53 protein-coding genes, 2 tRNA genes and 1 pseudogene (1 of these 56 only partly in view) are annotated in these 55443 nt (G+C 66.2%); 22 read left to right on the top strand and 34 right to left on the bottom strand.

The genetic code is table 11. The annotated features are described in order from the left end of the window. Positions 1 to 204: 204 nt before the first annotated feature. A complete protein-coding gene (locus IED13_RS04170) occupies positions 205 to 603 on the top strand; it encodes a hypothetical protein (protein WP_191123464.1) in 399 nt (132 codons plus the stop codon). Between the two features lie 42 nt (positions 604 to 645). Here IED13_RS04170 and IED13_RS04165 read toward each other — a convergent pair whose 3' ends face one another. The 3 genes from IED13_RS04165 to IED13_RS04155 form a co-directional block, all read right to left on the bottom strand. Further along, the gene (locus IED13_RS04165; RefSeq protein ID WP_191123463.1) at positions 646 to 1089 is read right to left on the bottom strand and encodes a hypothetical protein; all 444 of its coding nucleotides are present in this window, start codon (positions 1087 to 1089) and stop codon (positions 646 to 648) included. Between the two features lie 100 nt (positions 1090 to 1189). Beyond that, positions 1190 to 1909 carry a hypothetical protein gene (locus tag IED13_RS04160; RefSeq protein WP_191123462.1) on the bottom strand — a complete coding sequence of 240 codons (720 nt, stop codon included), beginning with the start codon at positions 1907 to 1909 and terminating at the stop codon, positions 1190 to 1192. A 325-nt stretch (positions 1910 to 2234) separates the two neighbouring features. Further along, entirely contained in the window at positions 2235 to 2954 is a 720-nt protein-coding gene (locus IED13_RS04155; RefSeq protein ID WP_191123461.1) for a hypothetical protein, read from the bottom strand. Here IED13_RS04155 and IED13_RS04150 point away from each other — a divergent pair. The 3 genes and pseudogenes from IED13_RS04150 to IED13_RS04140 all read left to right on the top strand — a co-directional run bounded on the left by IED13_RS04150 (position 2953) and on the right by IED13_RS04140 (position 5579). After that, positions 2953 to 4068: a hypothetical protein gene (locus tag IED13_RS04150; RefSeq protein ID WP_191123460.1), complete on the top strand. Its 1116-nt coding sequence runs from the start codon at positions 2953 to 2955 to the stop codon at positions 4066 to 4068. The genes IED13_RS04155 and IED13_RS04150 overlap by 2 nt on opposite strands. Positions 4069 to 4248: 180 nt before the next feature. Next, complete coding sequence (locus IED13_RS04145; RefSeq protein ID WP_191123459.1) at positions 4249 to 4506, top strand: hypothetical protein; 258 nt, start codon at positions 4249 to 4251, stop codon at positions 4504 to 4506. 245 nt (positions 4507 to 4751) lie between these two features. Next, a pseudogene (locus IED13_RS04140) lies at positions 4752 to 5579 on the top strand (site-specific integrase). Between the two features lie 57 nt (positions 5580 to 5636). Here IED13_RS04140 and IED13_RS04135 read toward each other — a convergent pair. Then, a tRNA-Glu gene (locus tag IED13_RS04135) sits at positions 5637 to 5711 on the bottom strand. Between the two features lie 130 nt (positions 5712 to 5841). Further along, positions 5842 to 7638, bottom strand: a complete 1797-nt coding sequence (gene recJ, locus IED13_RS04130) for a single-stranded-DNA-specific exonuclease RecJ (protein WP_404801880.1) — start codon at positions 7636 to 7638, stop codon at positions 5842 to 5844. A gap of 133 nt (positions 7639 to 7771) precedes the next feature. On the opposite strand from recJ, the gene IED13_RS04125 reads away from it, so the two are divergent. Further along, positions 7772 to 9427: an FAD-binding dehydrogenase gene (locus IED13_RS04125; protein WP_191123457.1), complete on the top strand. Its 1656-nt coding sequence runs from the start codon at positions 7772 to 7774 to the stop codon at positions 9425 to 9427. 166 nt (positions 9428 to 9593) lie between these two features. On the opposite strand, the gene glpX is transcribed toward IED13_RS04125, so the two are convergent. From glpX to IED13_RS04095, 6 genes are all read right to left on the bottom strand, one after another. Further along, positions 9594 to 10592 carry a class II fructose-bisphosphatase gene (gene glpX / locus IED13_RS04120; RefSeq protein WP_038368195.1) on the bottom strand — a complete coding sequence of 333 codons (999 nt, stop codon included), beginning with the start codon at positions 10590 to 10592 and terminating at the stop codon, positions 9594 to 9596. 47 nt (positions 10593 to 10639) lie between these two features. Next, positions 10640 to 11986 carry a homoserine dehydrogenase gene (locus IED13_RS04115; protein ID WP_113252990.1) on the bottom strand — a complete coding sequence of 449 codons (1347 nt, stop codon included), beginning with the start codon at positions 11984 to 11986 and terminating at the stop codon, positions 10640 to 10642. A gap of 78 nt (positions 11987 to 12064) precedes the next feature. Then, on the bottom strand, positions 12065 to 12874 hold the full coding sequence (locus IED13_RS04110) for a class I SAM-dependent methyltransferase (protein WP_191123456.1): 810 nt from the start codon (positions 12872 to 12874) through the stop codon (positions 12065 to 12067). Positions 12875 to 13013: 139 nt separating this feature from the next. After that, on the bottom strand, positions 13014 to 13448 hold the full coding sequence (locus IED13_RS04105; protein WP_113252988.1) for a hypothetical protein: 435 nt from the start codon (positions 13446 to 13448) through the stop codon (positions 13014 to 13016). A 211-nt stretch (positions 13449 to 13659) separates the two neighbouring features. Next, on the bottom strand, positions 13660 to 14880 hold the full coding sequence (locus tag IED13_RS04100; RefSeq protein ID WP_191123455.1) for an LL-diaminopimelate aminotransferase: 1221 nt from the start codon (positions 14878 to 14880) through the stop codon (positions 13660 to 13662). Between the two features lie 286 nt (positions 14881 to 15166). After that, positions 15167 to 15622, bottom strand: coding sequence for a hypothetical protein (locus tag IED13_RS04095; protein ID WP_038368206.1), 456 nt, complete (start codon positions 15620 to 15622; stop codon positions 15167 to 15169). Between the two features lie 112 nt (positions 15623 to 15734). Between IED13_RS04095 and phaC the strand changes: the two genes are divergently transcribed. Beyond that, entirely contained in the window at positions 15735 to 17558 is a 1824-nt protein-coding gene (gene phaC, locus IED13_RS04090) for a class I poly(R)-hydroxyalkanoic acid synthase (protein WP_191123454.1), read from the top strand. Positions 17559 to 18744: 1186 nt separating this feature from the next. Next, complete coding sequence (locus tag IED13_RS04085) at positions 18745 to 20793, top strand: autotransporter family protein (RefSeq protein ID WP_210323494.1); 2049 nt, start codon at positions 18745 to 18747, stop codon at positions 20791 to 20793. A 216-nt stretch (positions 20794 to 21009) separates the two neighbouring features. Here IED13_RS04085 and IED13_RS04080 read toward each other — a convergent pair whose 3' ends face one another. After that, positions 21010 to 22332, bottom strand: coding sequence for an OmpP1/FadL family transporter (locus tag IED13_RS04080; protein ID WP_162719956.1), 1323 nt, complete (start codon positions 22330 to 22332; stop codon positions 21010 to 21012). Positions 22333 to 22757: 425 nt separating this feature from the next. Here IED13_RS04080 and IED13_RS04075 point away from each other — a divergent pair, with 425 nt between their 5' ends. Continuing rightward, positions 22758 to 23606 (top strand): fumarylacetoacetate hydrolase family protein, encoded by an 849-nt coding sequence (locus IED13_RS04075; protein ID WP_113254678.1) that lies wholly within the window; start codon positions 22758 to 22760, stop codon positions 23604 to 23606. Positions 23607 to 23695: 89 nt separating this feature from the next. Here IED13_RS04075 and argC read toward each other — a convergent pair whose 3' ends face one another. The 3 genes from argC to IED13_RS04060 form a co-directional block, all read right to left on the bottom strand. After that, on the bottom strand, positions 23696 to 24631 hold the full coding sequence (gene argC / locus IED13_RS04070) for an N-acetyl-gamma-glutamyl-phosphate reductase (RefSeq protein WP_112761895.1): 936 nt from the start codon (positions 24629 to 24631) through the stop codon (positions 23696 to 23698). 258 nt (positions 24632 to 24889) lie between these two features. Further along, positions 24890 to 25228, bottom strand: coding sequence for a hypothetical protein (locus IED13_RS04065; protein ID WP_210323493.1), 339 nt, complete (start codon positions 25226 to 25228; stop codon positions 24890 to 24892). Positions 25229 to 25441: 213 nt separating this feature from the next. Beyond that, the gene (locus IED13_RS04060; protein WP_038368222.1) at positions 25442 to 25720 is read right to left on the bottom strand and encodes a hypothetical protein; all 279 of its coding nucleotides are present in this window, start codon (positions 25718 to 25720) and stop codon (positions 25442 to 25444) included. A 334-nt stretch (positions 25721 to 26054) separates the two neighbouring features. Here IED13_RS04060 and IED13_RS04055 point away from each other — a divergent pair, with 334 nt between their 5' ends. Beyond that, complete coding sequence (locus IED13_RS04055; protein WP_038368225.1) at positions 26055 to 26324, top strand: hypothetical protein; 270 nt, start codon at positions 26055 to 26057, stop codon at positions 26322 to 26324. Between the two features lie 165 nt (positions 26325 to 26489). On the opposite strand, the gene IED13_RS04050 is transcribed toward IED13_RS04055, so the two are convergent. The 5 genes from IED13_RS04050 to IED13_RS04030 all read right to left on the bottom strand — a co-directional run bounded on the left by IED13_RS04050 (position 26490) and on the right by IED13_RS04030 (position 30899). Beyond that, positions 26490 to 27242: an SDR family oxidoreductase gene (locus tag IED13_RS04050; RefSeq protein ID WP_191123452.1), complete on the bottom strand. Its 753-nt coding sequence runs from the start codon at positions 27240 to 27242 to the stop codon at positions 26490 to 26492. Between the two features lie 255 nt (positions 27243 to 27497). Next, entirely contained in the window at positions 27498 to 28751 is a 1254-nt protein-coding gene (locus IED13_RS04045; RefSeq protein WP_191123451.1) for a hypothetical protein, read from the bottom strand. A gap of 493 nt (positions 28752 to 29244) precedes the next feature. Then, positions 29245 to 29724 carry a 30S ribosomal protein S9 gene (gene rpsI / locus IED13_RS04040; protein ID WP_038368228.1) on the bottom strand — a complete coding sequence of 160 codons (480 nt, stop codon included), beginning with the start codon at positions 29722 to 29724 and terminating at the stop codon, positions 29245 to 29247. Between the two features lie 2 nt (positions 29725 to 29726). Further along, positions 29727 to 30188 (bottom strand): 50S ribosomal protein L13, encoded by a 462-nt coding sequence (rplM, locus tag IED13_RS04035; protein WP_038368231.1) that lies wholly within the window; start codon positions 30186 to 30188, stop codon positions 29727 to 29729. Positions 30189 to 30482: 294 nt separating this feature from the next. Further along, positions 30483 to 30899: a PaaI family thioesterase gene (locus IED13_RS04030; RefSeq protein ID WP_081925676.1), complete on the bottom strand. Its 417-nt coding sequence runs from the start codon at positions 30897 to 30899 to the stop codon at positions 30483 to 30485. 102 nt (positions 30900 to 31001) lie between these two features. On the opposite strand from IED13_RS04030, the gene IED13_RS04025 reads away from it, so the two are divergent. Further along, complete coding sequence (locus IED13_RS04025; protein ID WP_248312440.1) at positions 31002 to 31817, top strand: enoyl-CoA hydratase; 816 nt, start codon at positions 31002 to 31004, stop codon at positions 31815 to 31817. Between the two features lie 89 nt (positions 31818 to 31906). Here IED13_RS04025 and IED13_RS04020 read toward each other — a convergent pair whose 3' ends face one another. Further along, entirely contained in the window at positions 31907 to 32335 is a 429-nt protein-coding gene (locus tag IED13_RS04020) for a hypothetical protein (RefSeq protein WP_038368238.1), read from the bottom strand. A gap of 151 nt (positions 32336 to 32486) precedes the next feature. On the opposite strand from IED13_RS04020, the gene IED13_RS04015 reads away from it, so the two are divergent. Further along, positions 32487 to 33017 carry a CoA-binding protein gene (locus IED13_RS04015; protein WP_248312439.1) on the top strand — a complete coding sequence of 177 codons (531 nt, stop codon included), beginning with the start codon at positions 32487 to 32489 and terminating at the stop codon, positions 33015 to 33017. Positions 33018 to 33032: 15 nt separating this feature from the next. Here the strand turns inward: IED13_RS04015 and IED13_RS04010 are convergent, their stop codons facing one another. Then, positions 33033 to 33635 (bottom strand): hypothetical protein, encoded by a 603-nt coding sequence (locus IED13_RS04010; RefSeq protein ID WP_038368243.1) that lies wholly within the window; start codon positions 33633 to 33635, stop codon positions 33033 to 33035. Between the two features lie 244 nt (positions 33636 to 33879). On the opposite strand from IED13_RS04010, the gene IED13_RS04005 reads away from it, so the two are divergent. Both IED13_RS04005 and IED13_RS04000 read left to right on the top strand, forming a co-directional pair. Beyond that, positions 33880 to 35103 (top strand): FAD-dependent oxidoreductase, encoded by a 1224-nt coding sequence (locus IED13_RS04005; RefSeq protein WP_191123448.1) that lies wholly within the window; start codon positions 33880 to 33882, stop codon positions 35101 to 35103. Between the two features lie 72 nt (positions 35104 to 35175). Beyond that, on the top strand, positions 35176 to 36453 hold the full coding sequence (locus tag IED13_RS04000) for an O-acetylhomoserine aminocarboxypropyltransferase (protein ID WP_191123447.1): 1278 nt from the start codon (positions 35176 to 35178) through the stop codon (positions 36451 to 36453). Here the strand turns inward: IED13_RS04000 and IED13_RS03995 are convergent. After that, positions 36438 to 36890, bottom strand: a complete 453-nt coding sequence (locus tag IED13_RS03995) for an HIT family protein (RefSeq protein ID WP_191123446.1) — start codon at positions 36888 to 36890, stop codon at positions 36438 to 36440. The two genes, IED13_RS04000 and IED13_RS03995, sit on opposite strands and share 16 nt — an antisense overlap. Further along, positions 36880 to 37923, bottom strand: a complete 1044-nt coding sequence (locus IED13_RS03990; protein WP_191123591.1) for a COX15/CtaA family protein — start codon at positions 37921 to 37923, stop codon at positions 36880 to 36882. Before IED13_RS03990 ends, IED13_RS03995 begins: the two co-directional genes overlap by 11 nt. Before the next feature lie 235 nt (positions 37924 to 38158). Here IED13_RS03990 and IED13_RS03985 point away from each other — a divergent pair, with 235 nt between their 5' ends. Further along, positions 38159 to 38368 carry a DUF2842 domain-containing protein gene (locus tag IED13_RS03985; RefSeq protein ID WP_038368252.1) on the top strand — a complete coding sequence of 70 codons (210 nt, stop codon included), beginning with the start codon at positions 38159 to 38161 and terminating at the stop codon, positions 38366 to 38368. A gap of 14 nt (positions 38369 to 38382) precedes the next feature. Here IED13_RS03985 and IED13_RS03980 read toward each other — a convergent pair whose 3' ends face one another. Continuing rightward, entirely contained in the window at positions 38383 to 39435 is a 1053-nt protein-coding gene (locus IED13_RS03980) for a polysaccharide deacetylase family protein (RefSeq protein ID WP_191123445.1), read from the bottom strand. A 129-nt stretch (positions 39436 to 39564) separates the two neighbouring features. Between IED13_RS03980 and IED13_RS29145 the strand changes: the two genes are divergently transcribed. Continuing rightward, the gene (locus tag IED13_RS29145; RefSeq protein ID WP_191123444.1) at positions 39565 to 40761 is read left to right on the top strand and encodes a GNAT family N-acetyltransferase; all 1197 of its coding nucleotides are present in this window, start codon (positions 39565 to 39567) and stop codon (positions 40759 to 40761) included. 150 nt (positions 40762 to 40911) lie between these two features. On the opposite strand, the gene IED13_RS03970 is transcribed toward IED13_RS29145, so the two are convergent. Then, positions 40912 to 41889 carry an alpha/beta fold hydrolase gene (locus IED13_RS03970; protein WP_191123443.1) on the bottom strand — a complete coding sequence of 326 codons (978 nt, stop codon included), beginning with the start codon at positions 41887 to 41889 and terminating at the stop codon, positions 40912 to 40914. A 173-nt stretch (positions 41890 to 42062) separates the two neighbouring features. Here IED13_RS03970 and IED13_RS03965 point away from each other — a divergent pair, with 173 nt between their 5' ends. Then, positions 42063 to 42485 carry an RrF2 family transcriptional regulator gene (locus IED13_RS03965; protein ID WP_038368257.1) on the top strand — a complete coding sequence of 141 codons (423 nt, stop codon included), beginning with the start codon at positions 42063 to 42065 and terminating at the stop codon, positions 42483 to 42485. Positions 42486 to 42534: 49 nt separating this feature from the next. On the opposite strand, the gene IED13_RS03960 is transcribed toward IED13_RS03965, so the two are convergent. Both IED13_RS03960 and IED13_RS03955 read right to left on the bottom strand, forming a co-directional pair. After that, positions 42535 to 44700 carry a GumC family protein gene (locus IED13_RS03960; RefSeq protein WP_142020719.1) on the bottom strand — a complete coding sequence of 722 codons (2166 nt, stop codon included), beginning with the start codon at positions 44698 to 44700 and terminating at the stop codon, positions 42535 to 42537. Between the two features lie 212 nt (positions 44701 to 44912). Then, on the bottom strand, positions 44913 to 45395 hold the full coding sequence (locus IED13_RS03955; protein WP_038368260.1) for a DUF3617 domain-containing protein: 483 nt from the start codon (positions 45393 to 45395) through the stop codon (positions 44913 to 44915). 203 nt (positions 45396 to 45598) lie between these two features. On the opposite strand from IED13_RS03955, the gene IED13_RS03950 reads away from it, so the two are divergent. Together IED13_RS03950 and IED13_RS03945 are read left to right on the top strand one after the other, a co-directional pair. After that, on the top strand, positions 45599 to 46159 hold the full coding sequence (locus tag IED13_RS03950; RefSeq protein ID WP_038368262.1) for a polysaccharide biosynthesis/export family protein: 561 nt from the start codon (positions 45599 to 45601) through the stop codon (positions 46157 to 46159). 20 nt (positions 46160 to 46179) lie between these two features. Further along, positions 46180 to 47370 carry a glycosyltransferase gene (locus IED13_RS03945; protein WP_133565629.1) on the top strand — a complete coding sequence of 397 codons (1191 nt, stop codon included), beginning with the start codon at positions 46180 to 46182 and terminating at the stop codon, positions 47368 to 47370. Between the two features lie 111 nt (positions 47371 to 47481). On the opposite strand, the gene mdtI is transcribed toward IED13_RS03945, so the two are convergent. Together mdtI and IED13_RS03935 are read right to left on the bottom strand one after the other, a co-directional pair. Beyond that, a complete protein-coding gene (gene mdtI, locus IED13_RS03940) occupies positions 47482 to 47817 on the bottom strand; it encodes a multidrug/spermidine efflux SMR transporter subunit MdtI (RefSeq protein ID WP_197062819.1) in 336 nt (111 codons plus the stop codon). Continuing rightward, positions 47814 to 48185 (bottom strand): DMT family transporter, encoded by a 372-nt coding sequence (locus IED13_RS03935; RefSeq protein WP_051988501.1) that lies wholly within the window; start codon positions 48183 to 48185, stop codon positions 47814 to 47816. Before IED13_RS03935 ends, mdtI begins: the two co-directional genes overlap by 4 nt. A 640-nt stretch (positions 48186 to 48825) precedes the next feature. On the opposite strand from IED13_RS03935, the gene IED13_RS03930 reads away from it, so the two are divergent. After that, positions 48826 to 50379, top strand: a complete 1554-nt coding sequence (locus IED13_RS03930) for an undecaprenyl-phosphate glucose phosphotransferase (RefSeq protein WP_191123442.1) — start codon at positions 48826 to 48828, stop codon at positions 50377 to 50379. Next, complete coding sequence (locus IED13_RS03925) at positions 50376 to 51635, top strand: O-antigen ligase family protein (RefSeq protein WP_191123441.1); 1260 nt, start codon at positions 50376 to 50378, stop codon at positions 51633 to 51635. Before IED13_RS03930 ends, IED13_RS03925 begins: the two co-directional genes overlap by 4 nt. Here IED13_RS03925 and IED13_RS03920 read toward each other — a convergent pair. Next, positions 51605 to 52429: a class I SAM-dependent methyltransferase gene (locus IED13_RS03920; protein WP_051988503.1), complete on the bottom strand. Its 825-nt coding sequence runs from the start codon at positions 52427 to 52429 to the stop codon at positions 51605 to 51607. The genes IED13_RS03925 and IED13_RS03920 overlap by 31 nt on opposite strands. 180 nt (positions 52430 to 52609) lie before the next feature. Then, positions 52610 to 52687: transfer RNA gene (locus IED13_RS03915), tRNA-Pro, on the bottom strand. A gap of 171 nt (positions 52688 to 52858) precedes the next feature. On the opposite strand from IED13_RS03915, the gene IED13_RS03910 reads away from it, so the two are divergent. Next, the gene (locus tag IED13_RS03910) at positions 52859 to 53455 is read left to right on the top strand and encodes a hypothetical protein (RefSeq protein ID WP_142020713.1); all 597 of its coding nucleotides are present in this window, start codon (positions 52859 to 52861) and stop codon (positions 53453 to 53455) included. A gap of 28 nt (positions 53456 to 53483) precedes the next feature. Here the strand turns inward: IED13_RS03910 and IED13_RS03905 are convergent, their stop codons facing one another. Next, positions 53484 to 54107 (bottom strand): alpha/beta hydrolase, encoded by a 624-nt coding sequence (locus tag IED13_RS03905; protein WP_038368265.1) that lies wholly within the window; start codon positions 54105 to 54107, stop codon positions 53484 to 53486. A 77-nt stretch (positions 54108 to 54184) separates the two neighbouring features. After that, positions 54185 to 55117 carry a ring-cleaving dioxygenase gene (locus tag IED13_RS03900; protein ID WP_191123440.1) on the bottom strand — a complete coding sequence of 311 codons (933 nt, stop codon included), beginning with the start codon at positions 55115 to 55117 and terminating at the stop codon, positions 54185 to 54187. Between the two features lie 233 nt (positions 55118 to 55350). Here IED13_RS03900 and IED13_RS03895 point away from each other — a divergent pair, with 233 nt between their 5' ends. Further along, positions 55351 to 55443: the 5' portion of a DoxX family protein gene (locus IED13_RS03895; protein WP_191123439.1), read on the top strand. The gene runs 333 nt beyond the window's last position; only the first 93 of its 426 coding nucleotides appear in the window; it begins with the start codon at positions 55351 to 55353; its stop codon lies beyond the right edge, outside the window.

The raw sequence follows: 55443 nt of genomic DNA, 5'->3' as shown, positions 1-55443 counted from the left end.
AACCTCACAAGGCTCGCGGAGACGCTGGCCACGCTAGTCGAGCATCTTCGCCCATCGGTCAGCGGTCGCGGTCCGAGCAGCAATCGTAAGGGTACCAGCTATGCGCGGCCGCGCCTGAGCAGCGCCGGCGCTGAGAGCGCGGCGAGTCATGAGACATCTCGGGGGTGTCAAAAGCACGGTTGGTTCAGGGATAGCCGAAAGACGTTGAACAATCTCGGCATCGATCTTAGTAGTGCTGTGCAACCTTGGGGCAGGAAGATGAACGCTGAATTGGGCAAGTCATTCTCGACGCACGAATCCGATGCGGCCGCAGACGCCCTGATGGGTGAATTCTGGGAGATGTGCCTCCGCGGCGCGCCGCGGTTGACGCTGTTTTTCCTTAGATTTTGCCGATCAATCGCGGTATTCTTCGCCGTATGGGGACTGATGAGCGTTCAGCCCTATCATCCCAACGGGCATTTTCTGGTCGCTGTGTCGGTCGCGCTGCTGTCATTCACCAATCTGACGAAATGGTTGGCTGCAACGACCATCGCATTCCTGCTGATCATTACGCTCGTTCCGAAATCCGTATTCGCCATCATCGCCAGGGCGATAGCGGGCTAGGAGCCTGAAATTGGCGCAAGCGCCCGTCGGTGCGACGCCGGCTCAGTTCGGCCAGATCATCACAGGCAGCTCGTCCAGGAAGGCGGCTATCGTCGGCTGCTCTCGCTGGCCGCTCTGGACCTTGGGCAGTTCGGTGAAGGCGTAAACCCAGACCGCGTCGCGCCAGGCGACGAAGGCTGCGGCCTCGGCGGCCCATGCCGGGTTCGTTGAGCCGACATAGGAGGCACAGGTCAGACCGCTGTCGTAGTTGCGAGCCTGGGCCGTTGCGTCGACATGCGCCTGGATGGCTGCCCGGTAGTCGTCGATCGTCGGCAGCACCGGATAAGGGGCCGGCGCCGGCGGGTTGAGATGAAACGCCACCAGAGCCGGGATTTCGCTCTCATCAACGGCAACCGACACATCGAACTGCCGGCCCTCATCAGTGGTGATGAGGAAGCGCTTTGCGCCGTAACCGGGGTCAGAATAAGGCTCAGCCTGATAGCTCATGCTGCGTTCCTCACCCGCTGGGTCATCACAGTAAAGGTCGAGGTTGCGCCGGTATTGTTGAAAACAGCGTATCCGTTCTGCGGTGCGGCGTAGGTAGCAGTCAGGATCGTCGTGTCGCCCGCGCTCGCCTTGATCGCACCGGCGCTGCACAGATAATCGGCCATCTTTCCGGAGATATTATTGCAAACAGTGATGCGCCCCGAAAAGTTCGTCGCGATGAAGATGACCGCGCCGTTCGCAACATTTGTCGTTCGCGTTGCTGTATCCAGCGCATAGGTCGTGGTAGGTTGCCGGTGTGGCGAATGCTGCCGCTGAAGTCAGCGGTGAGCGATGCATGGTCAAATGTGACGAACGGTGTTGCCGCCGTCTCCGCATCATTCAGTTTTCCGATGCTGCTCTGGCCAGCGCTATTGTAGAAGTAGGAGCGCTTTAGATCAGGGCCTGCGGCCAGATCGCGGAGAAATACCTGCGGAGCACCCGAGCGCCCTAAAATAGCCCGACCGCCTGCGGCTGAGAACGCTTCGTCCGTCGCATAGCTGCCGGTCATGCCGGTGTCTCCAGCCCGATTGACGGCGCCTATGACCGTCCGCGCCTGCGCTGGCGTAAGCGCCTCCTGCGGGCCAGAATCGGCCGTGGCACGGCCCATGATGACGCCGGGCGCAACGTCCGCCTGCTTGGCGAGCGTGATCGCCTTGTCGTCAACCGTCCATACTGTTCCGGCGGAGGAGACGACGATATCGCCCTTATCGCCATCCGTGACGGAACCCGATGGCCCCTGCGGACCACGGATGTCGATTGCGCTTGCGATGTCAGAAACCAACCCGGACGCGCCGATATAGCTGCCGGTAGCCGGCTTGGTCCCCTGGCCTCCGGTCCAGTCCGCTACTTGGACAACGCGGCGGACGCCATCTGTGACGATGGCCAGGATTGGTGACCAGCCCTTGTCGCCGGTCAGCCCTGTATCGCCACGGGGGATGGTGATATCGAGGATCGCGGCTTCCGGCGTCCCCGTATTGGTGAAGATGACACCGTGCCGGGTGCTCTGGTGCTCACATCGCCGATCGTGATCGTACCGGCCGGACCAGTCGCACCGGGGATATAGCGCAGCTTCAGCGCGGGCGGGCTCTTGAGGCGAAGGTTGACTTTCATGCGTTCGGGCTCTCCGTGACGCAGCCGTTGCCGTCGAAAATCTGCTGTGCCTGGGCGGTCTTCTGGGCCTGCGTGACAGCATTCATTCCGGCAGACGTGCCCTGCCAGAGGTTGTTGACGCCGAGACCAGCGAGGCCGGTGTAGACGCCGGCCTCGGCGTTGCCTTGGTTCTGGCCAAGCGTCGCTAGCGTGTTGCCGAGCTGCCCTTGCAGTCCTGCCTGCGTCCCCGCCGCCTGCTGGCCGCGATCCGAGAGGCCGAGCACCTGGGCCTGCCAATCCTTGTAACCTTGATCGGCCATGTTCTGCGCTCGGTCGCTGATGGCCGCCAGCGTGTTGCCGGAGCCGAGCGCCCCGGTCGCAGAGGCTTTGCGAGCGATTGCATCCGTGGCCTGATCGACTGAGTATCGATAGCCGGGAGCTTCGCGGAATGCCGAAACCGCGGCGTCACACGCTGAATCGCCTCCGACGCCGATGCTGCCCTGATAGACCCCGAGCGCATCCTTGCCAGCGTCGTACCAAGGATTGAGGAGATCGATGGCCTCGCCGTAATCCTTGGTCGCGTCATCGCGCGCCTGGCCGCAGCCCTTGCCAAGCGAAAGGAGGGCACCATCCTGCGCCGAATTGATGAGACCCTGGCCTTTGCCGATAGCGTCCTGCGCCTGCTGCCAGTTCCAAATGCCGACATTCCGGGCGCTCGTCCCAGATCCGATTGCCATGGCGATGTCCTTTGAAAAACAGGCTCAGAGCCCGGTCACGTCAACGGGCGCGTATTGCCCGACATTCGAGTATGCGCTGCTCGACCCAGCACAACAGAATGCGCGCCTTCGACTTGACGCTGTCGATGTTCCGATCGAGGCCGGCGAAGGCGTAGGAGATGCGACCGCAGATCGTGCGGATGTACTTTTCGCCGATCTCGAAATGGGCGGCGAGCCATGGCTCAGACCGGATTGCCGCCTTCACTTCCGGCGGCAAGGCCGCGCATCGGAAGGTGACGGTCGAGCGTCACCAGCCCGGAGCTGGGAGGACGAACACCCGTTCCCGCCAGCATTGCCCGCGCAGGCGGATCGCGCTACCGCCTTCATCGGGCTTAATCGGGATCGCGTTGCCATCACGGCAACACAGCTTCACGCCGCCGCCATCACAGCCGGCGACGCTGACGCGCTTGCTATCGAACGGGCCAGCTCCGCAGTGGGCATCGTCGTGCTGAAGAGCCAGCCCGGCGCTGGCAGGTTCAAGCGGCGCGAGACGATGGCCGTAGCGGCACTGGACTCGCTGGTGCGCCGGCACGGTGACGATGCAGGCCAAGTGCTCCGCATCCTCGCCGAGGCCGATCTCGCGCCCATACAGGCCAACCACGTCAAGGCCGTCGAGCTGCTGCTTACCGATCCCGAATACTCGCAGGTAGAGCCCACCGACATTACGCGCTCGATCCTGACCGTCGGCGCCGATGCCGAGAAAGAGGCAAAGCTGTTCGCCGCTACGCATCGCGTGCCGGTATGGAAGGCGCTCCCCGTGGTCTGGTTTCGGAAGGCACGGAAAAACCGCAAGCCCGGCTCCGCGCCTTCGCTCGGAGCGTCGCGGGCTTCGCCTCCGGTCGCGAAAAAACTCATTCCACCGATCGCTCCCGCACCGCTCCGAGCGGAGATCGAAACCAGCGCTCCGCCGAAGCGAACGCCAGCCTTCCTAGACGACGTCAAACACGACCAGCGAACCGAGCGCGACGGCTGGAAGCCCGGCCGTCATCTACGCCGCTGCTCGACCTGTGATTACCGGTTCGAGGGAGCCGTCAACTCCACGAAATGCGCTGACTGCGCCTATAGCGAGGCCTGAGCAATGTCTGATCGCACGCTGGGCGAAGCCGAAGCCCGTCCCGACTTTTGACGAACTGCCCGCCAGCAAAAAGGTGACTTTGCCCGCTCTGAAGATCGGGCCGGGCGGCAAGTTGGTCCACTACCACTTCTATGACGGCACGCTCTACATCAACGGGCGCGCGCAACAGCGGAGGCCGGGATGACGGCAGCTCAAAAGCTGGACCCATTCTCCTATCCCCCGCGAGGGCTCTCGCGCGAGAAGGCGGCCAGGTACATCGGCGTCGGAACCTCGAAGTTCGACCAGTTGGTTCACGATGGCCGCATGCCTCGCGGGAAGCGTATCGACGGCCGCATCGTGTGGGACCGGATCCAGCTCGACGTCGCGTTCACGGAGATCGATTCCGTCACGGAAAACACGATTGACGCCGCCTTGCACGAAGGACGGCGGCGTGTCTAGCGTCGAGCCATGACACAAGAATATCCCAACGCCGGCCCCTATAAGCACCGCCACGGCCGCGAGCAGTGGCGGTCCAGTTGCCGCACTCTCCGGGGCATACAGAGTTCGAGATAGCCTATCAGGCTGCAATCACTGGCCAGAAGCCTGTGAAGGCCGAGGTCCGGAAGCATCCGGCCGCCGCGATCCCGCGCTCGCTGAAAGACGCATGGCGTCGCGTTCCAACGTCTCTTCCCGGGTGGAAGACAATGGAACCGGAAACGCGCCCGCGCCAGGACAAGATCGCGTGGAAATTCCTCAACTCGACCGTGTCCGATGAGGGTACGACGGTATGGGGCGACGTTTTGCTGGCCGATCTGAAGCGCCGGCACGTCAAGGGCATCCTGGCCGCGATGAGCGACACCCCGCACGCCGGCCGGCACCTTCTAACCGTGCTCCGGCGCATGATCCTCGTCGGTCTGGACGAGGAATGGATCGAGTCCGACCCCACCTACAAGCTCAAGCATCGGCCGGAATACAAGGGCTGGAAGGCCTGGCCCGACGAGGCCCGCGAGAAGTTCGAGAAGCGCTGGCCGATCGGCACGCCCCCTCGCCTCGCCTACTGCTTGGCGCTGTGGCTGGGCAACCGACGCGGGGACATCGCCAAGCTGGCGCCCAGCGCGATCCGCGGGGATAAGATTCACCTGGTGCAGGGAAAAACCGGCCGGGCGCTGGTGCTGGACGTGACGCCGATGTTGCGCGAGGTCCTGGACGCAACCGATCTTTCCGGGCCGGCCGTCCTGATGACCGTCTATGGCGAGCCGTTCTCGGCCAAGAGCCTAACGGGCCGAATGGCGGACTGGACGAAGTCGGCCGGGCTGCCGCCGGGCTACACACTGCATGGCCTGCGGAAGACGCTCGGCAAAATGCTGGCGGAGAGCGGGTCGACGACCCGCGAGATCATGGACACACTTGGCCACACAGATATTCAAGCACGCCGAGCTTTACTCGCGCGAAGCGGAACAGGCGCTCTTGGCGAGCGCGGCATGGGCAAGGTCGTGAGGTTCGTAAAAAGGCCGAAAAAGGCGGCTGGATAACCGGTTGGCGAACCACCCCGGCGAACCGGCCAGTAACCCTTTGAGATCAAAGGATTTTGGCGCGACCTACGGGAGTCGAACCCGTCTCCCCAGCGTGAAAGGCTGGTGTCCTAACCGATAGACGAAGGTCGCGTGCTCTCGCGGCCGGGGCCGCGTTGCGAAGCGGGGCGAGGTATAGTGGCGGGCGTGCCGCTTCGCAAGCACCCGTTCACAAGAATCGTGAGCCGACCTCCCATTTTCAAAGCAAGCCGGGCGGCCGCGCCTAGACGGCTCTGGCGAGATCGAGGATCCGCAGCTCCGCCGTCTCGTTCCCGCCCCAGCGGTTGAGGCTCAAGGTCGCGGCGAGATGGACCATTTCGCCGCGTGCCGCGATCAGCGCTTGCCCCAGCGGTTCCTGCGCCGCGCGGAAGGCGACGCCGCCGATGCTGGCCCCATCGCCGCTGCGCAGCTTGATACGGATATGGCCGCCACTGCCGATCGGGATGGCATCGGTCAAGCGATGGGCGGGGAAGACGAAGACCGGCTCGGGGCTGCCTGAGCCGAAAGGTCCGGCCTTCTCGATCTCGGCGATGAGGCGCGGGCTGGCGCCCCCCGCGCTCAAGGCGGCATCGACCAGCAGCGCCTCGGCCTCGCTGGCGCCTGCGACCTCGCGCGCAAGATGCTCGTTCAGGAAGGCGTGGAAGGCATTCGCTTGCCCGCGCCCGAGCGTGACGCCGGCCGCCATGGCGTGGCCGCCGCCTTTCACCGCCATGCCGGCCTCTACCGCCGCGCGCACGGCCCGGCCGAGATCGACGCCCGCGACCGAGCGGCCCGAGCCGGTGGCACCGCCCTCCCCGTTCAGCGCCAGCGCGAAAGCCGGGCGGCGGAAGCGTTCCTTCAATCGCGCCGCCACCAGCCCGACGATGCCGGGGTGCCAGTCGGCGCTGCCCGCGAGCAGGACCGGCAGGCTCTCATTCGCGCCGGCGAGCTCATGCTCCGCCTGCGAGACGGCCTCCAGCACGGCGAGGCGCTCGATCTCCTGCCGTTCCTGGTTGAGGCGGTTGAGCTCGGCGGCGATGGCACGCGCTTCGACCTCGTCGGCGGTGAGCAGGAGGCGGGCGCCGAGAGCGGCATCGCCGATGCGCCCGCCGGCATTGATGCGCGGGCCGAGCAGGAAGCCGAGATGCCAGGGCTGGACCGGCCCGTCGAGGCCGGCGACATCCATCAGCGCGGTCAGGCCCGGCCGGATGCGCGCGCGCATCATGGCGATGCCTTGCCGGACGAAGGCACGGTTCAGCCCGCGCAGCGGCACGACATCGGCGACTGTCGCCAGCGCGACGAGGTCGAGCATCGCGAGCAGGTCGGGCTCGCCGCCGCGCTCGGCCCAAATGCCCTGCCGGCGCAGTTCCCGGCTGGTCGCGACGAGGGCGAGGAAGACGACGCCGGCGGCGCAGAGGTGCCCCAGGCCGGAGAGATCGTCCTGACGATTGGGATTGACCAGCGCCTCGACGGCCGGCAGCCGCTCCGGCGCCTGGTGATGGTCGAGCACGACGACATCGAGCCCGAGCCGGCGGGCCTCGGCCAGAGGCTCGTCGCTGGTGGTGCCGCAATCGACGGTGACGAGCAGCGTCGCGCCCTCGCCCGCCAGCATGCGGATGGCCTCGCTGTTGGGGCCGTAACCCTCGATCAGCCGGTCGGGGATATGGATGCGCGGGCGGGCGCCGGCCTGCTCCAGGAAGCCGGCGAGCAGGGCGGAGGAGCAGGCGCCGTCGACATCGTAGTCGCCGAAGATCGCGACCTGCTCGCGGGCGGCACCGGCCCGCGCCAGCCGCGCGGCGGCGGCTTGCATGTCCGTGAGGATGGCGGGATCGGGCAAGAGATCGCGCAGCTTCGGCTCGAGGAAGCGCAGCGCCTCGGCCGGCTCGACATCGCGGGCGGCCAGCAGGCGCGCGAGGATGTCGGGCAAGCCCTGCTGCTGGCTCAACGCCTCGGCGCGGCCGAGGCCGGCCATGTCGAGCCGGTCGCGCCAGGGCCGGCCGAGCACGGAGCGGGTCACGCCGAGAAAAGCACGGGGCTGCATCAGACTCATCGTGCTCCCGGCGTCGCGCAAGCGGGACGGAAGGTCAACCAGCGTCGAACTTGGCCGCCCCGTCACCGGGCGCCATACTGTGCACAAGCGCCGGCCAAGGCGCAGGATCGGACAGGAAACGCGCATGGAAACAGAAACCGACGTCGTCATCGTCGGCGCCGGCCTGTCCGGCCTCGTCGCCGCCTGCGAGATCGCGGATGCGGGCCGGAAGGTCGTGCTGCTCGACCAGGAGCCGGAAGCCTCGCTCGGCGGACAGGCCTTCTGGTCCTTCGGCGGGCTGTTCTTCATCGACAGCCCGGAGCAACGGCGGCTGCGCATCCGCGATTCGCGCGAATTGGCGGCGGATGACTGGTTCGGCTCGGCCGGCTTCGACCGGCCGGAGGATGAATGGCCGCAGCGCTGGGCAAAGGCCTATCTCGATTTCGCAGCGGGCGAGAAGCGGAGCTGGCTGCATGCGATGGGCATGCGCTGGTTCCCGGTCGTCGGCTGGGCCGAGCGCGGCGGCTATCTCGCCACCGGCCACGGCAATTCGGTGCCGCGCTTTCATGTCACCTGGGGCACCGGACCCGGCGTGCTGGAACCCTTCCTGCGCCGCGCCAAGGAGGCCGAAGCCAAGGGGCTGCTCTCGTTCCGCTTCCGCCACCGCGTCACCGGCATTACGCGGAGCGGCGGTGCGGTCGACGGCGTCGCGGGCGAAGTCCTCGAGCCGAGTGCCGTCGGCCGTGGCGAGAAGAGCGGCCGCACCGTCGCCGGGCATTTTTCACTGAAGGCGCAGGCGGTGATCGTCACCTCCGGCGGCATCGGCGGCAATCACGAGCTCGTCCGGGCCAACTGGCCGGCGCGTCTCGGCCAGCCCCCTGCCCGGCTGCTCTCCGGCGTGCCCGATCATGTCGACGGCGCGATGCTTGCGGTCGCGGAAGCCGCCGGCGGCCGGCTGATCAATAGCGACCGGATGTGGCACTATGTCGAGGGCATCGCCAACTGGGCGCCGATCTGGCCGCGGCACGCGATCCGCATCCTGCCCGGTCCCTCCTCGCTCTGGTTCGATGCGCGCGGCAACCGGCTGCCGGTGCCGCTCTTTCCCGGCTTCGACACGCTGGGCACGCTCGAACACATCATGAAGACCGGCCATGGTCATTCCTGGTTCGTGCTCAGCCGCAGCATCATCGCCAAGGAATTCGCGCTGTCGGGCTCGGAGCAGAACCCGGACCTCACCGGCAAGAGCTGGCGGCAGGTGCTGAAGCGCGCGGGCGGCGGCGTGCCGGGGCCGGTGCAGGCCTTCATGGACAAGGGCGAGGACTTCATCGTCGAGAGCGACTTCTCGCGCCTCGTCGCGCGCATGAATGCGCTCGCCGGCGAGGCGCTGATCGACGAGGCGCATCTGCGCGGGCAGATCGAAGCGCGTGACCGGGCGCTCGCCAACCCCTTCGGCAAGGACATGCAGGTCGTAGCGCTGCGCGGCGCGCGGGCCTATCTCGGCGACCGATTGATCCGCACGGCAAAGCCGCACCGCATCCTCGACCCCGCCCATGGTCCGCTGATCGCGGTCAGGCTCAACATCCTGACGCGGAAGTCGCTGGGCGGGCTGATGACGGATCTGTCGTCGCGCGTGCTCGACGCCGTGGGCGAGCCGGTGCCGGGACTCTATGCGGCGGGAGAAGCGGCCGGCTTCGGCGGCGGCGGCCTGCATGGCTACCGCGCGCTGGAAGGCACCTTCCTCGGCGGCTGCATCTTCTCAGGGCGGGCGGCCGGGCGAGCGGCCGCGGAGGCAGTGGGATAAGACCGGCGGCGTAGCGCCGTCATGCTCGGGCCTGACCCGAGCATCTCATGACGATGGAGGCTCCAGCGCCTCTCTCGGCCTGAGATTCCCGGGTCAAGCCCGAGAATGAGGCCCTATTGCAATGTCCGGCGCAGGCCAAAGGCCGGCGCCGGAAACACGGCTCCGCTCAATCGAGCTGGAACTTCGAGAATTCGCGATGCTCGCCGAAGATGCGGCGGACCGTGCCGGTGATCGAGCGATAGACCAGCGTCTCGGTCTCGATGAAGTCCTTGCCGAACTTCACGCCCGAGAGCAGCCCGCCATCGGTGACGCCGGTGGCGCAGACGATGACGTCGCCCGAAGCCATCTCCGACATGTCGTACTTCTTGTTCGGATCCTTGACGCCCATGCCCGCCGCGCGCACGCGCTTCTCCTCGGTGTCGAGGATCAGCCGGCCCTGCATCTGGCCGCCGACGCAACGCAGCGCAGCCGCCGCCAGCACGCCCTCGGGCGCGCCGCCGATGCCGAGATAGAGGTCGATACCGGTCTTCTCCGGCTGGGTGCAGAAGATCACGCCGGCCACGTCGCCATCGGTGATCAGGCGGATCGAGCAGCCGGTCTTGCGGACCTCCTCGATCAGCTTGGCATGGCGCGGGCGGTCCATGATCAGCGTCGAGATCTCATGCGGCTTCACGCCCTTGGCCTTGGCCAGCGCGTTGATGTTGTCGGCCGGCGAGGCGTCGAGGTCGATCACGCCTTTGGCATAGCCCGGGCCGCAGGCGATCTTGTCCATGTAGACGTCGGGTGCGTAGAGCAGGCTGCCGGCGCCGGCCATGGCCATCACGGCGATCGAGCCCGGCATGTCCTTTGCGCAAAGCGTCGTGCCCTCGAGCGGGTCGACCGCGATATGCACCTTCGGCCCCTGCTTGTTGCCGACCTTCTCGCCGATGAAGAGCATCGGCGCCTCGTCGCGCTCGCCTTCGCCGATGACGATCTCGCCATCGATGGGCAGGCGGTTCAGTTCGCGGCGCATGGCGTCGACGGCGGCCTGGTCGGCGGCCTTCTCGTTGCCATGGCCGCGCAGGCGCGCGGCGGAAACGGCGGCGCGCTCGGTGACGCGCACCAGCTCCATCGAGAGATAGCGCTCGATGATCTGATCCGGGGAGATACGGAGATCGACGGACATGAAATGGTTTCCCCTTGCAATATGGCGGGCGGAATCGACCCGAAGGCCTATTCCCGCTCTATGCGGATGACTTGCGGCGGTTCCGCGACATGGCCGTCGGCCGTGACCTTTTCCAGCGCCGCCCGGATGGCGGATTCGCTCGTGGCGTAGGTGATGAGCACGACCGGCACCGGCGCGCCCGAGCGGCCGCCCGGATCACGGTTCACGGCTTCCGGCGAGCGGCGCTGAACGATGCTCTCCAACGAGATATCGGCTTCAGCCATGCGGGTCGCGATCGCAGCCGCGGCACCGGGACGGTCCGCGACGGCAAGGCGGACATAGTAGCCGCCCTCGTGACGCTGCATCGGCGCGCGCGTCGGCTCCTCCAGTCGCCCGACCGGCAGGCCGAAGGGCAGGCCCGCCGTGCCGCGCGCGACATCGGCGATGTCGGCCACCACGGCCGAGGCCGTCGGATCGCCGCCGGCGCCGGGGCCGACCAGCGTGATCTCGCGGACTGCGTCGGCATCGATGCTGACGGCATTGAGCACGCCCATCACCTGCGCGATGGCGGAGGCTTTCGGCACCATGGTCGGGTGCACGCGCTGCTCGATGCCGGTCTTGGTGCGCTCGGCGACGCCGAGCAGCTTGATGCGGTAGCCGAGCTCGTCGGCCATGCGCAGATCGAGCGGCGTGATCGCGGAAATGCCTTCGACATGAATCGCTTCGGCGTCGATCTTCGTGCCGAAGGAGAGGCTGGTCAGGATGGCGAGCTTATGGGCGGTGTCGAAGCCCTCGACGTCGAAGGTCGGGTCCGCTTCAGCGTAGCCGAGGCGTTGGGCGTCCGCCAGGCAGGCTTCGAAGGTCAGCCCCTCCTGCTCCATCCGCGAGAGGATGTAGTTGCAGGTGCCGTTGAGGATGCCGGAGATGCGGCTGACATTGTTGCCGGCCAGCGCTTCGCGGAGCGTCTTCACCACCGGGATGCCGCCGGCCGAGGAGGCTTCGAAGGCGAGCGCCACACCGTTGCTCTCGGCGAGTTCCGCGAGCGCGACGCCATGGGCCGCAAGCAGCGCCTTGTTGGCGGTGACGACATGCTTGCCGGCCGAGAGCGCGGCCTCGACCGCCGCCTTGGCCGGGCCGTCGGAACCGCCCATCAATTCGACCACGCAATCGACCTCGGCCGATTTCGCCAGCGCCACCGGATCGTCGAACCAGGTGAAACCGCCGAGATCGATCCCACGATCGCGCTTGCGGTCGCGCGCCGAGACGGCGACGACGCGGATCGCCCGGCCGCAGCGCGCGGCAAGCGCGTTCTCCTGCCGTTGCAGGATCTTCAGCACCGAGGCGCCGACCGTGCCGAGACCGGCGAGGCCGATGCGCAGAGGCTGGGAGGCGTTCGGGAGGACAGCGCTGGTCATGGGCGCGGGGTCGCATGAGGCGCGATGCGTGTCAACGGAGAGCGACACTCCCAGCTCTGCGAAATCGCTCCGGCACGACTAGCGCTCGGCCGAAACGACGAAGGCAGAAATGCCTCCTTCGATCGGGCCGGAGCCAAAGCGACGCTCCAGCGCCTTCGCCACGGCCTCGGTCGCGGCCGCCAGCCCCGGCGCGCCGCGTGCCTCGATCTCGCCGCGGATCGGCGTGCCCTGGCAGAAGCCGGTCGCGACATCCAACGCGGAATTGGCGCGGGAACGCTTCTCGACACGCTCGATCACCGGCCTCCCGAAGCCGCCGGCCATGACATCGAGCTCGATCATTCCGAGATCATGATAGCCATGCGGCGTGCGCTCGATGAAACGCGGAGGATCGGCCGGAAAAACCTCGGCCAGCGCGTCCAGCAGCACCGCCGTGAAATCATTGCGGGCGACCGCATCCCAGACATTGAAGAGATAGCGCCCGCCCGGCCGCAGGACACGCCGGGCCTCGCTATAACCCTTCGGCTTGTCGGGGAAAAACATCGCGCCGAACTGGCAGGCGACAACATCGAAGCTCTCATCCGCGAAGGGCAGATCGAGCGCGTCCGCTTGCTGGCAAACGATCCTGGCGTCCCCCGCAAACCGTGCGGCGGCGATGTCGAGCATCGCCTGGTTGAGATCCGTCGCGACGATGCTCGCCCCGTCGAGGCGCGCCGCCATCGCATGCGTCAGAGCGCCGGTTCCCGCCGCGAGCTCGAGAACATGGGCGGGCCGAGCGGCCACGACCCGAGCCGCCAGATCCTCGGCATAGGGTTGAAAGATCAGGGGTACGAGCAGCCGGTCGTAGATCTGCGGAATGGGACCGGAGAAAACCTTGTCCGTCTCTTCCATGGCAGCACCTGTCGCAGCAGCCCTCGCGCAGGATAGCCCAGCGACTGACGTAACGGAACCGCCTTGTTCAGAGCCGCGGGTGCAGAGGCGCGGCGCCGATCCGACGGGCAAGCCGCTTCAGCGGCTCCCGCAACGCCTCTCAGCCGAAATGGCAGATCACCTCGGCGGCGACGCGCTTCACCTTGCCGTCGTCGAAGGAGAGATAGACTCGCAGCAGATTGCTGACGAAGGCCGTTGCCTTGATCGTGCGCAGCGCTTCCAGCGTCTGGCCTTCCGAGACCGTGCTGTTCTCGACGTCGGGCGTCCAGAACCACGGCTTCGGCGGATCGATCGTCGCATCGGCGAGAATGCGCTCGGCCTCCGCCCTCTCCGTGCCGATCGGGATCCTCCGCGAAACCACATCGGTCACGTCGCGCGCGCATTCGCGGGCATTGCCGGACGAGGCCAGGACGTCCCGGACCAGATCGGAGCCGGTGTCGGTGATGCGGCCCTTGGAGTAATCATAGGTCGCGACCAAGCAGACCGCGGCGAAAGCGGCGAAGCCGATGCCGATAAGGCGGCCTTTTCGTTGCATGGAAGCGAGCCCCGGACGCGATACGGAATCTCCCTTCCGCACCGTCCCGGTTCCCATGTTTTGGCGGCGGGGTCCAGAGGCAGCGTAAAACCGCCACCGTCATTCTCGGGCGAAGCGAAGCGCAGACCCGAGAATCTCATGCAGGATGAGGCGCCTCTCCTTCAGGAGATGCTCGGGCCAGGCCCGAGCATGACGGCCCTGACGCCCCGCCCTACCCTGCCTTCGGCATCTGGATGACGTTGTGCAATGTCGCGTCGGCGCCCTTCAGGAAGCGGCCGATATTGCGGGCGGCCTGGCGAATGCGCTGCTCGTTCTCGACGATGGCGATGCGGACATAATCGTCGCCATGCTCGCCGAAGCCGATGCCGGGCGCCACCGCGACCTCGGCCTTCTCGATCAGGAGCTTGGAGAACTCCAGCGAGCCGAGATGGCGGAATTTCTCCGGGATCGGCACCCAGGCGAACATCGAGGCTTCCGGCGCGGGGAACTCCCAGCCGGCCTTGCCGAAGCTCTCGACCAGCGCGTCGCGGCGCTTGCGGTAGATGTCGCGCATCTCGCGGATGCAGTCGTCCGGCCCGTTGAGCGCGGCAGCGGCAGCGACCTGGATCGGCGTGTAGGCGCCGTAGTCGAGATAGGATTTCACCCGCGCCAGCGCCGCCAGCAGCCGCTCATTGCCGACGGCGAAGCCCATGCGCCAGCCGGCCATGGAGAAGGTCTTCGACATCGAGGTGAATTCGACCGCGACATCGATCGCGCCCGGCACCTGCAGCATCGAGGGCGGCGGGTTGTTCTCGTCGAAATAGACCTCGGCATAGGCGAGGTCCGAGAGCAGGATGAGCTCGTGCTTCTTCGCGAAGGCGACGAGGTCGCGGTAGAAATCAAGCGTCGCGACATAGGCGGTCGGGTTCGCCGGATAGCAGGTGACGAGCGCGATCGGCTTCGGCACCGAATGCATCACCGCCCGTTCCAGCGCTGGGAACATCGCTGGCGTCGGCTCGGCCGGAACGGAGCGAATCACGCCGCCCGCCATCAGGAAGCCGAAGGCATGGATCGGATAGCTCGGGTTCGGCACGAGCACGACGTCGCCCGGGCCGGTGATGGCCTGCGCCATGTTGGCGAAGCCCTCCTTCGAGCCGAGCGTCGCGACGACCTGCGTCTCGGGGTTCAGTTTCACGCCGAAGCGGCGCTCGTAATAATTCGCCTGGGCCCGGCGCAGGCCGCCGATGCCCTTCGAGGCCGAATAGCGGTCCGTGCGCGGCTTGCCCGCCGTCTCGACCAGCTTCTCGATGACGTGCTTGGGCGCCGGCAGGTCGGGATTGCCCATGCCGAGGTCGATGATGTCCACGCCCTTGGCGCGCTCGGCGGCCTTGATCTTGTTGACCTGTTCGAAAACGTAAGGCGGCAGGCGCTTGATGCGGTGGAAATCGGTCATCTCGAACAGGTCCCTGAAGCACCGATCCGGAAAGCGGCATCCACTTCCCGGAAAATCCGATGCGATAACAATAGGATAGACCACCGCGGCCGCGTCCGTCGGACGCGCGACGATCTACCCTCCGGCCGGCGGCATCGCTCATGCGCAAGGTCACTTCCTTGCGCCAAGGCTGCTTAGCACCGCATCTTTGTTCAGGACAGGGCCAAAAACGCAAGAAATTGCGATCTTCGACCAATAGGCGAACAGGCCTGGGCGCCTGCCCGCAGGGCTTACGGCCCGGAGAGCGTCAGTTCAGCGGCGGAATCTGGGCCGGCTTCGGCGGCGTCGTCGCGGCTCCGAGGGATTTCGCCGTGTTGCCGGCCGCCTCGTTGACCTTCTGCTTTGCCGCGAGCTGCTTCTCGATCGACTCGAAGCCCGCCCGCGGTTTGCAGGGATCCTTGGGATCGCGGATCGGCGGCGGCGTCCTGAAGCGGGCGGCCTGGCCGGAGGGCACATAGGCCGGCGGAGGATTGGGGCCGGGGCAAAGCTGCGCCACCGGGATCGACGAGCCCACCGGGATATACTCCATCTCCGCCGGGCGGGTCGCGCGGACGAAGGCTTTCGATTCCTGCGGCGTCGTCGCCATGCCGATGGCCTCGGCCGAGCTCTTGACCGGGCCTTCCCCGACGCAGCCGGCCAGGGAGAGCCCCAGCAGCGCAGCCGACAGGATGAGCGGCTTTTTCACGGAGAGTTCGATCGGCATGAGGACTTCCGGCGGTTCGACGAATTTTCTTGGTAAAGCACACCGGCCGCGTCCTTAATAGGACCAAAATGGGGAGCGATGCGCTAACCTCAGAACAAGGGGGAAACGATTCATGGGCCGGCAGGGCGACGACCGATCGAAGGAAGCGGCTGGCGCGTCCGGGACGCCGACCCCGGATCTCGATCAGTTCGCGCAGAATATGGGCCGTCTCTTCGAGGAGTACGGCAAGGTCACGGCCGCCTATCTGAAACCGCTCGAACGCGGGCAGGCCAAGACCGGGCAGGCCGACGAAGCCAGCGACATGGTCAAGACGCTGGGGCGGGTCGCCGAGCGCTGGGTGAACGACCCGGCGAAGATCATCGAGGCCCAGGCCTCGCTCACCGGCGAATTCTTCAACCTGTGGAGCGCGGCGCTGAAGCGGGCCGCCGGCGAGGAGGTCGCGCCCGTCGCCGAGCCGGACAAGCGCGACACCCGCTTCAAGGACCCGGACTGGTCGAACCACCCGACCTTCGACTTCATCAAGCAGGCCTATCTCATCGGCTCACGCTGGGCCGAGACCATGGTCGACAAGGCTGATGATCTCGACCCGCATACGCGCAACAAGGCCCGCTTCTACATCAAGCAGATCGCCAGCGCCCTCTCGCCCACCAACTTCGTCGCGACCAATCCCGAACTGCTGCGCGAAACCCTGGAACAGAACGGCGAGAACCTGGTGCGCGGCATGAAGATGCTCGCCGAGGATGTCGAGGCCGGCGGCGGCGAATTGAAAATCCGCCAGTCGGACGCCCAGTCCTTCGCGGTCGGCGTCAACATCGCGACGACGCCGGGCAAGGTGATCTTCCGCAACGAGATCATGGAGCTGATCCAGTACGCGCCCTCGACGCCGCAGGTGCTGAAGCGGCCGCTGCTGATCGTGCCGCCCTGGATCAACAAGTTCTACATCCTCGACCTCAATGCCGAGAAGAGCTTCATCCGCTGGTGCGTCGCGCAGGGGCTCACGGTCTTCTGCATCTCCTGGGTCAACCCGGATGCGCGCCATGCCGGCAAGGATTTCGAGAGCTATATGCGCGAGGGCATCTTCGCGGCGCTCGATACGATCGAAGAGGCGACGGGAGAGAAAAAGGTCTCGGCGATCGGCTATTGCGTCGGCGGCACGCTGCTGGGCGTGACGCTGGCCTATATGGCCGCGATCGGCGACAAGCGCATCGAGAGCGCGACCTTCTTCACCACCCAGGTCGATTTCTCGAAGGCCGGAGAGCTTTCCGTCTTCGTCGACGAGGAGCAGATCCGCGCCATCGAGGAGCAGATGGCGAAGACCGGTTTTCTCGACGGTTCGCGCATGTCGGGCGCGTTCAACATGCTCAGGCCCAACGACCTGATCTGGTCCTACGCCGTCAACAACTACCTGAAGGGCAAGGCGCCCGCCCCCTTCGACCTGCTCTACTGGAATGCGGATTCGACGCGGATGCCGGCGGCGAACCACTCCTTCTATCTGCGCAACTGCTATCTCGACAACAAGCTCTCCCGGGGCGAGATGGTCATCGGCGGCAAGATGCTCGACCTGAAGGCCGTGAAGATCCCGGTCTACAATCTCGCGACGCGCGAGGACCACATCGCGCCTGCCCCTTCCGTCTTCATCGGCTCGCAATGCTTCGGCGGCCCGGTGGAGCACGTCGTCGCAGGCTCCGGCCATATCGCCGGCGTGGTCAACCCACCCGCCAAGGTGAAGTACCAGTACTGGACCGGCGGCCCGGTGAAGGGCTCCTATGAGAGCTGGATGGACAAGGCGCAGGAGCATCCCGGCTCCTGGTGGCCGCATTGGTTCGCCTGGCTGGAAGCGCAGGCGCCGAAGAAGGTCGCCGCGCGCGAGCCCGGCGGCGGCAAGCTCAAGGCGCTGGCGGACGCGCCGGGGACCTATGTGAAGGTGAAGGTCTAGCCTCCCCTCCTCGGGCCCGCGATGGGAAGAAGGCAGAGGCTCGGCGCAAAGGTCTTCGCCCGCCCGCGTCGCCGCGTTCGGTGGTGGTGAGGGGCAGCGGAGCGCCGCGAGGCGCGGTGGATATAAAGCCGCTTCCATTGAGCCAGGATGCGGCGCGGAAGGATTGAGCCACCCTCCGCACGCCCCGTGGCGCTCCGCTTATCGGCGTTCTTAAGTCTCCGGGCCGCGCTTATATGGCTTTGCGGGTCGGGAAAGGCGAACTCGGACGCCAGTTCCCCTCATCGGGTTGTCGCGTCGTTGCTCGCGCCGTCCGTTGCCACCGAGCCTTCCAGCGAGCTCCTCGCACAGGGGCCGTAGTACCCCAGGGCGGTGCCCCGAAGCCTACCGAGTCTGGCGTGCAAAGCCAGCCGCAGGCGCCGACCTCATCCCGCCATACGACATGCCTCCGGATGGCTGCCCCTCGGGGATGAGGTGGGTCGAGGATAGGCGCGGCCTGCAAGGGCGGGGATAAGTCGAAGACCAGTTCACAGCGCATCGGCAGCCGCCCGCGCACGGCTTTGCAGTCCACCGATGCTGTAACACCGCATTCTTCTTATCCTGGCACAACGATTGCCTGGCGGAGCGAGTCATATAAGCGCAGCCTTGGGTTGGCCTACGGAGACAGACGATGCATGCGGGCGCGGGCGGGCGTTTTCGGTACGATCTGAAACTCACCAAGGTAGGCCGGAGAAGGGGTTGGCTTCTTGCTGGCGTCAGCGGCGCGGCGCTCGCCTGTTCGCTGCCCTCGGCGGTATCCGCAGCGACATATTTCGCCAGCAACGATGGCCAATTGCGCAGTGCCATCACCACGGCGAATGGCGATGGCGACCCCAGCTCGACGATCGTAGTGACCCAGAGCTTCACTGTCGGCTCAACCAGCTGGCCCACCACGCTCAAGCCGATCACGATCGACACTCAAGGTTTCGTACTGACTCCTCAGTCATCGAGCGGTGCGATTGCTTTGATAGGCAATAGCAACTTTACGCTCATGGGTACGTACCAAGGCGCTGGCGGCGCGTCTGGCGGATCGGCCATTAGCGTCCGGCAGGGCACGTCCGTCACGAATTTTGGGCTCCTTCAGGGCGGCTCTGGCTCGGCGGGAGTGGGGGGCTACGGTGTCGAGCTTGGTGGCCCGGGAGCTGCTCCCATGCTGACGAACCATGGCGTCATTCGTGGCGGGGCAGGAACGCCAACCGGCCAATCAGCCATCCTCGTGCGCCAGGGCGGGAGTCAGATTGTCAATACCGGGACGATCGAAGCAGGAGCTGGAAGCCCCGCGATTAGGGCGAACGGGCCTGCCGTCAACCTCGACATCATCAATAGCGGCACGATCCGGGCCGGCGCCGGCCAGAACAACGCGATTCAGCTGGCTCCAGGCGTGACGACGGGTGCCATCCATCTGGAGCTTCAGGACGGCTCGCAGGTCTTCGGCAACGTCATCGCGAACCCGGCTGCGGTCGGTGACAGCCTTCGTCTCAGCGGAACGGCCAGCAACAGTCTTGATCTTTCCCAGTATCAGAATTTCGACAGCTTCGAGAAGGTCGGGACCGGCACCTGGTCCTTGACGGGCACCAGCAGCTCCACCGGCCCAACCAGCATTGCTGGCGGCACGCTTTCGGTGAACGGCTCGCTCGCCGGCTCGGCGGTGACGGTCCAGTCCGGCGCGACGCTCGCCGGCAGCGGCACGGTGGGGGCGACGACGCTGCTCGGCGGCAGCCGCATTGCGCCGGGCAACTCGATCGGCACTTTGACGGTGAACGGCGCCTTCGCGCAGGGCGCGGGCTCGTCCTACCAGGTCGAGGTCGACCCTGGCACGGTGACGTCGGATCTGATCAAGGTGAACGGCACGGCGACGCTGGCGACCGGTGCCGGCCTGTCCGTCGTGAACTATACCGGGTCGCCCTATGTTCTTGGCCAGCGCTATACCATCCTCACCTCGACCGGGTTGACCGGAACCTATGGCTTTCCCGAGCAGGTGCTGACGCCGTTCCTAAGCCTGCGCGACAGCTACGATGCTCGCAACGCTTATCTGACGGTCGTGCAGACCCAGACCGCCGGCAGCATCGGCACGAGCCCCAACGAGGTCGAGGTCGGCAAGAGCATCGACAGCCTGCCCGGCGGCGATCCGGTCCAGAGCGGCGTCTACAACCAGGCCAGCATCGATGCGGCACAGCGCGCCCTGAACCAGCTCTCCGGCGAGATCCACGCCTCTGCCAAGACCGCCCTGATCGAAGACAGCTGGTTGCTGCGTGCGGCAGTCAACGACCGGCTGCGCTCGGCCTTCGGCAGCGTCGGCTCGGTCACGCTGAACTACGGCTACAGCGCGGATCTGGCCCCGAGCGTGAAAGGGCCAATGCCTCTGCCGCAGACGGACCGCTTCGCAGTCTGGGGCCAGGGCTATGGCTCATGGGGCCGGACCGATAGCGACGGCAATGCCGCGAGGCTGAAGCGCTCGACCGGCGGCTTCCTCGTCGGCGCCGATGCGGCGGTCTTCGACAATCTGCGCTTCGGCGTCCTTGCCGGCTACAGCCGCAGCGACTTCGACGTGAACAGCCGCCTGTCTTCCGGCGAGAGCGATAACTACCATCTCGGCCTCTATGGCGGCGGCCAGTGGGGGGCACTCAACCTGCGGGCGGGCGCCAGCTACACTTGGCACGATATCGAGACGCGGCGCGCCGTGACCTCGGCCTTCCTCGGCAGCATTCCGCGTGCGAGCTACGATGCCGCGACCGCTCAGGTCTTCGGCGAGGTCGGCTATCGCATCGAGCTTGGTCGCGCCGCGTTTGAACCGTTCGCCGGGCTGGCCTATGTCAACCTGCATAGCGACGGATTCAGCGAGACCGGTGCCGCTACCGCGCTCACCGGCCGGGGCGACGATACCGGCGTCGGCTATTCCACGCTCGGCTTGAGGGCAGCGACCAGCCTCGACCTCCAGGGCATGGCCGTGACGCTGCGCGGTGGCCTGGCCTGGCGCCACGCCTTCGGTGACGTCGATCCGAAGGCGAGGCTCGCCTTTGCCGGGTCCAGCACGTTCACCGTTGCGGGCCTGCCGATCGCGCGCGATGCAGCCATGGTCGAAGCCGGGCTCGATCTCGCCATCGGCCGTAACGCGACCCTCGGCGTGAGCTATAACGGCCAGCTCGCCGAGGATACCCAGGATCATTCCTTCAAAGGCGTGCTGGCCGTCAGGTTCTGAAGGCGTCGCAATACAGGCGCGGCCTGCGCCTCCGACGGGAACTCTCCAAGCGCCAGCGGTGCTCGGCGCAGTTGGAGTTGCTATCTGCTTAGCGGGAGCCGGAGAGGTCAGCCCCCTCCCATCGCCGACATGCCCGCCACGCGATAAGCTTGTCGCGGCCTCACAGCAAAAAGCCGGCCCGAAGGCCGGCTTTGCAAAGCTCGCGCGTGCGGCTGCTCAGTACTTGCGGACGACCGGATGGACCGGGAGCGTCTGGGCCGGGTCGTCCCAGCGATAGGTCAGGCCGACCGAGGCGATGTTGATGTAGGGCTTGGCATCGCCCGAGAAGAGCACCGCGCTCTGCTGCGGGTGGAAGCCGGTGTAGTTCACCTTGGCCTTCTTCACGTCGATGAAGGTGTAACCGAGATCGAGCTTCAGCTTCTCCGTGACCTGGTAGCTCAAGCCCGCGGAGAGCCAGAGCCGGTCGTTGTCGGCGATGAAGATCGTGCGGTTGCGGTCGTTGACCGCCGAGAGTTCGTAGCCCACACCGGCCCGCAGCGTCAGCGCGTTGTTGTACTTGTATTCCGCGCCGAGCGAGAAATACCAGGCGTCGTCATACTGGAAGTTCAGGCTGGTGATCGGAACGCTGCCGGTCTTGCTGACGATCGGGATGTTGCGGAAGCGGCTCCAGTTCGTCCACTCGACGCCGGCATGGACCTGCCACTGGTCGTTGATGACCTGCGAGACACCGAACACCACCGAGTCAGGCAGGTTGAGGTTGGCCTTGACCGGGATGACGCCCGCAGTCGGCGCCCGGAAGGTGCCTTCCAGCGTCTGGCGCACTTCCGAGCGATAGGCCAGGCCGATCGTCGTGCCCTGGAGCGGGGTCAGCGTCACACCGAAGCGGTAGCCGAAATCGATCGTGTTGCCTTCGATGATCACCGGTGCGGCGCTCGGGCCGATGCCCCCAGCCTGCTTCAGCGAGGCGTTGAAATACTGGACCTGCAGCGCCGCGCCGATCGCGAGCCAGTCATTGACCTGATAGCCGATCGTCGGCGAGACGTTGATGGTCTGCACCTTGGCGGAGCGGCCATAGATCTGCGCGGCATTGACCTGATGGTCGGGCTTCGAACGCAGGCCGTAGGGCGCGCCGGTGGTCACGCCGATCCACAGCCTGTCGGTGAGCTGCCAGGACGAATAGGAGGCGGGGATGAAGGCGCCGTCGCCGCCGAGATTGCCGGTGCCGTTCTGGATCGGGCTCAGCGGGAAGCCGGGCAGCGCCAGCCGCGTCGAGGTATTGGGGTCGTAGGCGGCGTTGGCGTTGAGATAGGTGAAGTTCCAGTTGCTGTTGCGGCCCGGGAACATGGTGATGGTCGCCGGGTTCCAGGCCATCGCAGCCATGCCGATGCCGCCCGAGGCCGCGCCGGCATAGGCCATGCCGAGGCCTTCGGCGCCCTGGCCACTGCGGATCGCGAAGGAACTGGCGGAGGCCGCGCCCGCGGCCAGAAGAGCGGTCAGTGAAACCGAAGTGGCAGCGAGAGTGCGAGCAAGGCCCTTCATCGAATCCATCCCGTTTGTCGTTGTCCGAGGCGCTGCGGCCTCCCCTGATTCTGAGCATGACCCGAGCCGCCGGAGGCCGCAATCCCGCCGCGAACACCCCAAAACGGCCGCCTTGCCACCGCATTCGGCAGTGCAATCCGCAAAAAACGCTCAAAAAGGCCATTTTTGAAGGGGGCGAACCGGCTTCCGCCGAAAAAGGATCGTTCACATGCGAACTATTGCGGATTTTTGACGCCTTCGGTCCCCGGGCCCGCCACTGGGGCTCGCCGTAGCGTCATGTCGCTTTGCCCGCTCACGTTGCATTCGGGCAACAATTTTCCGGCCCTTGCGACGCAGGATCGCCATGCGCGATGATGGACTTGTCAGCAAGCGGCGCATCCGGTCAGATCCCGCGCCATTTATATCGTTTGAATTGGGGAAATGCCTTGAAACTCCTTCGTTACGGTGCGCCCGGCCAGGAAAAGCCGGCCCTTCTCGACGCGAAGGGCGGGTTGCGCGACCTGTCCGGCGTCATTCCCGATCTCGCCGGCAAGGCGTTGACCTCGGCCTCGCTGGCCAAGATCAAGGCGCTCTCGCCGGAATCGCTGCCGCTCGTTTCGGGCTCGCCGCGGATCGGCGCCTGCGTCGGCGATGTGCACAACTTCATCGCCGTCGGCCTGAACTTCGCCGACCACGCCGCCGAGACCGGCGCCGAGATCCCGAAGGAGCCGATCCTCTTCAACAAGGCGCCGAACTGCATCGTCGGCCCGAATGACGACGTGATCATCCCGAAGGGTTCGACGAAGACCGATTGGGAGGTCGAGCTGGCGATCGTCATCGGCGATGGCGGCTCCTATATCCCGGAAGACAAGGCGATGGCGGCGATCGCGGGCTTCTGCGTCTGCAACGACGTCTCCGAGCGCGCCTTCCAGATCGAGCGCGGCGGCCAGTGGGCCAAGGGCAAGGGCTGCCCGACCTTCGGCCCGCTCGGCCCCTGGCTGGTGACGACGGACGAGGTCAAGGACATCCAGAATCTCGGCATGTGGCTCGAGGTCAATGGCGAGCGCGTCCAGAACGGCTCGACCAAGACGATGATCTTCGGCGCCGCCTATCTCGTCCACTACATCAGCCAGTTCATGCGGCTCGATGCGGGTGACGTCATCACCACCGGCACCCCTCCGGGCGTCGGCCTCGGCTTCAAGCCGCCGCGCTTCCTTAAGGGCGGCGAGGTCGTGACGCTCGGCATCGAGGGCCTCGGCGAGCAGAAGCAGAACTTCGTCGCCTATAAGGGCTGAGCATCCGGCTCCGTGGAAACGGAAAGGGCCGCGCAAGCGGCCCTTTTTTCTTTGGTTCTCTGTCGCGGACTTATCGAAGGCGTCCCGCCTCAGCCCTCCGGCAGGCCGAGCATCAGGCGGATGTTCTGCACCGCCGCGCCCGAGGCACCCTTGCCGAGATTGTCGAGCCGCGCGACCAGCACCGCCTGGCCGAGATCGTCCTGCCCGAACACCCTCAGCTCCAGCTTGTTGGTGTCGTTCAGCGCCTCGGGCTCGATCTTGCCGCCCATGCCATCCTGCCCGAGTACGCTGACATAGGTCGAGCCGGCATAGCGCTCGGCCAGCACATGGTGGAGGTCGCCCACGCTCGGCCGGCCGGGCAAGGTATCGAGATGCAGCGGCACCGAAACCAGCATGCCCTGCCTGAAATTGCCGACCGAAGGCACGAAGATCGGCCGCCGCGTCAGCTTGGCGTAGGCCTGCAATTCGGGCAGGTGCTTGTGGCGGAGCCCAAGGCCGTAGAGCTCGAAGGCCGGGGCGACGCCCGTCTCGAACTCCTCGATCATCGCCTTGCCGCCACCGGAATAGCCGGAGACGGCGTTCACCGCGATCGGATGGTCATGCGCGATCAGCCCGGCATCGACGAGCGGGCGCAGCAGCGCGATGGCGCCGGTGGGGTAGCAGCCGGGATTGGCGACGCGGTTGGCATTGGCGATCTTGCCGGCATGGCCCGGCTCGAGCTCGGCGAAACCGTAGACCCAGCCCGGCGCGATGCGATGGGCCGTCGCGGCATCGACGATCTTGGGGGCCGCGGAGCCGAGCTCATCGGCCAGCGCGACCGATTCCTTCGCCGCCTCGTCCGGCAGGCAGAGCACGACGAGATCGACAGCCGCCATCATGTCCTTGCGGGCGGCCGGGTCCTTGCGCTTGTCCGGGTCGATGCTTTTGACCGCCACTTCCGGAACCGCCGCGAGGCGTTCGCGGATGCCGAGCCCGGTGGTGCCGGCTTCGCCGTCGATGAAGATGGATTTCAGATTGTGGCTCATCGGGACCCCCGGTGGCTGGGCAGGCAAGCTGGCTAAAGGCATAAAAAAACCGCGCTCGATGGCGCGGTCGCGGGCGTTCGGACTTCAGCCGAGCGTCATCGCGGGCGCGCCGGAGCGGCCTGATACGGGCGACGTCGGGTCACATGCGTGATCATGCTCGCGTATATGAGCCACGGCGCCCGCCCCGTCAATCGCCGAGGGATGCCAGGCAAGCCCATCGCGCTCGGCGCCGACGCATATCGGCGGTCATACAGCCCGTCAGGACGGAGACAGGCAGCGGGCGGTCGTCTTGGCCGCGGATTCGATCAGCCCGGCAGCCAGGAACCTCGCGGGGCGTTCCGCGCCGATGCGGATCTCGATCCCGTTGCTGGCCAGCAGCATCGATCCGAAGACGCGCTTGCCCTCCTCGCCGCCCAGGACGAGGCGCTTGTCTTCACCACGCCAGCTCTGGCTGATCCACGGCCCGCCATCGATGCGATAGGCGACCGCGTCAGCTCCCTCGGCCGGCTTCGGCACGAGCACCAGCTTGAGCTGCTTCTCGGCGTTGCAAAGAATCCCGAGCGTCAGATTGCGACCGGGATCGATCTGGGTGCTCATGTCCAGCTGCTGGCCGGTCTGCGGATTCTGCATCCGTCGGTGCATCCATACGCCGTCAAGCTCGGACTGCGCCGCCGCTCCGAATCCGCAGAAGGCCAGGACGGCGACCAGGCCTGCGGCCCTGCCGCGATGGAACCTCATGAAGCATCCCTCACCGACCTGACCATGCCGACCGTGCCTGGCGATCGCCGCAGCTGTCCAGCATCCAGCCATTCAGCGACGGGCCGTGAACCAGACATAGAGGCACCAGGGCAGGATCAGCGCGAGGCCGCTGAGAACCAGGCGCAGCATCGTCCAGGCATTCGGATAGCTGAGGGCGCGCCCGTCCAGCTCCGGCACGCTCTGGATGGCGCCGAGCGCGATCGCCGGTGCGAGGAAGACCACCAGGGCCCGGCCGATGCGGCGGCCGCGCGGCAGCTCCTCCCGCGCCAGCATCATCAAGGCGGGGATCGCGATCATCCCGAAGGCGATCAGGGTCAATAGAACGCGCATGGCAGGCCGGTCAGAACGAGGACGACCGGCTTTAGCACGGTCCGCCATCCACTTCAGCCTCAACGCCCACCACGGCTGATCAGGCAGCGTCTCAAAGGACCTCTGCGCCACCCCGATCCATTCGCAGCCGCTCCCCGGAACGCGGCCGCCCGATGTCCATAAGCCTCATTATGATAAGCGAGCACATCATTGTGATCGCCGCCCCCGATTTGCCACGCGGTTTCAAATTAAAGCCACAGGATCGTCTTTTTCCGGAGAGCATCCTGCAACTGCCCCGGCGAGCTTCGCAGGGGCAAATCGTGCTTACCTATCAAGAACATAGTCGGAGGGTACTATGAGCAAGACACTCGCTGCCGCAGCGTTCGGCCTGGCCCTGGCCATCGGGAGCATCGCCATTCATTCGCCAGCTTCGGCCGCCGGCACGGCAAGCGAACGGGCGCAGAACAAGCTCGCGCCGCAACAGCAGCAGGAGCCGCAGGAATACCCGAAATACCATGACCAGGCGACGGATGCGTATTACTCGCCCGGCGTGAAGGCCAATCCCTGCCACTTCACGCAGGCCAATATCGACGGCGTGATGAAGCAGGTGGAAGTCTGCGACTGAAGGCTACCGCACGTCCTCCCGCCATCCGACACCTCCCTTCACGAGAGCGACGATCGCAACGGCGAGGAACAGACGCCTAGACTTCCGACGCCGGCCGCACATTGCCGGCGTTTTTTTTGCGTCGGATGCTGGCAGCGGCCCGAGTGAACGCCCCGATGCCTCCGTTCAACGCCCGCCGGAAACCTTCAGGATCACGCCCGTCGTGTAGCGCGACGCCTCCGACAGCAGGAAAAGCACCGCTTCGGCGATTTCCTCGGGCGTCGCGGCGCGCTTCAGCGGAATCAGCGGCGCGATCCGGGCGACGCGGCCGGCCTCGCCCGTCGAGAGCGCGTGGATCTCGGTCTCGGTGATGCCGGGCGCGACAGCGTTCACGCGGATGCCCTGGCCCGCCAGCTCCTTGGCGAGTCCGATGGTGAGGGAATCGACTGCTCCCTTCGAGGCCGCGTACCAGACATATTCGCCGGGCGAACCGAGCTCGGCCGCGACCGAGGAGATGTTGACGATCGCCCTGCCCTTCGCGCCGGCATTGGCGATGAGCGCGCGAGCGGCCTCCCGCGCCACCAGGATCGCGCCGGTGACGTTGATGTCGATGCATTCCCGGATCACCTCGGTGCCGGCGTCGACGAGCGCGCTCGAACGGCCTGTGATGCCGGCATTGCTGACGACATGGCTGAGCGGGCCGAGCGCGGCTTCGGCCCCGGCGAAGACGCGCAGGATGTCGGCCTCGCGCGCCATGTCGCCCTGGACCGCAATCGCCCTCGCGCCGGCGGCCTCGCAAGCCTTCACGACGGCGTCGGCGGCTCCGGCATTGCTCTGGTAGTTCACCGCGACATCGTAGCCGCGCTGCGCCGCCATGATGCAGGTCGCGGCGCCGATGCCGCGGCTGCCGCCAGTGACGAGAAGGACGGGGCGGGTCATGGCGGGCTCCATTAAAATCGGCGTTCGTTCACAGCCCTCATCCTGAGGAGCGAGCCGAAGGCTCGTGTCCCGGAGGATGCTCCAGATGGCTCCGGAGCTCGCTGGAGCCTCTCTCGAGACGCCGCCGCGCAATTCCTCGGGATGAGGGATAGAGTGAGATGGGAGGACACTAGAAACGAAAAGGGCGGCTCTTGCGAGCCGCCCTTCCGCATATCGGGATGACCGGAAACGATCAGCGCTTGGAGAGCCAGAATCCTACATTTCCAAATGGCGCGTGACGCGTTCGAGCCAGATCTCGTGCCAGAAGATCAGTTCGTTCTGGGGGCATAGCCCGAGATATTCTCCCGTCGCGGCCACGCCCGCCAGGACAATGCAAGCGCTGCCCATCGACAGCATTTTCCCGCTGGCCTCGTCGACAATGGTTCGCACCACCGACGCGACGCGAAACTCCCCGCCGCAAAACCGATGCATTTCGCGATCGAACCACAGCCCGCGATTTTTCGACACGTGATTCAAGGTTTCTTCGATCTGCCGTCGCGTCTTCACGCGCACGATCTCTCCCGGCTGGAGGTCGAGCACTTCCTTTGGACTGGTCTTGCGGTCTGTCGGCTCGCGGTAGGGCGCCTCGGCACCGCGGAGTTTGCGCTGCACGGTGTTGAACAGCGCGAGCGCGACGGCGACGATGAAGGGGCCGAGCCGGACATTGCCCGAACGCAGTTCACGCCAGTAGTGCCTCGGGTCGCGCCAGCTCATTCGTGTCGTGGCCGCCGGCAGCTCGGTCATCTGGCAGGCATACCGCTCCTCGCCATCGACCGATCTGGCCTTCGTGTAGCTGTTCAGCCACAACGCGTCGGCCGCTTCCGGTGCAGGCAAATCCGCCTCGGCGCTGTCGCTCGGGACGAGCCAAGCCTCTTTCCAGATGAGTTGACAACCCGCCTGGCAGCCGCCGTGTCCTGCGCCGTCGCACCGCAATTCATCCAATAGCACCGCATCCTGCAAACGCCGCAGATGAGGTGCCGTGGCGCCGTAATAATGGTGGATCTTCTCGACCCGTCGAAAGACGCGGAGACGTTTTCCGCAGTGGCCGATCATCTCGGGCATGAACGGCAGACCGTCCAACCGGCCTTCGTCATCGAGTGTCGCCGCGATTTCCGCGAAGGGCCGGACCTTGACCCACTCGCCCGGCCAGAGCCGCAAGCGTGCCGGCGAGCCCGGAAGCAGGCTTAGCAGCTTCCGTCGCAGGTGAACGAAAGCACCGGCGGCGCATTCGCGCGGACGCTTGGAGTAGTAGGGTTGGCCGCGCAGTTCCATCGCGTCACGGGACAGACCGATGATCCCGCCAAGCGCGACGAGACCGGCAATGGCTGCGGCCGCCAAACAAAACGCGAAGAACAGGATCGTGACGAGCCAGGGAACAGCGAAAGCCGCAATTCCCGTCAGTATCGCGAGAACGCAGAAGGTCGATGCGGCGACAGTCGTCCTTTGATAACTGTTCCGATTGTTCGACATCCGGCTGGCGCCCTCGTCACAAACTCATTTGAAATTTCACTTTTGAGATCAATCTTGCATCTATACTTAATTCATCACCGACATAGATGGATCACGACAAATTACTGAAATCTCAACCTATTATATTCCGTAACTGACTTCAAGCTTCCGCCTTATAGAAACCCGATTTCGATTGCCCCTTCCTGCCTGCGAAAGCTGAATCACCTGTAAAATTCGGTCGGACTTGCTGCCCGTCTTTCCCAAGGTTATTCCATCTTTCCTTCCCGCAAATCCTCGGTCGTATTGACGCGCCCGACTGAATTCCAGTCGGCGACAAGCTTGCCCCATCGCACAGGAGAGGGACCGTGCGGCGCAGCCGTTTCCGTGCGGGAGATGTCGAAAACCGAGGCCGGAACCCCTGCCCCGTCGGGGCGTCAGCGAGCCCGCGCGAACAAAAAAGAGGGCTGGCATTTCTGCCAGCCCTCTGAATTTGAAACTCTTTTGAAGAGTGTAATCAGCGCTTCGAGAACTGGAAGCTGCGGCGGGCCTTGGCTTTACCGAACTTCTTACGCTCGACGACACGCGAGTCGCGGGTCAGGAAGCCTTCCTTCTTGAGCGGGCCGCGAAGCTCCGGCTCGTAGAAGGTCAGCGCCTTCGAGATGCCGTGACGCACCGCACCGGCCTGGCCGGAGAGGCCACCGCCCTTGACCGAGACGACGACGTCATACTGCGTCACGCGATCGACGAGCTGCAGCGGCTGCTTGAGCACGAGGCGCAGCACCGGACGGGCGAAGTAGATCTCCTGATCGCGGCCGTTGACCGTGACCTTGCCGGAGCCGGGCTTGATCCAGACGCGGGCGATGGCGTTCTTGCGCTTGCCGGTGGCATAGGCGCGGCCCTGCGCATCGACCTTCTTGACGTGGACCGGAGCTTCCGGCTGGGCGGGCTTGGCGACGTCGCCAAGCTGGGAGAGGGACTGAAGAACCTCGGCCATGGTCAGACCCTCTTGTTCTTGCTGTTGAGCGCGGCGACGTCCAGCGCCTCCGGCGACTGGGCGGCGTGCGGATGCTCGGCGCCCTTGTAGACGCGCAGATTGCCGAGGATCTGGCGGAAGAGCGGGCCGCGCGGCAGCATGCGCTCGACGGCCTTCTCGACGATGCGCTCAGGGAAGCGACCTTCGAGAATGAACTTGGCAGAGCGCTCCTTGATACCACCCGGGAAACCGGTGTGGTGGTAGTAGTTCTTCTGCTCGCGCTTGCGGCCGGTCAGGGAGACCTTCTCGGCATTGATGATGATGACATTGTCGCCGCAGTCGACATGGGGGGTGTAGGCGGCCTTGTGCTTGCCGCGCAGACGCATCGCCACCACGGAGGCGAGACGGCCGACGACGAGCCCGGAGGCGTCGATCACAACCCACTTCTTTTCGACATCGGCGGGCTTGAGCGAGACGGTCTTCATCGCGGCACCCTTCGGTTGCGTTAAAAAGGACAAGCCGCCGGAGAGCCCGGCGGCGGTGTGGGTGTGGCAATACGGGCGGGAAAGCCCGCTGTCAAGCGCTCCACGCGGCGCCCGAACGAGGAAAACGTCTATTTTTCAGATACCTGAGAAAATCGGTATTATGATACCGTATCCCTGCCTGCCGTCATGCCCGGGCTTGACCCGAGCATCTCCGGACGAGAAGGCGCCCCACCCGTCACGAGATTCTCGGGTCTGCGCTTCGCTTCGCCCGAGAATGACGCTGCCAGCCCCTTCTCAACGCGCCGCCGGAATCGAATAGGTCCCCGTGGCGTGGCAGACCATCTCGGCCTCGCCCTGCGAATAGAGGCCGACCTCGCCCACCGCCAGCCGCTTGCCCAGCTTCAGGAGCTTCGCCTCGCCGATCAGCGCCGCCTGCCCCGGCTTGCGCAGGAAGTTGAAATTGAGGCTCGTCGTCACCGCCAGCGCCACCGGGCCGATCTGGCCGAGGATCGCGGCATAGAGCGCGAGATCGGCGAGCGCCATCATCGTCGGGCCGGAGATGGTGCCGCCGGGGCGCAGATGGCGCTCGTGATAATCGCAGCGCATCCGGGCCGTCATCGGCCCGATCTCCTCGACGAAATAAGTGCGCCCGCCATGGTGGAGCTGCGGAAAGACCTCGTCGAGATAGGCTTCGATCTCGGAGGCGGTCATGCGAGGCGTCATGCGGAAAACCACGGGCTGAGGCGGGTCTTATCCCCTTGCAGCATGGCCGATGCGCTCCGACAATAGGCGCAAATGCGGAAAGGGAGCGCCATGAACGCCCACCACAAGCCGGACAGCGCCGCCGTCCTGCTGCGCGAAGACGCCAAGGGCATCGCGACCCTGACCCTGAACCGTCCGCAGGCGCGCAATCCTCTGAGCGAGGCGATGCTGGCCGCCCTGAGCGAGGCCTTCACCGCCATCGCCGCCGACCGCTCGGTCAAGGTCGTCGTCCTCGCGGCCGCCGGGCCGGTGTTCAGCGCCGGCCACGACCTCAAGGAAATGACGGCCCATCGCGCCGATGCCGATCGTGGCCGGGCCTATTTCACGGACATCCTCGGGCGCTGCTCGGCCATGATGCAGCAGATCACCGCCCTGCCCCAGCCGGTCATCGCGGCTGTCGAGGGCACCGCGACGGCCGCCGGCTGCCAGCTCGTCGCGAGCTGCGATCTTGCGGTCGCGGGCAGCGAGGCGCGCTTCTGTACGCCGGGCGTCCATATCGGGCTGTTCTGCTCGACGCCGATGGTGGCGCTCTCGCGCAACCTTTCGGCCAAGCACGCGCTGGAGATGCTGCTGCTCGGCGAGATGGTGCCCGCCAGCGAGGCGGCCCGCATGGGCCTCGTCAACCGCGTCGTACCGGCCGGTGAGGCGCTGGCAGAAGCGGGTCGGCTCGCGGCGGTGATCGCCTCGAAATCGCCCGCGACGGTCAAGATCGGCAAGCGCGCCTTCTACGAGCAGCGCGAGATGGGTCTCAAGGCGGCCTATGACCACGCCTCGGCCGTGATGGTCGAGAACATGCTGGCCCGCGACGCGGAGGAAGGCATCGGCGCCTTCATGGAGAAGCGGGCGCCGCTATGGGAGCAATCCTGAACCTGCCGAGGCACGCCGCCGGACCGGAAAGGGGCATCGCGACGGTTCCCGACCGACCGCGATGCCGAGTGGGTCCGCACAAGGCGCGCTCAGAAGATCATAAACGGCTGCCGCACCTCTTCCGCCGGCATGGCCCGTTCCTCGCCTTCCAGCTCAGGCGTGGCCGGGAGCTGCAGCACCGTGAGGCGCTGCCCTTCCACGAGATTCGTGACCTTCAGGATCTCGCCGCTCGGCAGCTCGAGCGCATCGTGGTGGAGATGCGGCTTGTCGAGATCGACCTGACGGAAGCGCGCGACCCTGGCCGCGATCTTCCGGCTGGGCAGCAATCCCAGGCCACGATCGCATTCGATATCGGCGTGGAAGGCGAGCTCGGTCCCCGGCATGACGCAGACGGCGACCTCGGGATGCCCGACGGCGCAGAAGCCGCGGGTGCTCGCATTCGGGAAGCTGGTCGAGACCAGTTCGTCGCCGACCTTGGCGGGAGTGGACATCACATGATGCAGGCTGTAGTCGCACATGGCAGGCACTCCTTTCTTCGCAGCAGGCTGGCCGGGCCTATCCCGTGCCGTCGCCAGTAAAGCATGAAAGCATGGCGAGGCTGTGATGACTCCGTCTTCACCCGCAGAACCAACAAACTGATATCGTTATGCTTTCTTGGGGTGCCGCACGTTGAACCACGATTCTTATGACGATGCGCTCATCCGCCGCATCCTGCGCGAAGCGAAGCGGATCGCGCTGGTCGGCGCCTCGGCCAACGAGGCGCGGCCGAGCTGGATCGTCACCAAGTACCTGCTCGCGCGCGGCTACGACGTCGTGCCGATCAATCCGGGGCTCGCCGGCCAGACCATTCTCGGCAAGACGGTCTATGCCGCGCTCAAGGAGGTTCCCGGCCCGATCGACATGGTCGAGATCTTCCGCAACTCGGAAGCGGCCGGCCCGATCACCGACGAGGCGCTGGCGCTCGACCCGCTGCCGAAGGTGATCTGGATGCAGCTTTCCGTGCGCAATGACGAGGCCGCCGCGCGGGCGGAGGCGAAGGGCGTCACCGTCATCATGAACCGCTGCCCCAAGATCGAATATGGCCGGCTTTCCGGCGAGATCGGCTGGCAGGGTATCAATTCGCGCATCTTGTCATCGAAGAAGCCGGCCCTGGCCGGCAAGGGCTTCCAGAAGCTCACGATCGACCGGCCGGGGACATAAGCGTCCAGCGCGCCTTCAAGGGGCGGACAGGCTCGTGGCGATGCGAAGCGCCAACGCCGTCTGTCCGTTTGGCCGGTAGAAGGTATTGAACGAGGCCTTGTCCATCAGTTCGGCGGCGCGAGGCGTTCCCATCTCGGCATAAAAGGCTCGGGCGCGATCGCTCCCCTTCTCGCTGAATGTGTGGCCTTCGACTCGCCCGCCATCGCGATGAACCGGGTGGAAGCCGAGCCCGTTGCGGGCGCTCATTCCCTCTGCAACATGGTCGCCATTGACGTAGTGGCGTGTGACGCCCGCGACGAAGACGAAGGTGCAGGCGCTCGAGCAGGCTGCGGCATCGGCATCGACGACGGTAGCGATGCCGGCCTTGCGGACCATTCGGGCGATCGCGAAGGCCGGAGCGACCTTCCCGCCGCCACTCGACAAATAGAGCACGCGGATCGGCTGCGGCCGCGGCTTTTCGAGAAACGCCTTGAACGCCGCGTCGTCACCCATGACGAACGGACCGGTCAGCGTCGCCACAGCACCCTTGTCGGAGAGCCAGACGGCCCGAGCCGGGCTGGCAAGCCCGACGAAGCTCGCAGCAAAGCCTGCCAGCACCAGCCCATATCGCGCAGCCATCGTCTGCCCCCCATGCCGTGACGGAACACTCCGCTGGGGCGCTGTGGCTGTCAATTCCAGATCATCGGCCTGAATATCCTATTGATCCGATGACCTAATCCTTTGATTTCGCATCGGCTTTTCCGGGAACCGCGCTCCACTTTCGGACCGACGCTCTAGAAGGAGCGGCTGCACGGCTGTGTCGCCATCGCTGTCGAGCTAAGCTGGTGCGATCAAGACACCGGCCGATGCGTGAGGACAGACCATGCGCGAGCTCGCCACGACCTGCTGCATCGCCGGCGGCGGACCGGCGGGGATGATGCTCGGCTTCCTGCTGGCGCGGGCCGGGGTCGATGTGACCGTGCTGGAAAAGCACGCCGACTTCCTGCGCGATTTCCGCGGCGACACCATCCATCCCTCGACGATGCAATTGATGCAGGAACTCGGCCTGCTCGAGGATTTCCTGAAGCTACCGCATACCGAGGAACGCAGCATCGTCGCCCGGTTCGGCGACAGGGACGTGCCGATCGCGGATTTCAGCCATCTGCCGGTAGCCGCGCCCTATATCGCCTTCATGCCGCAATGGGACTTCCTCGATTTCCTGGCGGATCGCGGCCGTGCCTTGCCGCATTTCAAGCTGCTGATGCGGGCGAAAGCGACCGGGCTGATCCGCTCGGGCGGCCGCGTCGCCGCCGTCACCGCCGAGACGGCCGAGGGCGAGGCGACGATCTGGGCCGATCTCGTCGTCGCGGCGGATGGGCGCCATTCCGATCTCCGTCAGGCCGGGGGCTTCACGGTGCGCGAGATCGGCGCGCCGATGGACGTGCTCTGGTTCCGGCTGTCGCGGCGCGAGAGCGATGCGGGCCAGACCTTCGGGCAGGTCGGGCGCGGGCGCTTCGCTGTGATGCTGAACCGCGGCGACTACTGGCAATGCGCCTATGTCATTCCGAAAGGCACGCTGGAAAAGCTCCACGCCGCCGGCCTCGGCGCCTTCAGGGCCGGCCTCGCCGAATTGTTGCCGATCGTCGCCGACCGCGCCGACGAAATTGCGAGCTGGGACGACCTCAAGCTGCTCTCGGTCGCGGTCGACCGGCTCGATCGCTGGTGGCAGCCGGGCCTCATCTGCATCGGCGATGCGGCACATGCGATGTCGCCGATCGGCGGCGTGGGGGTCAATCTCGCCATCCAGGACGCTGTCGCGGCCGCCAACCGGCTCGCCGGGCCGCTGCGCGATCGGAGCGTCCGCAGTGAGGATCTCGCTGCAGTGCAGGAGCGCCGGAACTTCCCGACCAAGGCGACGCAGGCCCTGCAGGTCGCGATCCAGAACCGCGTGATCACGCCGATCCTCGCCGGCAGCGGCCCGGTGAAGCCGCCTCTCCTGCTCGAGCTGCTGCGCTGGTTCCCCCTGCTGCGGCGCATCCCCGCCCGTCTGGTCGGCATGGGCTTCCGGCCGGAGCATATCGGGCCGAAGCTCGCACCGCGCGGCTGAATTGACGCTGTCACAGGCGTTCGTTAAACCGAACGCATTGTCTTGCATTCAGAAGATTTCAGGGAGCACGCCATGACCGACCGGATGCCCGGCTTCAATACGCTCGCAATCCATGCCGGGGCGGCACCCGATGCAGCGACGGGCGCGCGCGCGACCCCGATCTACCAGACGACCTCCTTCGTCTTCGACGATGTCGACCATGCCGCCTCGCTGTTCGGCCTGCAGGCCTTCGGCAACATCTACACCCGCATCGGCAACCCGACGAACGCCGTGCTGGAAGAGCGCGTCGCGGCGCTGGAGGGCGGCACCGCCGCGCTCGCCGTCGCCTCCGGCCACGCGGCCGAGTTCCTGAGCTTCCACGCCCTGTTGCAGCCGGGCGACGAGTTCGTCGCGGCCCGGAAGCTCTATGGCGGCTCGATCAACCAGTTCAACCATTCCTATAAGAGCTTCGGCTGGAACGTGATCTGGGCCGATTCCGACGATATCGACAGCTTCGCCAAGGCGGTGACGCCGAAGACCAAGGCGATCTTCATCGAATCCATCGCCAATCCGGGTGGCGTCGTCGTCGACATCGCCGCGATCAGCGCCATCGCGAAGAAGCACAACATCCCGCTCATCGTCGACAACACCATGGCGACGCCCTATCTGCTGCGGCCCTTCGAGCATGGTGCCGACATCGTCGTGCATTCGGCGACCAAGTTCCTCGGCGGCCATGGCAATTCGATCGGCGGGCTGATCGTCGATGGCGGCTCGTTCAACTGGGTCGGCGACGACCGCTATCCGATGCTGTCCAAGCCCCGCCCGGAATATAATGGCATGGTGCTGGGCGAGACCTTCGGCAATTTCGCCTTCGCCATCGCGACGCGCGTGCTCGGCCTGCGCGACCTCGGCCCCGCGCTCTCGCCCTTCAACGCCTTCATGCTACTGACCGGCATCGAGACCTTGCCCTTGCGCATGCAGAGGCACTGCGAGAGCACGCAGAAGGTCGCAGAGCATCTCGCCAAGCACCCGGCCGTCGAATGGGTGAGCTATCCCGGCCTGCCCGGCGACAAGTATCACGAGCTCGCCAAGCGCTATGTGCCGAAGGGCGCGGGCGCGGTCTTCACCTTCGGGCTCAAGGGCGGCTACGACGCCGGCGTGAAGCTGGTCTCGAACCTCAAGCTGTTCTCGCATCTCGCCAATATCGGCGACACGCGCTCGCTGGTGATCCACCCGGCCTCGACCACCCACCGCCAGTTGACGGACGAGCAGAAGGTCGCCTCGGGCGCCGGCCCGCAGGTGGTGCGGCTCTCGATCGGCCTCGAGGATGTCGAGGATCTGATCGCGGATCTGGATCAGGCGCTGGCCTGATCCTTCGCCAGCTCCTGCCGGATACGGGCCGCCGTCTCCTCCTGCTCCGTGACGGGAGGACGCGGCGGATTGCGATAGGTCACGACCTCCTCGGCAATGTAGCGCCGAGACGTGACGTCGTCGGAGCGCACCATCGGGATCAGATGCGCATGGGCATGGGCAAAGTCGTTGCCCGTGAACATGAAGGCGACGCGGCCGACGCCGTAGATCGCCTTCAGCGCCTTCGCCATGCGCTGCCCGAGCTGGATGATCTCGGCCGCGAGTTCCGGCGGCAGGTCGTCGAAATAGGCATGATGCGCGCGCGGCACGATCTGGACATGGCCCGGCCGCACCGGCGCGATATCGAGAAAGGCGACGAGGTTCTCGCTCTCCGCGACGCGGTGCGACGGGATGCGGCCTGAGGTGATGCCGCAGAACAGGCAATCGTCAGGCGGCATCGGCGGTCTGCGCTCCCGTGCGCGTGACGTGCTCCACCGCCATCGCGAGCACGGCGAAGGCGAGCGCCTGATGGGCGAGCCCGGCCCAGAGCGGCACGACCAAAAGCAATGTCGCGACGCCGAGCGCGGCCTGGGCCGTGACCATGCCGGCAATCACCGTCGCCCGCTTGGCCGCGCTCGATTGCGGCGCCTTCCGCTTCAGCCACCAGAGCTGCCAGAGCGCGAAGGCGAACAGCACATAAGCGCCGAGGCGGTGGTTGAACTGCACCAGCGCGACATTGTCGACGAAGTTTTCCCAGAAGGGCTGCTGCGCGAAGAGCAGCGAGCCGGGCGGCACCACCGCCCCATCCATCAGCGGCCAGGTATTGAAGGTGAAGCCGGCTTTCGAGCCCGCCACCAGCCCGCCGAGCGCGATCTGGACGAAGGTGAGCAGCAGCAGGAGCCAGGCCATGGCGGCGCTTCCGGCCGTCTCGGGCCGGCGCAGCGGCGTCAGCCAGGTGGCGAAGGCGACGACCGAGGCGAAGAACAGGCCGGCGAAGGTCAGGTGCAACGTCAGCTTCACCGGCGCGACGGCGACCATGCCGGGCTGGAGCCCCGAGGCCACCATGATCCAGCCGATCGCGCCCTGCAGGCCGAGCAGCAGCCCCATGCCGAACAGGATCGCGAGCTGACGCCCCGGCAGGAGGCGGCGCAGCGCCACGACGAGGAAGCCGGCGAGGAAGACGAGCCCGATGAAGCGACCGAGCTGGCGATGGCCCCATTCCCACCAGTAGATGAACTGGAATTCGCCGAGGCTCATGCCGTTGTTGAGGATCTGGTATTGCGGGCTCGCCTGGTATTTGGCGAACTCCTCGGCCCAGGCCTGCGTGGAAAGCGGCGGCAGCGCACCGGTGATCGGCTTCCATTCGGTGATCGAGAGGCCGGAACCGGTCAGCCGGGTCGCGCCACCGACCACGACCATCAGGAAGACGAGCCCCGCCACCGCCCAGAGCCAGCGGCGGATGCCGGCATGGTTCGCAGCCAGGGCCGACATGGCGGTCTGTTTCACGGCGAGGGTCACGGAACGGCCTTAGGGTGCGGGATCGAGGATGGAGCGCTTCACAAGCACGGTCGGCGGTGACATAGCGCGAGCGAAGCGAATTCTGGTCGCAAAAGGGGTGCCCACTTTTGCGGAACATGCTTTAGACCCGTCGCGAAAAGGCGACAATGCCCGCATTGCCGCAGGAGCGGCCAACCCGAAACGCCGAACCCCGGCGACAGAGAGCCCGATGAGACAACGCACGCGCAAGCTGGTCGGAACCGTGGTGATCCTGGTCTTCGTCTGCGTCTACGCGCTCGTCGCGATGGCGCTGGCGCAGGGACGGATCACCGAGGCGCCGAAGCTGGTGCAGACATTCGCCTATATCGCGCTCGGCCTCGCCTGGGTGCTGCCGCTGCTGCCGCTGATCAAGTGGATGGAGCGGCGAGACGAGGTTTGAGCGCGACCAGGCTGTTACCCGACATCGAGCCGCCGCCCCCGGTTCCGCAGCCAGAACGGCAATCCCGAGAGCAGCGCCCGCAGCGCCGCTTCGTTCTGGTGCAGCCCGTTGAGCGAGACGCGCGGCAGGGCGTGGAGATGGTTCACATGTTCCGGGAAGAGATGGCCGGGTCGCGTCGTGACGGCGCTGGCAAAACCGGCCTCCTTCGCCAAGCCGAACTCCCGTAGCCCGGCCGAACCGGGATCACCCACGGGATAGGCGAAATGGCGGATGGGCAGGCCGCACTCCGCTTCGAGCCGTGCCTTGCTCGCAACGATCTCGCGGTGCGCCGTCTCCGCATCGTGCTTCGCCAGCATCGGATGCGTCAGCGTATGGGCGCCAATCGTGACGCCCGGCGCGCCCGAGAGCGCCCGCAGCGTTTCCCAGGGCAGGCATTCGCGCTCGAGTAGCGCGGCGGCATCGATGCCGGCCTGCCCGGCCAGATCGGAAATCGCTGACAGCAGAATCGCTTCCGGCCCCTTGCGCAGACGCCAGTAGAGCTTGGCGAAGGCCCGGTTCTTTTCCGCATCGGTTTCCGTGCGGGCGGTGAAGCGCCCCTCCGGCAGCGCGAGATCGAGGCGCGGCAGGGCGCGGATCGCCTCCTCCAGCTCCAGCCACCAGAGCCGCGCTGTGCGGTCGGCGAAGCCCGGCGTGACGAAGAGCGTCCAGGGCGCGCCGCGCCTGGCGAGCACCGGCCAGGCATGCTCGACATTGTCGCGATAGCCGTCGTCGAAGGTCAGCGCCACGAAGAAGCGGCCCTGCTTCGGGCTCTGGAGCCGGGCGACGGCCTCGTCGAGCGAGACGAGCTCGTAGCCCTCGGCGCGAACCAGGCCGAGCGTGGCGTCGAGGAATTCGGGCGTGATCTCCAGCAATGCGTTGGGCGTAAAGCCGCGCGGCACAGCCGGGCGGACATGGTGGAGCGTCAGGATCACGCCCCTGCCCTGAGCAAAGCCCCTGCCCCAGCGGTCGGCGCCGAGCGCCACCATCATCCTGAATGCGGCCGCGATGGCCCTGTGACGCCCGTTCATCGCCTGTCCATGCAACCGCCCGCTAACGCTATCGCGCGATCGTGCCGCGAAGAAACCGATCTTGACCGATCCGTTCACAATGCCGGGTTAAGGAGGCAATCGTCCTGTCCTGCTCGCGAGGCACGGAGCGTGTCGGTTCCTGTCCACTCCCCGGAAGCCCGCCCCTGGGCATCGATCACGATCGCGACCGATCTCGCCGGGATTGCGGCCGAATGGCGCGCCTTCGAGGCGCGGGCGCTGGTCACGCCCTATCAGGCTTATGGCTGGGTCCGGCCCTTCGTCGAAACGGTCGGCGCGGCGCATGGCATGGACTGCCGCTTCGCCCTGCTGCGAGACGCGACGGGGGCGCTCTGCGCGCTGCTGCCCCTCGTCCTGACCCGGCGCAGCGGCATCCGCTTCGCCGAGTTCATCGGCGGCAAGCACGCCAACTACCATATGGGCCTCTATGACCCGGCTTTCGCCGCCGGGCTGGATAGCGGAACGGCAAGGCTCATGCTTGTCGAGGTCGCTCGGGCCATCGGCGGGCTCGATGCGCTGATCTTCGTGAACCAGCCGCCACGGTGGCAAGACATCGCCAACCCGGCCGCGCTGCTCGCGGCCGCGCCGAGCCCGAGCCGGGCCTACAAGCTCGCCCTGATCGCCGGCGACGGCGAGGCCACGCTGAGGCGCTCGATGAGCAGCCACGCCCGCAAGAAGCTCAAGAACAAGCGCAGCCGCTTCGCCGATTTCGGGCCCAGCACAATGACGCTGGCCCGGACGCCGGCCGAGATCGAGCGGGTGATCGACGCCTTCCTGCAGCAGAAGGCCGAGCGTTTCCGCAGCATGGGTTTGCCCGACCCCTTCGCGGAACCGGCGATGCACTCCTTTCTCGCGCGGGCGGCGGCGGGCGACGGCGACGCGACGCCGACCATCGAGCTTTACTCACTCGACCTGAACGGCCGTTCCGTCGCGACCTATGTCGGCGCGGTCCAGGGAGGCCGCTTCTCCGGCATGGCGACCTCCTTCGACATGGCGAGCGAGACCATCAAGACCAGCCCCGGTGAGCTCCTGCTGGCCGATCTGATCCGGCTGAAATGCGACGAAGGATACGCAGCCTTCGACCTCGGCATCGGCGAGGCGCGCTACAAGACGACCTTCTGCGACGACCATGACGATCTCGTCGACAGCTTCCTGCCGCTGACGCTGAAGGGGCGCCTGTTCGTACCGGTCGCGCAGGCGAAGCGGGAGCTGAAGCGGCGCATCAAGAATTCGCCCGTCGCGCTCAAGCTGGCACAGCGCGCCTCCGGCTGGCTGCGCCGACCGAAGGCGGGAGCCGCGGCGGATTAGGGCCGATCGACATTCAGGATTCGCTTCAACCGAATGAAGCACCTCCGTCGCTTTGCTGCGCGCTTTGACCGAAGAACCCTTCACTTCAAAGGCTTCGTCTATCTTATAGCCCCGATGCTCCGGCTCTCATGAACGTCGATCCGTACTGGATCACCCGGCAACCTCCCTCAAAAACCCAACCACCAGTTCCGTCACCGCTTCCGGCCTTTCCTGCTGCAGCCAATGGCCGGCGCCGGGGATGGTGTGGGAGCCACGCAGGCCGGGGACCAGATGCGGCATGGCGGCGATGATCTCGGGCATGCCGGGAATGGCGAGGCCGGTGTCGCGCTCGCCGATGGCAAACAGGGCGGGGACGGTGACGGTCTGGCCGGCATTGGCCTGCTGGAGCTCATAGTTGCGGTCGAGATTGCGATAGTAGTTCAGGGCCGGGCCGAAGCCGGTCGCGGTGAAGGCCTGGGCGAGACGGTTGAAATCTGCGGGCGGCAGCCAGGCGGGAAGCGCTTCGGGATCGGGCAGGTCGGCCAGCAGGCCGCGGTTGCGGCTCACCATGCCGAAGGGGTTGGGCGTGCCGTCGCCGGGCCGGCGCGGTCCGGCTTCGCCGCTGGCGGCATGGATCAGCTTGCGCAGCGTCTGGCCGACATCGCGGCTAAACTCTTTCTCTGCGCCCTGCGGATCCTGGAAATAAAGCGTGTAGAACAGCGCTTCGCCATTCTGCGGAAAGAGCTTTGACGGCGCCACCGGCGGCAGGCCCATCATCGGCACGCTCAGTGCCACCACCGCGCGGAACCGGTCCGGGCGCATCAGGGCCGCCTGCCAGGCGATCGTAGCGCCCCAGTCGTGACCGATGATGACCGCCTGTTTCTCACCGATCGCATCGAGAAGCGCCACGAGATCGCCGACGGCATGGACGACGGTGTAGTGATCCGCCCCCTCGGGTGCTGCAGTGCCGCCATACCCCCGCATATCCGGAGCGACGGCGCGGTAACCGGCGGCCGCAAGGGCGCCGATCTGGTGGCGCCACGCATGCTTGGTCTCGGGAAAGCCATGGCACATCAGCACCAGCGGGCCGCTGCCGGCATCGAGGATGCTCATCTCGAGCGCGCGGGTTGCGATGGTTTTTTCTTGCATGTTGGGCTCCCGGCCGGAGCCGCGAAGAATGGGTGTCGAGACAAGCAAGGCCGTCGAGGCGGTCAGAAACCGGCGTCGCGGCAGGCTTGCCCTTTCAGTGCGTAACAATTCCTGTTACGCAAAAGCCGCGATGTCAATATCGCGTAACATCAATAGTTGCGGAAAGACTTGCGATGAAGACCGACGGCCGTCTGGCGCGGATGCTGCATGTGCTGGTGCATATGGGTTTGCTCGGCGGCAAGGAGACCTCGGAGCGGATTGCGCAGATGCTCAACACCAATCCCGTCGTTGTCCGCCGCACGCTGGGGGCGCTGCGCGACGCCGGCATCGTTGAGAGCGAAGGCGGCCGCGGCGGCGGCTGGAAACTGATCAGGACGCTCGACGAAATCACCGTGCTTGCCGTGCAGCGAGCGCTCAACGAGGGCCCCGTGCTCGCCGCCCCGGTCTCCCGCGACCATCCGTCCTGCCCGGTCGAGCGCGCCTCGAACTCCGTGCTGGAGGCAGCCCATGCGGCCGCTGAGACAGTGCTTCTGAAGAAATACGCGGCAACGACGCTGGCCGATATCGCCGGCATCGCGCTGGCCACCGGCAATTAGCGACAGATATCCTTCATCCGGCTCGACCGAGCCTGATGAAGGATAGATTCTAAGCCTCGACCGGCTCTTCCTCGTCCTGCCGCATGCGCGCCATCGGAACTTCGTGCTCGGCATCGAGCACGAGCGAAACCGGCGCCTTGGTCAATTCGCTGAGGCGATAGGCCACTTCGAGCGCGTGGCCGTTGCTGGCCTTTCCGCTCATCACGAGGCCACCCTGCGCCCGGCGCGCGACCGGCTCCAGCATCGAAGCCTCATCGTTGGAAGCGGCGGCGACCAGCACCCAGTCATAGGTCTCGCAGAGCGCGTCGAGCGCGACATCGACCAGATCGGCGGCGGCGAAGACCGCCTCGCGTCCCGCCCGGCCCGGGCCGATGCTGTGCAGGCGCGAGCCCGTCGCCCGCATGATGATGTCGGAAAACAGCGCCTCCCCGGCCAGCAGCTCCGAGAAACCCGGTTCGCCATGGTCGTGGTCGCTGGTGAGATCGACGAGGATGCAGCGGCAGCGCTGCGCCAGCAATTCGGCGAGATCATGCGGCTTGGCGGCGCCCTCGGCACCAGCGTCCAGCACCAGCATGACCGGCGCCAGGCCGCGCTGCGGCTCCTCGGTGCGTTCCGCCATCGCGGCCAGCGTTTCCTCCGGGCGGTCGAGGTCGAGCCTGATATGGCCGAGGCGGCCGGCATGGGTCAGCAGGCCCGCGACCGAATCGCGACGCGGTGTCTCGGGCGTCGGATTCTCCGACTTCGCCGCCGCCTCCTCATCAGCGACCGAGACCCAGCGCGGGCCGCGCGGCTGCGGCAGCGGGCGGGCCTGCCCGTTCAGGAGCTCCCGCGTCACGATGGTCGCCAGCGCGATCAGGAAGGTCGCAAGCGTCGAGACGAGGACGATCGGCAGCTTCTTCGGGAAGGACGGATCGATCGGCTCGACGGCGCGCGAGATGATGCGCGCATCGGCCGGGGTGGCATTCAGCGTGTCGCGCGCCACGGCCTCCCGATAGCGCTGCATATACTGCTCGAGCTGCTCGCGCAGGGTGCGGGCGTCGAGTTCGAGCGCGCGCAACTGCACCTCGCTGTCGTTGGAGGTGGCGACGTTCTTCTTCTGGCCGTCGAGCGCGGCCTGGAAGCTTTCGACGCGCTGGCCGGTGATCTTGGCCTCGTTCTCCAGCGTGCGGACGGCGCGCTCGGCGGCGCCGCGCAACTGACCTTCGAGATCGGCGAGCTGGGCGTTCAGCTCCTTGATACGGGGATGACCGGGCAGGAGGCTGCGCGATTCCGCCGCGATCTGGGCACGGAGATTGACGCGCTGCTCGATCAGCCGGCGGACGAGTTCGTTGTTGGCCACCTCCGGAATCTCGAAGGTGCGGCCCTGCTTGATCGCATCTCGGATCATCCCCGCCTTGGCCTGCGCCTCGGCCTGCTGGCTGCGCGCCGCGGAGAGCTGCGTCGAGAGATCGGCGAGTTGCTGCGCGTTGATGCTGGTGTTGTTGGGGCCGGCGAAGAGGCCGTGCTGGGCGCGGAACGTCTCGACCTTGGCGTCAGCCTCGGCCACGCGCTTGCGCAGCGGCTCGATGGTGGTCGAGAGCCAGGCTGAGGCGCTGCGGGCATTGTCCTGCTTGGCCGCCTCCTGAAACTCCAGATAGGTCTCGGCGATGGTGTTGGCGGCTTTGGCGGCGAGCGCACGGTCCTGCGAAGTGAACTCGATCGCGACGATGCGCGAGCGCGCCACCGGATAGACCAGGAGCCGGTCGTAATACTTCTCGAGAACGCGCTCTTCGGGAGAGCGGTCGGCCGGGTGGGCGCCGAGGCCCATCATCACCGCGACCTTGCGCAGGGCTCCGAGCGCGCCCGCACCGGAATCGAATTCGGGATTGCCGACGAGGCCGATGCGCTTGATCGCTTCTCGCGCCAGGTCGCGCGACATCATGATCTGCACCTGGCTCTGCACGGCCTCGGCGTCGAACTGGCCGGCGGTATCCTGAGCCGACTGGCCGGGCAATGCGTAGAAACCGCTGCGGCTTTCCAGCAGCAGGCGCACCTCGCCGGTGTAGCGGGGCGTCACGACGTTCACCGCGAAGAAAGACAGGCCGAGCGCCGCCAGCGTGGGCACGACGACCCAGGCTCTCCGGCGCTTGATCGCCGCCCAGAGTGCCGCGAGGTCGAGCATGTCGCCCCGGCCTTCGCCGTTGCCTCGCGCTTCAGTCCCAGCTTCAGCGGTCATGATCCACCCATGTGACGCAGAACTCTCGCATCCCGGGAAGGACGCCGCGTCATTCAAGGCTCAGTAAGGTTAGTGCCAGGTAAATGCCGGAGCCTCCAACCTCCGAAATCGTCGATTTTCATCTCCTCCACGCCTCCAGACACAAAAGCCCGGCCTCTCGGCCGGGCTTCACGTCGACGTCCGGATTGTGCTCCGGGCCCTGTCGGCAACTCTTATGGCTTGGGCGCCTGAGGCATCGAGATGACCTTGCCGTCCGGCATGATGATGTCGCCCGGCTTCTGCCCCGGACCACAATCGCCGAGACGCTTGGCCTCGACCACCAGCCTGCGCTCCACCGGACCGGACTGGCCGGGCATGCCGGAGATCTTCGTCGTCCCCTCGGTTCGCAGCGAAGTTTCGAAATCGCCGGTGATGACGCTGCTGCCAGAGGCCTTGACCGGCCCCATGGAGCACTCCGTCTCCACCGCGTAGCCGGTCGCCGTCTTGGTCACCAGCATCTTGGAACAGGCGCCCGCCGTCATGCCGCCAATGGCGGATTGGTCGGTGCCGGGGCCGACGCACTGCTTGGCCACCGCTTCTCCCTGCTCCCCGGTCGATTTGGTCTCCCAGAGGCCAGGCTTGCGCTGCGGGAGATCCTCGGCAAAGGCCGGGACGGATGACAGGATCGCGATCGCGGCGAGCACCACAGATTTCATTTCCGGTCTCCTCGCGAGAATCGTTCGGGTCGAGCCTCAGACAAGGCCGGCGGGGAGGCCAGAATAAGGCGACCTGCCTTGAATGGCTCAGCGGAATACGCCCTCCAGCGCCACCCGGAAGACCAGTGGGAAGACCGGAAGGAAGCCTTTGTTAACCATGTCGGGGCTAATGCTCTGCGCGAATTCCGCACGGATAGCCATCGATGAGTCGACGCCTCGCCTCTCTCGCCCTGGCCGCCGCCATGACGGTGGGCGCCTGCGCGCCCCGGTATCAGGCGACGGACTACGCACTCGCCCAGCCAGAGGGCCCCTATCAGCTCGCCAGCGGCGACAAGCTGCGCATCATCGTCTTCGGCCAGGACAATCTCTCGAACATCTATGCCGTCGACGGCTCGGGCAAGATCTCGATGCCCCTGGTCAATACGATCGTGGCCCAGGGCCGCTCCACCCAGCAACTGGCGCGCGAGATCGAGGCGAAGCTGCGCGGCGGCTATCTGCGCGAGCCCAAGGTCTCGGTCGAGGTCGATACCTACCGCCCGTTCTTCGTGCTGGGCGAAGTGACGAATTCCGGCCAGTTCCCCTTCGTCAGCGGCATGACGGTGCAGACCGCCGTCGCCATCGCGGGCGGCTTCACCCCGCGCGGGCAGCGCAACTCGGCGGAGGTCACCCGGCAGATCGAGGGCCAGCTCGTCACCGCGACGGTGCCGATCACCTACCCGGTCCAGCCCGGCGACACGATCGTCATCAAGGAACGCTGGTTCTGACACCCCCGCCCGGCCCCGCCATGAGCGCCGCCGAAGGTGCGCCGCTCAGAATCCTCCATGTCTTTCGCGCACCGCTCGGCGGGCTCTTCCGGCATGTGCTCGACGTGGCGCGCGGACAGGCCGAGCGCGGCCATGAGGTGGGCATCTTCTGCGACGCCACCACAGGAGGGGCTCGCGCCGACGAGGTGTTCAGCGAGCTCGCTCAGACGCTGTCGCTCGGGATCACGCGCGTGCCGATGTCGCGCTATCCGAGCCGGACGGACGTCAAGGCGCAACTGGCGGAGATGGCCCTGCGCCGGCGCCTCGACCCCGATATCGTGCACTGTCACGGCTCGAAGGGCGGGGTCTATGGCCGTGTCCCGGCGCTGCTCTCGCCGGGCCGCCGCTATGCTACCGCCTATACGCCGCATGGCGGTAGCTTCAACTACAAGCCCGGCAGCACTGAGCATAAGGTCTACATGACGGTGGAGCGCCTGCTCGAGCGCGCGACCGACATGTTCCTGTTCGAGAGCCGCTTCATCGCCGGACGCTTCGAGGCCCATGTCGGGCATCAGCCCAGGACGGAGCACCGCATCGTGCTCAACGGCATCTCCGAAGCCGAGTTCGAGCCGATCAGCCACAGCGCGGCGAGTTTCGACCTGCTCTATCTGGGCGAGTTGCGCTCGGCCAAGGGCGTCGACACGCTGATCGACGCGCTCGCATTGCTGCGCCGGCGCGACGGGCTCGTCCCGCGCATCCTCATCGTCGGCTCGGGGCCGGACGAGGCCGAGCTCAAGGGCATGACGGTTTCGCGCGGCATCGCCGATCAATGCGTCTTCGAGCCGCCAGGGCCGATCCGCAAGGCGCTGGCGCGGGCGCGGGCGATGGTCATCCCGTCGCGCGCGGAATCGCTGCCCTATGTCATCCTCGAGGCGGCCGCGGCAGCGCAGCCGCTGATCTCGACCGATGTCGGCGGCATCAATGAAATCTACGGGCCTCGCCACCGGCACCGCCTGATCAAGGCGAACGACCCCGCGATCCTCGCCGAGGCCATAAGCGCCATGCTGGCGCGGTCGGAAAGCGAGCGCCTCGCCGAGGCGGCCGATCTCGCCGCCCATGTCCGCCAGCATTTCCAGCTGGATGACATGGTCGACGGCGTCATCGCCGCCTATCGCGATGCGCTTCGGGCACGCCGCGGTGGCGTCGCCACCTTGGCCGCAAGAGCCGGATGACATCAGATGGAATCGCTTCGCGGTTCCATCTGATGTCTGAATCCGTCTCTTGCCGAAGGGTTAGAGCATGATGTCGCCCGAAAACCGGTTCCCACTTTTCGGCATCATGCTCTAGGTCAGTTTGAGAGCCACGACGCCGCCGACCACGAGCAGGATGCCGAGCCAGCCGGCCCGGTTGATCCGCTGGCCGAAGGCGAGCGCCCCGATGATCGCCGTCGCGACGAGGCCGGCCCCGCCCCAGACCGCATAGGCGACCGAGAGATCCATGCCCTTGATGGCCTGAGCAAGGGCGCCGAAGGCGCCCATGACGAGCAGCACTCCGCCAGCGCCCGGCAGGCGACGGGTCATCCCGTCCGAGAGCTTGAGCAGATAGGTGCCCGACAGCTCCAGGAGAACGGCGAAGAGAAGCCAGAGCAGGGGCATGAATTGAACGACGGAGACATTCACACATGCCTCCCCTCGCTCGACAGACGCTTATCCTCTGCCTCGCCACCATGGCCGATGCCGGCTTCGATCAGGACGATGCCGACCAGGATCGCCGCCAGCGCGGCGAAGCGGCCAGCCGTCAGGTGCTCGCCGAAGAGGAGATGCCCCATCGCCGCGATGCCGACGATGCCGAGCCCCTCCCAGACCGCATAGGCGACGGCCATGGGAATGACGCGCAAGGCGATGCTGAGCAGCGCGAAGGACAACCCGATCAACAGCAGCGGCAGGACGCCGACGAGCCAGGGGGCGGAGACGACCGACTTCAGCGCGGCCGTCGCGACGATCTCGACGGCGATGGCCGCGAGCAGAATCAACCAATGAAAAGACATGTTGCACACGGGCGAAGCCGCGCCACACGGCGCATTTGCGCCGCAAAGACAGCCAAGCAATCGTTAGAGATTTAAATCGAGAGTTCCGACGAAATGGAATTGCTGGAGCACCGCTCCGGCAAACTGCACCGCGGAAGGAGCAACGCCATAGGCGCCAGGCTCGTCACGCGAAATATGTGCTTCTCAGACACTCATCGCCGACAGATATGCCTGCGCAAAGACCTTCTGTCAACCGATAAACACTTCCGATTAAATAAGACACACCAAATCGAACGAAAAAAGTATTGCGGTAAACTTCAGACAACCCCTTGAGGCGGCAGGGCTATTTCCGTTTCTTCACAGAGGCGGAAAACAGGCGGGGCGGCGTGCCCGCGCGACCCACGAATCGCATGGGAAAACGTTGCAAATCCGCCGAAACAGCGAATAGTCCGGTTAAGCGTTCCGAGAGCAATTTCGGCTAGAGCAGGATGCGAAGAAATCGAAACCGGTTTTTCGCGAAGATCCGGCTCCAGCTCTCTGGCGGGGCCGGCTTCGGATTTCCGACGGGATCATGGGACGATCCCGGCCGAAATCATCCGGCTCTGGACCACAGCCCGGGTCGCGGCGCGAGACGCCGCGATCGGGACGAGGAATGGACGTCATGGGGACTTTCGATGTCCGCGATATGATGAAGGCGGATGCGGCCGGATCGGCCGCTCCGGCATCCATGGGCAAAACCGAGGACGGGCAGACGCGCCGCTTCCACCCGCTCGCGGAGCGTATCGCGGCGCTGCCGGTCAAGCCCACGCTCTCGCCGGTGATGATCGAAGGGCTGGTGCGCCTGCTCGACGTGCTGGTCGTGCTCGCGGCCGGCGGGCTGATCTACTGGCTCTATGCGGCCGGCAAGGTGGACGATCCCCTCGCCTATCAGATCACGATCCCGGTGGTCGCCGTCGGTGCGCTCGCCACCTTCCAGGCCCTGCGGCTCTACCCGGTCGGCGCGCTGCGCCATTTTGCCGGCATGGTGGTGCGGCTCATCGGCGGCTGGACGATGCTGTTCCTGATCGCGCTGGCCGCGTTCTTCTTCCTCAAGGTCGGCAGCCAGGTCTCGCGCGGCTGGCTGATCGGCTTCTACCTCGCCGGCGGCGGCGCGCTCATCGCCGAGCGTTTCGCCGTCACCGCGGCGGTTCGCCGGCTGACGCGCTCCGGGCGCCTCGAACGGCGCACGGCCATCGTCGGCGGCGGCGAGGCCGGCGCGGAGCTGATCAAGGCGCTCGAGGCGCAGAAGGATACGGGCCTGCGCATCTGCGGCGTCTTCGACGACCGCAACGATGCGCGTTCGCCCGATCTCGTCGCCGGCTATCCGAAGCTCGGCACCATCGACGATCTCGTCGAGTTCGCGCGGCGCACCCGGCTCGACCTGGTGATCTTCACCCTGCCGATCTCGGCCGAGGCGCGGCTTCTGACGATGCTGCGCAAGCTCTGGATCCTGCCGATCGACATCCGGCTCTCGGCCCATATGTCGAAGCTGCGCTTCCGGCCCCGCTCCTATTCCTATCTCGGCGCCGTGCCGGTGCTCGACGTATTCGACCGGCCGATCGCGGACTGGGACATCGTCGTCAAATGGCTGTTCGACAAGTTCGTCGGCACGCTGGCGCTGATCGCGCTCTCTCCGGTGATGCTGGCGACCGCCATCGCGATCAAGCTCGACTCGAAGGGACCGGTGTTCTTCCGCCAGAAGCGCTACGGCTTCAACAACGAGATCGTCGAGGTGCTGAAGTTCCGCTCGCTGCGTCACGAGATGACCGACCACGCGGCGGCAAAGCAGGTCACCAAGGACGATCCACGCGTCACGCGCGTCGGCCGCTTCATCCGCAAGACTTCGATCGACGAACTGCCGCAATTGATCAATGTGGTGTTCAAGGGCGATCTTTCGCTCGTCGGCCCCCGGCCGCACGCGATCCATGCCAAGACGCTGAACCGCGCCTATGAGCAGGTGGTCGACGGCTATTTCGCCCGCCACAAGGTCAAGCCCGGCATCACCGGCTGGGCGCAGATCCATGGCTGGCGCGGCGAGACCGACACCGAGGACAAGATCCAGCGGCGCGTCGAGCACGATCTCTACTACATCGAGAACTGGTCGGTGCTGCTCGATCTCTACATCCTGGCGAAGACGCCGTTCTCGCTGCTCACCAAGAACGAGAACGCCTATTGAGCGCCACCGTGCAGCATTCGCAGGCTCAGGGCCGGCGCGCGGCGATCTCCTTCGCCGCGATCCAGCGCGGCGCGCTCTGGCTGCTGGCGGCTTCGGGCGGCCTCGTGCTGATCGAGCCCTCGCCCTATGAGCTGGTGTTTCTGCTCGTGCTCTTCGTGCTCGCGCTCACCGGCATCCGCTTCTCGCAGAAGCTGCTGCCGCTGGCCGTGCTGCTGCTGCTCTACAATATCGGCGGCGCCTTCTCGCTGATCCCCTGGATGGACGACCCGGCCTCGGTGCGCTTCACGGCCGTCTCGGCCTATCTGATGATCACCGCGATCGTGCTCGCCGCCGCGATGGCGCAGGACACGCTGCCGCGGCTTGAGGCGCTGCGGAAGGGCTATCTGCTCGCCGCCTGGTGCGCGGGGCTGGCAGCGATTCTCGGCTATTTCGACGTCGCCGGGCTGGGTGAGATCTTCACCCTCTACGGGCGCGCCTCCGGCACCTTCAAGGACCCGAACGTGCTCGGGCCGTTCCTCACCCTGGCGATCGTCTACGTGCTCCAGCGCATCCTGACCGGACAAACCGGCATCCTGCGTGGGCTCTTCGCACTCAGCGTGCCGCTGGCCGGGCTGTTCCTGACCTTCTCGCGCGGCGCCTGGGGCGTGCTCGTCGCCTCCGCGCTGATGATGACCGCGCTGAACTTCCTGATCGCGCCCGACGGCAAGGCCCGCGGCCGTATCGTGGCGATGTCGCTGGCGGCGCTCGTCGCCATGATCCTGGCGCTTCTGGTCGCCTTGTCCTTCGAGAATATCCGCGCCGTCTTCGAGGTCCGCGCGAACCTCGACCAGGATTACGACCAGGGCGTCACCGGCCGCTTCGGCAACCAGATCCGCTCGATCCCGATGCTGCTCGAGGCCCCGAACGGCTTCGGGCCGCTGCGCTTCCGCTGGCTCTTCAACCAGGCCGACCCGCACAACGTCTACATCAACGCCTTCGCCTCCTATGGCTGGCTCGGCGGCATCGCCTGGCTCGCACTGATGGCGGCGACGATCTATGTCGGCTGGCGGCTCGTCTTCCGGCGCGCGGCCTGGCAGAACCACGCGATCGTGCTGTGGTCGGTGCTGTTCGTGCTCATCCTGCAAGGGCTGCAGATCGATACCGACCACTGGCGGCATCTCTATCTCATGCTCGGGCTGGTCTGGGGCCTCAGCGCCCTGCCCGACCCGAGCGTGGCGGGAGCGCCTCAGCCGCGCTCCTTGCGAACCACGACATAGGCGTAGGTGGTCACGAGGCTCCAGCCGGTCTTCGCCGCCAGCGCGTTGAAGCCATGGTCGAGCTGCTTCAGCCCCGGCATCCGGTCGAAATAGCCATGCCCCCAGAAGGGCTGGATATGGATGTCGCGAAAGCCGGCCCGATTCAGCATCGGCGTCAATATCCGCGGATTGCCGCGGCACCAGTCGTAGAGCGCCGGGAATTTCGGATCGCTGCCGCCGTCGCGGCGCGCCGGGAACAGCGCATGGACGATGGCGCGCGAGGCTTTCTCCGGCAGCACATGGTTCAGCGCGAAGACCGGCGCCCAGAGCGTCGGGAAGAAGGCAAGCGCCACGCCGCCGGGCGCCAGCAGCGCATGGACGTTGCGCCAGGCCTGCTCCACGCCGTCGATATGCTCGAAGACCATGCGCGAGATCATCATGTCGTAACCGCCGGGCGCGACATCCGGCTCGGAGAGGTCGCCGGCAATGTCGAAACGGGCCGTCTTCAGGCCGGCGGGGGTCAATGCCAGTTCGCCGGCGTCGATGTCGTTGACGATCAGGTCGATCCCACGCTCGGTCGCCTGCCCGGCGGTGAACAGCGGATCGCGCCCGCCGCCGATCTCACAGACGCTGCGCAGCCCATAGGTGCGCGCGAGCGTGAGGATGGTTGATTCGTAGTTGTCCCAGGCCCAGGCGGAGTGCCAGTCCGGGCGGATCTCCCCGAACAGCCGGGCAAGCGACCGGCCCGTCTGCTCATCGGCGGCAGAGGACGCGTTCACGGATGCACGCGGCGCGGCCGCAGGCGCGAGAGACATGGCTTTCCGAACTCCGACACCTGATCCATCTCCCCTGCGCACAGTGACGCCGGGTGGATCTCCTCGCAATCATCGTATCGGGCGAGGGTAAATGTTTCGCAGCTGCGATCGCTGCGACAACCCTGAAGCCGCGGTGAGCCCTTCGGGGCAAGGCTCACATGGTTTCTTCAGGAATTTGAATGGTCGGAGCGAGAGGATTCGAACCTCCGACCCCTTGTCCCCCAGACAAGTGCGCTAACCGGGCTGCGCTACGCTCCGACGGACCGGCTTATAGTGGTGGGCCGAACCGGATGCAATCCGCTTTGGAGCCCTGATGACAACATCCACGTCGATGTTCGCACGGGCCTCGCCACAATGCTGCCATAGTCGATGTTGCCCGCAGTCCGATTGCAACCTCTAGCTGCGCTCTCCACAGCTTAGAGACCTCCGATGATTCGCCTCCTTTCGCTTGCACTGATCGTCCTGTCGCTCGGCGGCTGCATCAGCGTTTCCAATACAATTCCAGCGGACGAGATCGCATCCTTCGGGTTGAAGTCGGTGCAGGTGGGCTACGACCAGAGCGCCGCCATCTGGTGGGGTGACGCAGAACGCGCCTATGCGGCCTCCAAGGGATTGCCGGCAATCCAGTCGGACGAACTCGGCAAGACCGAGGAAGGCCGTGCCTATGTGCGGGAAGCTGCGGCACGGAAGATCGCAACCGCATTGGAGAGGACGCTGAAGCCCGAGCTCTCCGGGTCGCGACCGGTCACGCTCCGGGTAACGATCAAAAACCTGATGATCAGCTCAGCCATTCAGCGGGTGCTGGTTGGCGGCGATCATCGCATTACGGCCCATGTCGATCTGATCGACGGCAAGAGCGGAAAGATCCTCCTTGCAGTGCCGGATCTCACGGTCAACGCGCTCGCCGGTCAGGGAATCGGTGGCGCGTTGCTCGACCAAGCCTTCATGCCTGATCCGATCGACCGCGTTTCCAGCAATTTCGCACAACGTTACGCCGACTGGCTCCTCCACAAGCAGCAATCCTAAAACTCGGGCGAGGAGCGCCGCCTCCAGATCAAACCCGCGCCAGCCAGTCTTTCAGCAGCCCGATATCCGCCTGGGTGAGTCCATGGCTCGCCGGCAAGCTGCGATGCTCCACGGTGGCACCGTCGGCCGCGAGCGTCTGCGCCAGCGCCTCGGCGCCGGCGGCAGGGACGATCGGGTCGAGCAGGCCCGAGAGCAGGAGCACGGGCTTGCCCGCCAGGTCGACACGCAGCGGCTGCCGGAAGGGCGGCATGGCGCGCAGCAGCGCCGCGCCGGCCAACGCCTCCGGCCGCAGCAGCAGGAGGCTCGCCGCGATGTTGGCGCCGTTCGAGAAGCCAAGCGCGATCGGCGCCGGCAAGCCGTAACGGGAGCGGGCCTCCTCGATGAAGTCGGCGAGTTCATGGGTGCGGCGGATCAGATCTGCCTCATCGAACACGCCTTCCGCCAGGCGGCGGAAGAAGCGCGGCGCGGCGCCTTCCAGCACCTTGCCGCGCGGCGAGAGCAGGCTCGCCCCCGGCGCGACGGTGCGCCCCAGGGAAAGCAGGTCGCGCTCGTCGCCGCCGGTGCCGTGCAGCAGCAGGAGCGGCTTGCGGGCGGCGTCGCTGCCCGGCTCGAAGACATGGATGAAGCCGGTATCGGCTGCGGTCGCGGTCATGAGGTCTCTCCCTTCAGGAAGCGGAGGAGCCGCCTCGCCCCCGCAAACGGCGAGCGAGGCGGCGGTGATGGTCGCCGTCAGGCGAGCTCGGGCAGGACGGCTTCGATCTGCGCGCGATGCGCCTCGAGGCCGGCCGGCAGCTTGAGCGAGCGGCCGAGCTCGGCGGCCAGCTCATCCACGGCGAAGCCGGGGATGTCGGTCGCGATCTCGAACAGGACATGGCCGGGCTCGCGGAAATAGACCGAGCGGAAATAGTTCCGATCGCGCTGTTCCGTGGGGCTGATGCCATGGTTCTGGACAAGACGGCGCACCATCTCCTGCTGCGCGGCGTCATCGGCCGCCCGGAAGGCGATATGGTGGACCGAGCCCGTGCCCTGCCGGGCCGGCAGGAAGCCGCCGGCGACGCGCAGGTCGATGACGCCGCCGATCTGCGTGCCCTTCACCGCATAGCGGATCAGCGTGTCCTCGCGGGCGGCCTCGGCGAAGCCGAAGACGTCGGTGAGGATCGCCGCCGTCGGCGCCGCATCGGCCAGGAGCAGGCTGACGCTGTGGAAGCCACGGATCGCGTTCTCCGGGCCGATGCCGCCATCCGTCCAATAGGGCTCGGCCTCGACGCCGGCCAGGCCGACGAGCGCAAGCCGCATCCCGTCCGGATCGCGGAAGCTCAGCACGGTTTCGCCGAAGCGCTTCAGCGGCGCCTCATGCGGCACGCCCTGCTCGACGAAGCGGTGCGCCCAGAAGCCGATGGAGCCTTCCGGCACCCGGAACACGGTTTCCTGCGTCTCGCCGACGCCGAGACGGCCCGGCGCCGCATGCTCCCAGGGGAAGAAGGTCAGGATCGAGCCCGGCGCCGCGTCGGCATCGCCGAAATAGAGGTGATAGGTGCCGGGATCGTCGAAATTGACGGTCTTCTTGACCAGGCGCAGGCCGAGCACGCGGCTGTAGAAATCGAGATTGCGGCGGGCGGGGCCAGAGATGGCGGTGACGTGGTGAAGCCCATTGATCTGCATGATGACGGTCCTCCGTTCCAAAGGCGTTTCAGGAGAGCGCCGCCCGCCAAAGGGCCGGTTCGGCGTCGCTGTTGGCCGAGAGATTGGCAGCATCGGCCCGGAATGCCAGAGGTAGCTCATTGCTTTGGTGCAATGTCATGAGATCGAAATCACAATTTGAATTGCTGCATGTCCCGGACGATTTTGGGTGGCGAACGATACCGCCCACCCCTCACCCAACCGGAGACACGACCATGACCGATACCCGCCTCGCTCCTTACGGCGCCCTCGCCTTGCGCATCGCGCTCGGCGCCATGTTCATCGCCCATGCCTATCTCAAGCTCGTC

This window comes from Allobosea spartocytisi, assembly GCF_014764685.1.
In the GTDB taxonomy this organism is placed as follows: domain Bacteria; phylum Pseudomonadota; class Alphaproteobacteria; order Rhizobiales; family Beijerinckiaceae; genus Allobosea; species Allobosea spartocytisi.
This window is presented reverse-complemented; position numbering and strand designations above follow the sequence as displayed.

Coding starts and splice junctions, on each gene's coding strand:
- IED13_RS04165 (WP_191123463.1), bottom strand. CDS start 1,089: ATGAGCTATCAGGCTGAGCCTTATTCTGACCCCGGTTACGGCGCAAAG.
- IED13_RS04150 (WP_191123460.1), top strand. CDS start 2,953: ATGGCGATGTCCTTTGAAAAACAGGCTCAGAGCCCGGTCACGTCAACG.
- IED13_RS04155 (WP_191123461.1), bottom strand. CDS start 2,954: ATGGCAATCGGATCTGGGACGAGCGCCCGGAATGTCGGCATTTGGAAC.
- IED13_RS04145 (WP_191123459.1), top strand. CDS start 4,249: ATGACGGCAGCTCAAAAGCTGGACCCATTCTCCTATCCCCCGCGAGGG.
- recJ (WP_404801880.1), bottom strand. CDS start 7,638: ATGCAGCCCCGTGCTTTTCTCGGCGTGACCCGCTCCGTGCTCGGCCGG.
- IED13_RS04125 (WP_191123457.1), top strand. CDS start 7,772: ATGGAAACAGAAACCGACGTCGTCATCGTCGGCGCCGGCCTGTCCGGC.
- glpX (WP_038368195.1), bottom strand. CDS start 10,592: ATGTCCGTCGATCTCCGTATCTCCCCGGATCAGATCATCGAGCGCTAT.
- IED13_RS04115 (WP_113252990.1), bottom strand. CDS start 11,986: ATGACCAGCGCTGTCCTCCCGAACGCCTCCCAGCCTCTGCGCATCGGC.
- IED13_RS04110 (WP_191123456.1), bottom strand. CDS start 12,874: ATGGAAGAGACGGACAAGGTTTTCTCCGGTCCCATTCCGCAGATCTAC.
- IED13_RS04105 (WP_113252988.1), bottom strand. CDS start 13,448: ATGCAACGAAAAGGCCGCCTTATCGGCATCGGCTTCGCCGCTTTCGCC.
- IED13_RS04100 (WP_191123455.1), bottom strand. CDS start 14,880: ATGACCGATTTCCACCGCATCAAGCGCCTGCCGCCTTACGTTTTCGAA.
- IED13_RS04095 (WP_038368206.1), bottom strand. CDS start 15,622: ATGCCGATCGAACTCTCCGTGAAAAAGCCGCTCATCCTGTCGGCTGCG.
- phaC (WP_191123454.1), top strand. CDS start 15,735: ATGGGCCGGCAGGGCGACGACCGATCGAAGGAAGCGGCTGGCGCGTCC.
- IED13_RS04085 (WP_210323494.1), top strand. CDS start 18,745: ATGCTGACGAACCATGGCGTCATTCGTGGCGGGGCAGGAACGCCAACC.
- IED13_RS04080 (WP_162719956.1), bottom strand. CDS start 22,332: ATGAAGGGCCTTGCTCGCACTCTCGCTGCCACTTCGGTTTCACTGACC.
- argC (WP_112761895.1), bottom strand. CDS start 24,631: ATGAGCCACAATCTGAAATCCATCTTCATCGACGGCGAAGCCGGCACC.
- IED13_RS04065 (WP_210323493.1), bottom strand. CDS start 25,228: ATGAGCACCCAGATCGATCCCGGTCGCAATCTGACGCTCGGGATTCTT.
- IED13_RS04060 (WP_038368222.1), bottom strand. CDS start 25,720: ATGCGCGTTCTATTGACCCTGATCGCCTTCGGGATGATCGCGATCCCC.
- IED13_RS04055 (WP_038368225.1), top strand. CDS start 26,055: ATGAGCAAGACACTCGCTGCCGCAGCGTTCGGCCTGGCCCTGGCCATC.
- IED13_RS04050 (WP_191123452.1), bottom strand. CDS start 27,242: ATGACCCGCCCCGTCCTTCTCGTCACTGGCGGCAGCCGCGGCATCGGC.
- IED13_RS04045 (WP_191123451.1), bottom strand. CDS start 28,751: ATGTCGAACAATCGGAACAGTTATCAAAGGACGACTGTCGCCGCATCG.
- rpsI (WP_038368228.1), bottom strand. CDS start 29,724: ATGGCCGAGGTTCTTCAGTCCCTCTCCCAGCTTGGCGACGTCGCCAAG.
- rplM (WP_038368231.1), bottom strand. CDS start 30,188: ATGAAGACCGTCTCGCTCAAGCCCGCCGATGTCGAAAAGAAGTGGGTT.
- IED13_RS04030 (WP_081925676.1), bottom strand. CDS start 30,899: ATGACCGCCTCCGAGATCGAAGCCTATCTCGACGAGGTCTTTCCGCAG.
- IED13_RS04025 (WP_248312440.1), top strand. CDS start 31,002: ATGAACGCCCACCACAAGCCGGACAGCGCCGCCGTCCTGCTGCGCGAA.
- IED13_RS04020 (WP_038368238.1), bottom strand. CDS start 32,335: ATGTGCGACTACAGCCTGCATCATGTGATGTCCACTCCCGCCAAGGTC.
- IED13_RS04010 (WP_038368243.1), bottom strand. CDS start 33,635: ATGGCTGCGCGATATGGGCTGGTGCTGGCAGGCTTTGCTGCGAGCTTC.
- IED13_RS04005 (WP_191123448.1), top strand. CDS start 33,880: ATGCGCGAGCTCGCCACGACCTGCTGCATCGCCGGCGGCGGACCGGCG.
- IED13_RS04000 (WP_191123447.1), top strand. CDS start 35,176: ATGACCGACCGGATGCCCGGCTTCAATACGCTCGCAATCCATGCCGGG.
- IED13_RS03995 (WP_191123446.1), bottom strand. CDS start 36,890: ATGCCGCCTGACGATTGCCTGTTCTGCGGCATCACCTCAGGCCGCATC.
- IED13_RS03990 (WP_191123591.1), bottom strand. CDS start 37,923: ATGTCGGCCCTGGCTGCGAACCATGCCGGCATCCGCCGCTGGCTCTGG.
- IED13_RS03985 (WP_038368252.1), top strand. CDS start 38,159: ATGAGACAACGCACGCGCAAGCTGGTCGGAACCGTGGTGATCCTGGTC.
- IED13_RS03980 (WP_191123445.1), bottom strand. CDS start 39,435: ATGAACGGGCGTCACAGGGCCATCGCGGCCGCATTCAGGATGATGGTG.
- IED13_RS03970 (WP_191123443.1), bottom strand. CDS start 41,889: ATGCAAGAAAAAACCATCGCAACCCGCGCGCTCGAGATGAGCATCCTC.
- IED13_RS03965 (WP_038368257.1), top strand. CDS start 42,063: ATGAAGACCGACGGCCGTCTGGCGCGGATGCTGCATGTGCTGGTGCAT.
- IED13_RS03960 (WP_142020719.1), bottom strand. CDS start 44,700: ATGACCGCTGAAGCTGGGACTGAAGCGCGAGGCAACGGCGAAGGCCGG.
- IED13_RS03955 (WP_038368260.1), bottom strand. CDS start 45,395: ATGAAATCTGTGGTGCTCGCCGCGATCGCGATCCTGTCATCCGTCCCG.
- IED13_RS03950 (WP_038368262.1), top strand. CDS start 45,599: ATGAGTCGACGCCTCGCCTCTCTCGCCCTGGCCGCCGCCATGACGGTG.
- IED13_RS03945 (WP_133565629.1), top strand. CDS start 46,180: ATGAGCGCCGCCGAAGGTGCGCCGCTCAGAATCCTCCATGTCTTTCGC.
- IED13_RS03935 (WP_051988501.1), bottom strand. CDS start 48,185: ATGTCTTTTCATTGGTTGATTCTGCTCGCGGCCATCGCCGTCGAGATC.
- IED13_RS03930 (WP_191123442.1), top strand. CDS start 48,826: ATGGGGACTTTCGATGTCCGCGATATGATGAAGGCGGATGCGGCCGGA.
- IED13_RS03920 (WP_051988503.1), bottom strand. CDS start 52,429: ATGTCTCTCGCGCCTGCGGCCGCGCCGCGTGCATCCGTGAACGCGTCC.
- IED13_RS03910 (WP_142020713.1), top strand. CDS start 52,859: ATGATTCGCCTCCTTTCGCTTGCACTGATCGTCCTGTCGCTCGGCGGC.
- IED13_RS03905 (WP_038368265.1), bottom strand. CDS start 54,107: ATGACCGCGACCGCAGCCGATACCGGCTTCATCCATGTCTTCGAGCCG.
- IED13_RS03900 (WP_191123440.1), bottom strand. CDS start 55,117: ATGCAGATCAATGGGCTTCACCACGTCACCGCCATCTCTGGCCCCGCC.